This window comes from Achromobacter sp. F4_2707, assembly GCF_047501535.1.
Taxonomy (GTDB): domain Bacteria; phylum Pseudomonadota; class Gammaproteobacteria; order Burkholderiales; family Burkholderiaceae_B; genus Yanghanlia.
On sequence record NZ_JAZDRJ010000004.1, the window covers coordinates 114,079 to 170,223 of the forward strand.

Consider the following 56,145-nt stretch of genomic DNA (forward strand, 5'->3'; position numbering starts at 1 on the left):
GATGGCGTCGTCAAAGTCGAAATCGCCCGCTGCCGTCTTGATGCGCTTGTTGTAGGGATCGACTTCGCTGATCACCGCAAAAGGCACGTGAGTGATGATGTCGGGGTAAAGCTCCTGAAAAGCCGCCCTGTACCCTTCGCCAATCGGCGCAATGTTGGGTTTGGGGTCAAGAATGACGATTTTCCCGGGAATATTATTCTTTTTGATATGCCAGGCCATCAGGCATGCCCGTTCGTAGGGCGATGGCGGGCAGCGGTGCGGCGGCGGCGGCAGGTTCATGACGATAGTGCCGCCCTTGAAGTTCTTCAGTTTGCTCTTGACGGCGAACATTTCCGCGTTCGGCTCGTAGGCGTTCGGGTAGTGCATGCGCGTGTATTCGGCAGCCGCGCGATCGTTGCCAAACCAGGCATCATAGGCATTGCGAATGCCGCCAGCCAGAATCAGATAATCGTAATCAATGCTGCCATGCGTGGTGCGCACCGTCTTGATGTGGCGCTCCACCGCATTCACGGTGGTGTTGATCAGCGTATAGCCATATCTGTTGGCGGGGCTCAGCATATCGTGCTGAACGAAATCAGTATCTACGATGTCGATCAACCATTTATTGCTCATGGGCCCCGACCAGAAAGTCGGGTTGCGCTCAAGCAGAACGACATCCGCATTGGGAATCAGCTTGCGCAAATAGCGGGCAGCCGTCATGCCGCCCCAGCCGCCACCGCAAATGACGATGCGCGGGCCAGTACCGCTGCGTGGGAGTAATTGGGTTTTGCTGTGAATGGCCAGAGGAGCGGCCAGAGAGGTGGTGGGGAGAACCAGAGAGCCCATGGCCAAAGCAGGCGGGGCGAGCAGGAAGCTTCTGCGATCCATGTTTTTTCCTCGTAGTCATGACATGACATACTGCTTTGCGGGCAGATCGGCCCACGTGAGGCTTAAGAATAGCCCACTTTCTGATAAACAGGTGTGACAGCCCTCCCCTCTCGCGTGGAAAACCTCGCCTATACCCTGCTACACTTTCAGGATATTTTCAGCTATTTTTTGATACGACACCTTGACTAGCACGCCTCAAGAATCCTGGGGATTCCTCCACCCCGAATGCCATGGCCGCAACGCCCTTGTATTCTTCAGCTGGGATCTGGCCAGAACCATAGAGCAGCACTTCAAGCTGCACGCCCAATCGTCGGTGGCGATCCAGCTTTACGAAGCCCAGAAAGCCGTTGACCGCCTGCTGAAGCAATATGTGCAGATTCAGGCCAACCCCAGCGCTTTCGAAGGCCAGACCATCGAATTGCATCTGGAACAAGACGGCTCCGACAACCCTGTGCTGTCGCTCAAAACCTCGCCGCAGCTGGAAGCCCTGATCCTCGACGCCCAGAAAGAAGCGCAGGCGTCAGGCAGGCTGAACTGACGCCGCAGCGGCGACCATCGGCGACCTATTCCTTTGTTGCTACCGCGCCTGAATCCAGTTCCGCGGGGAAATAAGCATCCTGGAAACGTTCCAGCAAGCCCATCATTTCCTGAACAGCGGCTTCGGCGTCGCCCTTCTCGAAATGCTCCATGAAACGGCGCCGCGATGGAAACACGTAGTAGCTGTTGTCTCCCGGCCCGATGCGTTCGATGAATTCCACCAGCACCGAAATCAGGCCATCAATAAAAACCAGCATGAAGGGGTTTCCGGCGATGCGCGCCAGAATGCGGTGAAATTCATGGTGCAGAGTGATTTTCTTCTTGAAATCATTGGCCTGGGCCGCGCTCAGGGCCTGTTCGATGTTTTCGTTCAGCAAGGCAATGTCGGGCGCCGTGGCATTGCGGCACGCTTCACGCACTATGATCGGCTCAAGCCAAAGGCGGGCGTCGGTCAGTTGCTGTGGCGTTACTTTGCCCAGCCGATAAAGGTCGATCAGGCCTGTTACGATTGAGTTGCCATTGTCCTGGGCGATGAAAATCCCGCCATGCGCGCCTTTTTTCAGCTCGACCAGACCCGCTTGTTCCAGCGACCGCACCGCTTCCCGCAAGGTATTGCGCGACACCCCCAGCTCTTCGGCCAACACCCTTTCAGGCGCCAGCTTGTTGCCCGGTTTCAAACGCCCAGCGGTAATTTCCTCGCGAACCTGAGCTGCGATATCGTCTGCCGCTCGCGCCACACGCACTGGCCGGAACTGCGTGGAGACTGTTTCTTCTTTTGGATGCATAACGTGAAGAATTCCCGCATTTAAAAATTGCCTGGCTTGGTCCCGCCCAGAAAGACGAGGCTTGCGCATAGGCCCATGGTCACAGCGGTTATGTCCGCTTCCTTATAACACCCGGTTCAATTCATGCTCCTAACGCGCGTCTCATCATTGACGGCGAGCCACGCTGGGCAGACTTCAACACGCCTCCTTGCGAGATGGCGGGTGGGTCCGGAACTGGGGTTTTCCCGGCGTTATTATATTTTTTTAAGATTATATAATGGTTGAACCAATAAACCAATGTAGAAATACCCGCCCATACTAGAGGAGCAAAAATGTTCATCCGTGCGTTGAAAACCGCCATCGCGGCCACCGTATTGTCTGCCGCCGCTCTTTCACCCTCCGCCGCTGCCGATAAATTCCCCGAGCAACCTGTCAGACTGGTAGTGGTGTATCAGGCAGGCGGCGCCAATGACATTGTGGCCCGCATACTGGCTGAACACATGTCCACCACCCTCGATCAATCTGTCATGGTGCTGAACCGGCCTGGGGCGGCGGGCGCGGTCGGCGCGCAGTTTGTCGTCAACAGCGCGGCGGATGGTCACACCATTCTGATGGGCGGAGCGCCGCTGGTTGTTGCCCGGGCCCTCTACAACAAACCGGCAGTCGATTTCCGCGAAAGCCTTGATACGGTCGGCAAAGCTGTAAACCTGAACCTTGTGCTGGTTGCGCGCAACGAGTTCCCGGCTGACAGTTTCGAACAGCTTGTGGAAATGGAAAAGAAAAATCCCGGCGACGTCACCATGGCTGTCACCGCCTCCACTTACGAGCTCTACCATGCTCGCATCAACGGCCTGGCGGGCACGGATATCCTGAAAGTGCCCTACCCCGGCGTGCCCGCCGCCATGAACGACCTGAACGGCAACCGCGTCGACCTTCTCATCGACACGGTCGCCGCCCAGCAGCCATTTCTGGGCAAATCCACCAAGCCCCTGGCCGTCTTCGGCCGCCAGCGCCTGGAATCCATGCCCGACGTGCCCACCCTCAGCGAACTGGGGCTGGCAGGTTTCGATGACCAACCCTATATCGGCATGTTGGTTCCCAAGGGAACACCCCAGCCCGTCATTGAAAAACTGAATGCCTCGCTCAATGCCGCCTTGACCGATCCCGGCGTGAAGAAGAAGCTTGAAGACCTCTATTTCACGGTGGAATCCAGCACGCCCGAAGCCTTCTACAAGGAAATGGAAGCCGATTCCGACAAGCTGTTCCAAGTCGCCGAAGAAGCCGGCATCGAAAAACAATAAACCGCCGAGAAACCTGTGAAAGACAACGCAACACTGCTTTACCAAGGCTCGACAGTCGCCGGGCTCTACCGGTCTGCCTTCAAGTCATTCAAGCAACGCGACGCCTTGGTGAGCGGCGGCGTCCGTCTCACCTACCAGACCCTGGAAGGCCTGGTGCATCAAACGGCCAGGTATTTCGAATTTCTGGGGCTGCGTCGGCAAGACGGCATTGCGATCCTTGCCGACAATTCCGCCGACGCCCTGGTCGCCATTATTGCCGCGCAATATCTTGGCTTGCGCTCTACCGCGCTGCACCCCATGGGTTCCCTGAACGACCAGGCATTCGTGCTGCGCGACGCAGGCATCAAGGCATTGATCATTGATACGGGCCGCTTCGCCGAGCGCGGCGCGGCACTGGCACGGCTGGGCCTCACCGAGCACACGCTCACCCTTGGCCCGGGCGATTTCGGCATCAATCTTCCCGAAGCCGCCGCCTCCATGAGCGATGCCGATGTCGTCATCCAGGCGCAGCCCGACGATGTCTCCAAGATCTCCTATACAGGCGGCACGACGGGCAAGCCCAAAGGCGTGCTGCAACGGCAGCGCACCGTCATCACCATGACGCTGCTTCAGCTTTCGTGCTGGGAATGGCCCCAGGAGATCCGTTTCCTGGCAACCACCCCCATATCGCACGCCGCAGGCTCGTGCATTCTGCCGGTGTTCCTGCGGGGCGGAACGGTGTTCTTCATGAAGAAGTTCAGCGACACCGGTTTTTTCCAGGCCGTGCACAACGAGCGGATCACTGCCACATTTCTCGTTCCCACCCAGATCTACGGCTTGCTGGATTCACCCTCGTTCAATGATTACGACGTTTCCAGCCTGCAAACCATCTTGTATGGCGCCGCTCCCATGGCTCCCACCCGCCTGGAAGAAGGCCTCAGAAGATTCGGCCCTGTGTTCTGCCAGCTATATGGCCAGGCGGAAGCGCCCATGACCCTGAGCTATCTGCGCAAAAGCGAACACGACCCGGCCCGCCCGCATTTGATGAAATCATGCGGCCAGGCCCTGCCTGGCATCGAGATCAAATTATTGGATGCGGATTGCAATGAGGTCGCCGTGGGCGAAGTGGGCGAGCTCTGCGCGCGCGGCCCGCTCTTGATGGACAGCTACCTGAATCGCCCTGACGACACCGCTCAGGTATTCAAGGGAGGCTGGTTGCATACCGGCGACCTGGCCCGCACGGATGCGGAAGGTTATCTGTATTTGGTGGACCGCGCCAAGGACATGATCATCACCGGCGGCTTCAACGTGTATTCCAGCGAAGTCGAAAATTGCCTGGCGCAACACCCGGCGGTTGCCGCCGTGGCTGTCGTCGGCGTGCCGCACCCGAAATGGGGCGAGGCCGTAACCGCCATTGTGGCGCTCAAGCCGGACGCCCATGCCGACGACAAAACTCTGATTGATTTCGTGACGCAAAACAAGGGCGTGGTTAACGCCCCCAAAACCATCGTCTTTGAAAAGGAGCTTCCCCTGACTGCTGTGGGCAAGATCGACAAAAAAACCCTGCGTGCGGCGCTCCGTGAGGAGCGGCCCGCAGTTATGTCCTGACCTTCGCCACGCCTCCCAAAGCCGCGGCAATGCTTGCAATTATGGCTCAATACCTCATGCTCAACGTCGCCCAGACGGTGCGGCCCGGCTCGTTGATACGCGTGTTGGCCGCGTAGCCGAAACCGGCATTACCCGCCAGGTTCAGATGTTCGCTATAGGTACGATTGAACAGGTTGTCCACGCCGAAAGCCAACTGCATCTGTTTATTGACCCGATAGCCGCCGTTCAGCGACAGCACGCTGAAGCCGCTGCTGCCGTCAAAATCCTTGCTCACGACACTGCCCTGGTTGACGGCGTAGCGGTTCTGCGACGCCACTACGCGCCATAACAGGCCAGCGGACCACGGCCCTTGCTCATAATTGACCGAAAAACGGCCTTCCAGCGGCGGAATCTGCGGCAAAGCCAGACTGTCACTGCGATTGCGGCCCCAGGCATAGGCCACAGTGGAACCCAATGTCCATGCCGGAGAAGGCTTGTATGACAAGCCCATTTCCCCGCCGAAAATGGTGGCGTCGATATTGCGAGCCTGCGAAATCATACCCATTGGGCCGTAGTCGAAAAGGATGAAATCCTTCACCGTTCCGACATAGCCTGAAACCCAGGCGTCGACTTTTTCCGTCCGGTACTGGGCGCCGAAATCCAGCTGCGTCGTCTTCTCCGGCTGCACGCCATCGAACGCATTGACGCTGCCTGCCGGGCCCCGCGTCGGGGAGAAAAGCTCCCAGTAATCGGGAAAGCGCTGAACATGCCCGATGCCCGCATACACAGTGGCGGGAAGCGTTGCAAAATCATGTTCATATCGCAGGAAACCGCTGGGCAGATAGCGCTCCCGCTTTTTGTCGGCTGTCGGATTCGGGCTGGCCATCATGCCGCTGCCGACCGTCTGCCGACGATCGCGTGCTGAGGCGCGATCAACACGCACGCCAGCCACGACCCGGGCGCGTTCGCTTGCGCGCCAGGTCAGTTCGCCAAACATTCCCGCATTCTGGAAGCGGGCATCCTCGACCCTGGGCTGGCTGCGATACGACATCATGCCCATGCCCCTGCGGATGCTGTGACTGCTGTCCTGGAAGTCAAATCCGCTCACCAGTTCCAGATCCTCCGCCAGATCCAGGGTCAGGGCAAAACGGCCGCCCCAGGTTTCACGGTCCACATTCGAGGCCATGCGCATCATCATCATGGGGGTCGGCGCGAAGTCACGCAGCGAGTAATTGTCCATGACGTGATCGGCGTAGTTGTAATACACCTGCGCTTCCACCTTTCTGAGGGTGGAGCCGATATTGTCTTTCTCAAAGCGCAGCCCCAGAGATTCGCGCTTGAACTTCGAGCCATCCATGCCACGGCCCGCATAACGCGCTTCGCCGTCACCCGTGCCCGCGCTCAGTTCAATCATGGTGTCGGCATCCGGCGTCAAGCCCAGGGCGATGTCGGCATTCCATTTATTCCATTTCGAAGGCACACGATTGCCGTCGCCATCCTCGTAATCCTGCGAATGGGAATGGTTGCCCACTATCCGCGCATAGAACTTCTCGTTGCCAATGACCAGATCGGCAACCTCGTCATGACGGCCCCACGAACCGCCGGTCAGGCTGCCATCGAACAATATGCCCGGTTCGGTGAATCCGGGCGCCTTGCGGTCAAAGCGGATAGTGCCCGCGGAGGCGCCAGGTCCCCACAGCACACTCTGGGGGCCTTTGATAATCGTCAACTCATCAAAATTGGCCGGCGAAATGTAGGAGCTTGGAGAATCCATCCGGCTTGGGCAGGCGCCCGGCATGGATGTGCCGTTTGTCAGGATGTTCAGGCGCGACCCGAACATGCCGCGCAGAACCGGATCGCCATTACTGCCGCCATTGCGCAAGGCGGAAAAGCCAGGGATCGTCTGCAGGTAATCGGTGCCATCGCTGGCCGGAATGGGTTGGCGCGGCTTCTTGGGGTCGGTGACGAACATGAGCGGCGTAACCGGAGCCACGCCCGTCACAACCACCTTTTCCAGCACCGTCACTTCACCATGGGACGCTTGACCGCCATGGCGGTTCTCGGTCAGGGAAGTCGTCTGCGACCAAACGGGAAAAGCGCCCCATGCCACGGCCAGAACGGCGGTGAGACGCAGGGGGCGAAACAATGCACTACGTGTGTTCATAAGAATTCTTCTTCATCAGATTAGCGAGTTGTGCCGAAGCGCGTCCGCACGTCGGCGCAAGGCCGACGCGGAGATCACGACACAGAGCAACAAAACAGCCGGGCAGCGGCAGGCCGGTGATACGGCCCCGCGCGGTACGCGACGTGCGATACGCAAGCCTTTCAAAGGTGGCTAACGCGTTGAGCAGCGATATTTGCCGCGTAACACAATGGTTTTGCCCGGAGAATCAGACGATGAAGAAAGGTGGAGCCCTGGAGCCCAGCGGCGGGCCGCGCACGCCTGACGGCGGCAGCGAGAAGTTTCGCAGGGCGATAACCGGGTGGGAAAAGAAGCGAACCGACGCAACCGAAAGGACACCGATTTCAGGCAGCCCCATATCGAGCTGACCCAGAACACAGAACGCGCAACTGGCTTCCATGGCGCTGGTGTCAGGCCCGGTATCCGGATTGGCGGCTATATCGACGTCGGCCCAAAGGGCCAGCAAGGCGGCAGGTGTTTTGCCGTGAGCTTGTGGAGTACAGAAGGCAAACAGCGATTCGCCTTCCAGACCGGCCGCCGAGTTTGGCATGTACCCGGCGGGAACCATGCCGCGCAGCACCATCGCAAACAACAGCACGGACAGCACACCCAAGGTGCGCATCCTCTGAGCCAATTGTTTTGAAATGATACTAAACATGAATAAAATATTAGAGTGGCCTGAAGCAGTATACAAGCCACACAATCGCCAGGAAACCAAAAAAACACATTAGGCGTAGGGGTATTGCAGACAGGACGCAACAAGCTCTACGATGGCTGATCAGGGGAGCTTATGAAAACCATTGGCTTAATTGGCGGAATGAGTTGGGAATCAACCATTCCCTACTATCTGAATCACCCCGGGAATTTCCTCATATGCCCTCCAAGGTTGTGTCCAACTCTTGGGGGTCAGTTCACACTCGGGGGCGTTTGCCCATGCCTGCAAACGGAGCGGCCAGCAGCGGCTTGGCGCGCTGGCTGCCGGGCCTGCACCAGTTGCTGAACTATGATTCTTCTTGGTTGCGGCACGACATCACTGCCGGACCGGTGCTTTCCGTCATGCTGGTGCCTGTCGGCATCGCTTATGCAGTGGCGGCCGGATTGCCCGGGATTAACGGCCTCTATGCCACGATTGCGGGGCTGATCCCTTATGCTTTGTTCGGCCCGAATCGCCGCTTGGTGTACGGCCCGGATTCTGCCCTCGCCGCTTTGATACTCGCGGTGGTGCTACCGCTTTCCGGCGGAGACCCGGCGCGAGCCATTGCTCTGGCCGGGGCCATGGCTCTGGTATCGGGTGCGGTTTGTGTGCTTGGCGGGCTCGCCAGGCTGGGCTTCATTATTCAGTTGTTGTCGGCACCCATACGCTATGGCTACATGAACGGCATTGCTATTGTTGTGCTGGTCAGCCAACTTCCTGCGCTGTTTGGTTTCCAGGCGGAAGGCGAGAATACTCTGCTGAGGTTCTGGCAGTTCCTACTGGGTTTGTTTAACGGGCAGACAAATTTTTCAGCGCTGGCGGTGGTTGTGCTACTACGCAACAGCAACAAAATACCCGGCATACTCATAGCCATTGTGGGTGCTACCGTCGTCACCGGCATGCTGCAACTTGATGCGCACGGAGTGAAAGTACTGGGCTCGGTGCCGCAAGGCCTGCCACGTCTGGTGCTACCCATCATTACATACGACGACCTCATCCCCGTACTGATGGGCGGTCTGGCTGTCTATCGTGTGTTCGGCCGGCATTGTCGTGCTGGGCGCCATTCCAGGTATCGGCCTTGCAATTGTGTTAGCAATTATTGAGTTTCTCTGGGATGGCTGGAAACCGCATTCCGCCATCCTGGGCCGCGTGGATGGTTTGAAGGGATATCACGACCTGCGCCGTTACCCGCAGGCGCGGCAAATACCCGGGCTGGTGCTGCTGCGATGGGACGCCCCACTTTTTTTCGCAAATGCCGAGCCCTTTTCAGAAAGAGTCAGAGCGGCAATTGCCGCCGCGCCCGAGCCGGTTCGCTGGCTGGTCGTGGCCGCAGAGCCTGTCACCAGCGTCGATGTTACAGCCGCCGATATGCTGGTCGAACTCCATACTGAATTATGCCAAGCCGGCATAGAGCTACGTTTTGCTGAACTAAAAGATCCGGTCAAAGATAAATTTCACCAGTTCGGCATCTTCAGGCACTTCGGCGACGAGCGTTTCTTTCCGACCATAGGCGTGGCGGTCAGCCGATATATCTCTGCTCACGAAGATATAGCTTGGGAAGATTGGGAAAACGATAGCAGCCAGTGAGTAGCGTACCGCTATAGCGGCGACCCGTGGTAAAAACAAGAAATTATGCTGAAAAGCACCCAGCCAGCATAAGATTCCAATCAAGCTGTATGTTCTCCCAGGAGGGCAGCTATGATTTCCATCTGTAAGGCTTCCCCGGCAGCGCTATGTGCGATTGCACTTATCGCTGTGGCGGCGTTAGGCCGGCCCACCCCCGTCGTCGCCCAGACACCCAACTTCCACCCCTGCAATTCCCAACCCTCCTTGCCTATTTGCAAGTACGGCTACGGCAAGCGTGTGGCGATCAAGCGTTGGGGGGCACAGCCTGAGCCTCTGGACCCTGATGCAGGTATCAAAGCCGCTCTGGCGACAAAAAACCCGGATGCCGAAATCAAAAAGTTGAAGTCCAGCAGCATGCTGGTACAGGATATTGATTCGGGAGAAACGCTGTTTGCTCGCGATGCGGACATCAGTCGCCCGATCGCCTCCATTACCAAGCTGATGATGGCACTCGTTGTGGTGGATTCAGGGCTGCCACTGGATGAAAAACTCACTGTTCATGCCGACGACCGCCGCACCAGCAGCGAACTACCTTCACGCCTGCCTGCAGGCACTGTACTTAGCCGCTCTGACCTGCTGTATCTGGCATTGGCCGCTTCAGAAAACACCGCTGCAAACACCTTGGGGCGGACCTACCCGGGAGGCATGGAAGCCTTTATCGAAGCCATGAACAATAAGGCTGTGGCCTTGGATATGCGTGATACAAAGTTTTCAGAACCCACCGGCTTATCCAACGAGAACATCTCTTCGGCCACAGATCTGGTCAAGCTTTTACATGCCGCATCGCTGCGCCCTCTGATTCAGCAGTTCTCCACTGAACTCAAATATCACGCTGCAGACCAAACCTTTCGTAATACCAATATGCTGGTGGGGCGGTCGCAGTGGGAAATTCTGGTATCCAAGACAGGCACCACCCGTGAGGCAGGCGACTGCCTGGTCATGGTGATCAACCTCGAAGGGCGAAACTTGGCCGTAGTGGTGCTCAACGCCCAAGGCAGGCGTGGCTCGCGCTTTGGCGACGCCGTCCGGCTCAGGCGGATTGTCAGCAGCACAATAGAAACGGCGGCAGTCAGCCCGGAATGACGCGCGGCTCTGGGTAAAGCCGGGAGTGTCTGATCAAGTTGGAACTCCAACAACTTGGGGCATCACCACATCAAATCATCCGGTATCTGGTAGTCTGCGTATGGGTCATTCTCAGTCGGGATGGTGTCGGCTTTCTTCACGCGCACAACGATGTCCGGGTTGCGCTCGGCGATCTTATCGGCCACAACCTGCGGAACTAATTCGGTGGTATCTCCCAAGCGTACAATCACCAACTGCCCCGCTGCCAACTGGTCGCGCACAGCGGCGGAGACATGAATGCGCTCGATTTTCTTGCCGAACGTAAAGTTGTACGCAATATCACCGCCCCCACGCGGCTGACGGCTTTGCTGCACCATCTGAACAATCTGCGCTTGCACGGCCTTCTTATGCGCTTCTTCATCCCGCTTGGCATTCAACTGCCGCACGGCTTCGCGCTCCCGTTCGCGAGCCTCAAGCACCGCGTGCCGAGTTTCATCAATACTCTGCGCACCCGTACGACGCTCCAGCTTTTTCTGCTGCGCCTTGGCCTGGTGAACACGCTTGGCCTTTTTCTGATCGACCAGACCCGCCCTCAAAAGCTGTTCCTGCAACGACACCATACCCTTCGATCGCCTAATGTGAAATGCATCGGGAAAACCTGATCCCCAACGCGAATGGATGATTGCGGGATAGTGTAGCGTCATTGCCAGTACCACTGGCGGGACGATCACTTTCCTCGGTTTCCACCATTATCGAATATCCGCGTCGCATTAGCCTCAGGCATCAAGCACGGCTGCTCACCCGTCGCCCTCCATACTCGGCCAGCCCAATCCCCAAAAAAATCATGACCAAGGCCCACCCGTGATACGCACGAAAATCCTCACCTAATAGCGTCACCGCCAACAAGGCGCCCCACAGCGGCAAGAGATTGATGAACAGCCCTGCCCGGTTCGGGCCTATCAGCTCCACGGCGCGAATAAAGAAAAGCTGACTGAGCAGTGTCGGCAACACGACGATATACAGGATGATCAACCAGCCTTGCCATTTGGGCAGAATGGTCGCGCCTTGCATGGCTTCGACGGCTAGCAAGGGCACCGACGTGAGCGTCGCTCCCAGACACAGTATGAACATCAAGCTCGTCCAGTGCACCTGTGGCTTACTGCGTAACATAGCGGTATACACACCGTAGGCGATAATCGCCACGACCATCAGGGCGTCACCCGCATTAATATTCAACGCCACCAGATGGCCTATTTGGCCCTGTGCAGCAATAATGATTACACCAACAAAAGAGAGCAGAAAACCGATGACCTGTTCTTTGACGACACGACTTTTGAACAGCAAAAAACTTGCACAAAACACGAAAAACGGCATCCCCCCTTGTAGGATGCTGGCGTTGATTGCTGTGGTGTAGACCAGCGCGTAATAGAGCGCCACACTAAAGAGTGTGAAACCTAACGCCCCCATGAACAGCAAGTAGCCCAGCGGGCTGCGCAAGGTCGCCCAATCTGCAGCGATCTGTCTTCTAGCCACTGCATACAGTGCGCCGGCTACCACCAGCCAGCGAATCGTCACCAATATCATGGGGGATACATGCCCCACCGCCCATTTTCCGGCGATGGAGTTGCCTGCCCAAAACAGCGTGGACAAGGAAAGAAGCAGGTACGCGTTACGAATCTCAGTTCCTTTTTATGCCGATCTCAATTGCATCAGGCTCGGATGATACGTCTACGACGCGTCGCACACCAGGGCAAAGGCGGGATATCCTCGAGCGAACAACAATCAGAATCGGGAGCAGCGTTCACGGGTGTATCACGTCGTGTTTCGCATGGCATGTACGCGCCTGATATTGCCCCCGACCCAAGTCTCTGCAAGGAAGTGTTCCTGCTTATCGAGCCTCAGACTATTAGTTCGTCTGCTTTAAGTTGTTCTCCTCAATAACACCGGCCCAAATAGCAGAATCCCGCTCAATGATTTTCTGCATTTCTTCAGGACTTGTGTAACTCGGGTACGCCCCTACCGCCTTCAACCGGGTTTGTACTGTCTCGTCTTCCAACACCTTTTTCAAGGCTGCAGACAGAATATTCACCCTGTCGTCCGGTGTATCTTTGGGTGCAAGCAAACCCGCCCACGATGCGGCTTTGGCGACCTGAATATCCTGCTCCTCCAGCGTTGGAGTATTGGGCAGTTCGTCCAGACGCGTGCTTGTGTTGACCGCAATGGGGCGCAAGTTGCCTGCAGTGATGTGCGGAAGCACCGCAACCAGATCGGAATACATCAGCTCCACATCGCCTGCCAGCAAGGCTGTCACACCAGGTGCACTACCCCTGAATGGGATATGCGTCATGTTTAGGCCCAGATCTTTACGGATCAACTCCAACGCAAGATGAGCCGTACTGCCAATCCCCGCTGTGGTGTAGTTCAGCCCCTCTTTTTTCTCCTTCACCACTTTTACCAGTGAAGCCATGTCGGTAATGTCGGGTGTGACCTTGGGGTTAACAACGATGACCAGCGGAGTGATGTAGGCAACGCCGACAGATTTCACATCGGTTTTCAAGTCGTATGGCGGTTGGGCCAGCATGAACGGGGCAGTCAAGCTTGGTGCTCCCAGAGCCGCTATCGTGTAGCCGTCGGGCTCACTGCGTATCATCTGGTTAATACCGATAGAACCCGAAGCGCCCGATTTATTCTCTACAACAACCGTTTGCTTCAGCTCTTTCCCCAACGCATCCGCCAGCACCCTTCCGGCAACATCAGTCGGGCCGCCCGGCGGGAAAGGCACGATATAGGTCAGAGATTTTTCGGGAAAATTATTGGTTTGGGCGGAGGCGGTCGGGACAAAGAACGCTTGACCCGCCACCACAGCCGCCACGAGCGCTGTCTTGGCAAATACTTTCAAAATTGTCTCCTGGGATATTGGTTGTTGTTATTCCCCAGAGTATCTGAATGTCCCGGCAGCCTTGATTAGTGAATCCCCGCAATCGGAATTGTGAAACCAATGCTTCGGGAATTCTGAAGGCCTACCGATGCAACAGCCCAAAAAAAAGCCATATCAGCTAAATGCTTGATATGACTCTGTAATTTTGGTGGGCGGTACTGGGTTCGAACCAGTGACCCCTGCCGTGTGAAGGCAGTGCTCTACCACTGAGCTAACCGCCCCATGCTGGGCGCGCGGCGCCTGAAAACCAGTGGTTTTCGGGGCGGGCCTCAGATGAGAAGACAGCGATTATACAACAAAGATTTACAGCCACAAGTCAGGCATTTTCGGGGCGCGCGGCGACGGCATGCAGTGGGCAGGCCGCCATCGACAAGCTAAGACGCAAGCGGTTCGTAAGTGCGCCAAACGCAGTCACCCTTCACGGCTTTATCCAGCAATTCCAGATACTTGTTGTGTTCAGCAAGTTCGTCCTCCGAAGCTGTCACCACGCGCAGACCACTTGTATCGACTTTGTTGATTCTGACCCCACCCATCGAGACGTTTGCATCGTCTTCCTGGAAATCCATCAGCAGGGCATCTTGGCCACGCGTCAGGGCCAGCCAGACATCCGCCAATAGTTCGGAGTCGAGCAAAGCGCCGTGCAAGGTGCGATGGGCGTTGGAGATGCCGTATCGCTCGCAAAGGGCATCCAAAGAATTGCGTTTGCCAGGGTGCAGCTCACGCGCGTACAAGAGCGAGTCGGTGATTTTCTCGCAGAGTTCCTGCACGGGTGGCTGACCTACGCGCTTGAGCTCGGCATCGAGGAACTTACAGTCAAACGGCGCGTTATGGATGATGAGTTCGCCGCCTCGGATGAAGTCAATAAACTGCTGGTAAACGTCTTCAAAGCGCGGGTGCCCCGACAAAAATTCGGTGGTCAGGCCGTGGACGGCCAGCGCTTCCGGGTCGCTGTCGCGATCGGGGTTGAAATACAGGTGCAGGTGGTTACCCGTGAGGCGGCGGTTCACCATTTCGACGCAGGCAAGCTCGACAATACGATGCCCTTGGTTGGGGTCCAGCCCGGTCGTTTCCGTATCGAGAATGATCTGCCGCATAGGTGTTTCCTTCTTTAATGATGCCCGTCTTTGGGCGCCTGGGGCGCAGCGATGGCACCACCGCCGGCCACAGGCTCTTCTGCTGTAAGTGCGTCGGCTTCTGCGGCGCTAAGCATCTGGCGTCGGGCGCCTGCAATCAGCGTGTAGGCAACCGGCACGACAAACAATGTCAGCACAGTGCCCAAAGTGAGGCCGCCGACCAGCACCCAGCCGATCTGCTGGCGTGATTCCGCTCCCGCGCCGGTGGCAAGGGCCAGAGGCAGAACCCCCAGCACCATGGCGCCGGTTGTCATGAGGATGGGCCGCAGCCGAAGCTCGCTGGCTTCCATGACGGCTTCGCGCATTTCACGCCCCTGATCACGCAGTTGATTGGCGAATTCTACAATCAGAATGCCATGCTTGGTGATCAAGCCCACCAGCGTAATCAGCCCGATCTGGCTATAAATAGAGAGTGTACCGCCTGTCAGGTACAGGGCCAGCAAAGCGCCCGTCATGGACAATGGCACTGAGAACATGATGATAAGCGGGCTGCGCCAGCTTTCAAATTGAGCGGCCAGAACCAGGTAGATAAAGGCCAGCGCCATCATGAAAATCAGATAAATATTTCCAGAGGAATCGCGGAATTCACGCGACTGGCCGTCCAGATCGGTCTGTACCGTAGGCGGCAGCAGTTCACGCGCCACCTCGTTCATGTGTTCCAACACTTCACCCATGGCGTAGCCAGGCGCAATGGCGGCCTCGATTTTAACGGCGCGTAAACGGTTGAAGTGGTTCAGCGACTGCGGCGCGACGGATTCTTCAATCTCAACGAAGTTGGCGAGTTGCACCATGCTGCCATCGCGTACCCGCACGTAGATATCTTGAATGTCGGAAGGCGTGGCACGGTCCTGACGTTTCACTTGGACGATGACATCGTATTGCTCGCCACTGTCACGGAAGCGCGTGACGTTACGACCGCCCAGCATGGTTTCCAGGGTGCGACCGACGTCGCCAACATCCACGCCTACGTCAGCCAGTTTGTCACGGTTGACCTGCACTTTGAGCTCAGGCGTATTCAGGCGCAGGTCGGTGTCTAAATTCTGCAGGCCAGGGTAGTCAGCCAGCTTGTCGAGCAGCATATCGACCATGGCCGCCATTTCCGGGTAGGTAGCCTGGCTCATCACCACAAAGTTGATGGGTTTGGATGTGGCTCGCTGGCCGAATGATGGCGGGTTGGAAGGGAAGGCCCGCACGCCGGGCACGGCAGAAAATTGGGGCTGAAGCTCTTGGGCGATTTCCTGCTGGCTGCGCTCGCGCTCTTCCCAGGGTTTCAGTCGCAAAATAGCGAAGCCATCCGTTACGGTGGGGAAACCGATTACCGACTGCACCCCACTACGCTCTGGGATATCGTCATACAAGGCCTCGATCTGCAGCAAACTGCTCTGAGTGGCATGCAGGGTGGACCCTTCAGGTGCAGTAACCACGCCAAACACCACGCCCCGGTCTTCAATCGGAGCGAGCTCGCTTTTAACCACAGTGAACAGCACGCCACTTCCCGCCGCCACCGCCAGGCCAAGCACCACCACAATAAACCGATGTCGCAGCGCCACGCCTAACGCCGACCGGTAACGCCGGGTCAAGCCATTGAGCAGGTTTTCAATAAACGCATACATGCGCCCATGGCTTTTTTGCGGCTTAAGCAAGACCGAACACATCATGGGGGTGAGTGTCAGCGCCACAAAGCCGGACACCAGAACTGCCCCCGCCAGCGCCAGGGCAAACTCAATGAACAGCCTGCCAGTTCGGCCTGTGGCGAATGCCAGCGGTGCATACACGGTGACAAGCGTCAGCGTCATAGCAACCACCGCAAAGGCAATCTCTTTGGAACCAATCAGCGCGGCTTCCAAACGACTCTTGCCTTCCTCCATGTGCCGATAGACGTTTTCCAGCACCACGATGGCATCGTCCACCACCAGGCCAATGGCCAGCACCATCGCCAACAAAGTGAGTGTGTTGATGGAAAAGCCGAATAAGTACATCACCCCGAAAGCGCCGATCAACGATACCGGGATGGTGACGATGGGAATCAGGCTGGCCCGCACACTGCGCAGGAAGAAGAAAATAACCAGCACCACCAGAATGATGGCTTCAACTACCGTGACATAGACGGAATCGATGGAGCGCTGAATAAAGACTGAACTGTCATACGCCACCTGCAACTGCATGCCGGAAGGCAGGTTCTCGTTAATGAGTTCAATTTCCTTGCGGACTTCTCTAGACAAATCCAAGGGGTTGGCGGTGGATTGCTTGGTCACCCCAATGGTCAGACTAGGCTGCCCATTAAAACGTGCCGAGACCCGCTCGTCCGCAGGCCCGACCCGCACTTCCGCCACTTCCCGCATGCGTAGCGGGTAGCCGTTAATGTTGGCAATGACGATATTTTCGAACTGCTCCACCGTCTGTAAGTCGGTGGTGGATTCCACGGAGAATTCCCGGTCCAGAGATTCAATACGCCCGGCCGGAATCAAGACGTTCTGCTGGCGCAAGGCATTTTCAACATCTTGAACAATCAAGCCATAGCCCGCCAACTTATGGCGGTCTACATAGATGCGCATGGCGGGTAAACGTTCACCAAACACCCGCACTTCGGCCGCACCTGGCAGCACCGACAACCGTGTTTTGATATAGCGGTTGATGTAGTCGGACGCCTGCATTTGCGACATATCGCCGGTGGTCACGCCGATATACACAATGGGGGTGGAATCCGCTTCCACCTTGCTGATGACAGGCTCTTCCACTTCGTCCGGCAAGAAGCGGCGAGCGCGAGAGACTTTATCGCGAACTTCCGCAGCGGCCGCATCCGGGTCGCGGGAAATGTGGAATTTGACGTTGATAAAGCTGACTTCGCTGCGGCTGCGCGATGTCATGACGTCCACGCCTTCAATACCTGAGAGCTGGTCTTCCAGCGGTTTAGTGACCTGAGACTCGATCACTTCAGGGGATGCGCCCTTATATTCCGTGCGCACCGAGACCACCGGCTCGTCAATCGCCGGGTATTCGCGGACGGTAAGCCTGTCGTAAGAAATCAGGCCGATGAGAACAATGATGAGCGACAGCACCGTGGCAAACACCGGGCGTCGTATGCATATCTGTGGAAGCTGCATAACTGCCTCGCTTCAAAAAAAGTGTGTCGCCTTAATTACCAGCCGCTGGAACCACTTCGACCTCAAGGCCGTCGCGCACTTTCTGCAGCCCCGAAACCACCACAGCGTCGCCTGCACTGAGCCCTTCTACGATTTCTACGTGGGCATTGAGGCGCTGGCCGACCCGCACCATCACACGCTCGACGACGCCATCGACAACACGAAACACATATTGCGCATCACCCGAGGGCGCCAATGCGCTTTCCGGCACCAACAGCCCTTGTTCCTCGGCCAACTCCAGATGCACTCGCGCAAACAGGCCGGGGCGCAGTACGCCATCGGGATTCGGCACGTTAGCTCGCAGCAGCAGCGAGCGGCCGCCTACATCGATCAGGGGGCTGATCGCCCCCACGCTGCCTTCCCGTTCGGCCCCGGCCAGTGCATCAAAAGACACTTGCAGCCTGGAACCTTGCGCCACCGAGCCCAGAAACAGTTCAGGAATACGAAAATCCAGATTAAGGGGGTCGATGGACTCGATGGGAACGAGATCGGTTCCCGGCCCGACGTAATCCCCCACGGAGACAGTTCGCAAACCGGCCAGGCCGTCAAAGGGAGCCTGTATCACCGTTTTTTCCAGTTCGGCTTCCGCTAGCGCCACCGCAGCCCGTTGCACGGCCAGGTTGCTGGCTGCTTCGTCGCGAGCCTGACTGCTCACAAAACCTTGCTTGCTCAGTTCGACGGCGCGGCGGTGCTGACTGCCCGCCAGTTGAGCGTTGGCGCGGGCCTGCTGCAAGCGGGCTTTGGCCACGCTGTCGTCCAGCCGCACCAGCACCTGGCCTTTTTCGACCTTGCCGCCTTCAATAAAATTAATTTCAGCAATCCGGCCGCTGATTTCCGGCCGCAGCATAACGGAGTCATGGGAACGCAATGTACCCACTGCCGAAATGGAACGTTCCAGCCGCTCTTGTTTGACCGGGGCAACCACAACCGCCACTTTGGAAGGTGTTGGCGCTTTGGTTCCCTGAGCGGGGGCAGTGACCACAGCATTGCCTTCTGCACCGCGTTGAACCCACCAATGAGCGCCCCACGCCCCTAAGCCTATGCCCAGCACCAGTAATATCGCAGCCTTGGAAAACTTCATTGATGTCGTGGTTGTGAGGTAAGTAAATTCTTCGGACTTCGCCGCCCTGCCAGCGAAGCGTGCAATTTCTCTACAAAGCCATTGACTGTAGCACTGAATCTTTGGCATGCGTAACGCACAATTACATACTTATTTCAGCATGCTTCGCAAATAACACTGCGGCTCACCCATGAGCAGAACGGCTTAGGCACGGTCGAGCGTACGCACGCCCTGGTTAGCCAGAGCGTCCGCCCTTTCGTTGCCGGGGTCGCCCGCATGGCCTTTGACCCAACGCCATTCCACCTGGTGCTGGGCAACCAGAGCGTCGAGTTGCTGCCATAGATCAGCATTGCGAACCGGTTTTTTATCCGCGGTGCGCCAACCCCGGCGCTTCCAGTTGGGCAACCATTCCCCCATCCCTTTCTGTACGTATTGGGAATCCGTGTGTACGATTACCCGGCATGGCCGCTTCAAGGCTTTTAGTGCCTCGATCACGCCGGTGAGCTCCATGCGGTTATTGGTGGTCTGTTCCTCACCGCCAAACAGCTCCTTTTCATGGCGGCCGTGGCGTAGCAACGCCCCCCACCCGCCTCGACCAGGGTTGCCCTTGCAGGCGCCGTCCGTCCAGATTTCCACTGCCTGGCCGCTTGTTTCACCACTCACTTCAAGATTCTCCGGAATTTGTATTGAACTGCCTGCCTGCTGCCACCGTGGCTCGGCGCCGAGCCGGCTTGCGGCGGTGCCGCCAGGCGGGGCCGACCAATGTAGGCCTGGCCACCCGCTTGACGGCAGACACCATATAGACGGCGCCGCAGATAGGCCACCACCGATCGCCCGCCTTTTCCATGAACGACCAGCGTTTCAGCCAGACATCGCTGAAGCTCGGCATGGCGTAGCAGCCAAAGCGCCCACGATCCATTTCAAACGACAGAAGCTTGAACCAGTCTTTCAAGCGCGGCAAAGACACCTGCAACGGCGCGGGAACCGGCACCAAGGGTTCTAAGCCCGGCAAGCGCCCGCGGGCGCCCCATAAGCTCCAAGGGTTAAAACCAGAGATCACCACCCGACCTTCCGGCACCAGAACGCGGTCAATCTCGCGCAGGACCTGATGGGGGTCGGTGGCACACTCCAGACCGTGGGGCAAGACGAGCAAATCAATGCTCTGCGTATCGAAAGGCAGGGCTTCAGGCTCGGCCAGCACGAGCCGGCGGCTTGCCCCTTCAACGAGTTCAAGGGTGGCGCAAACCTGATGAGGAATGCGATTCGCTTCGAGGAAGTCCCAATGCGGCAGGCCGATTTGTATGGCATGATAGCCAAACACATTGGCGACCATGCCACTGAATTGGGCCTGTTCCCATCGCGCCACGTAACGGCCCTGAGGCGTGTCCAGCCATTCCTCAAGCTCCAGTATCAACGGTTGCTCCACCCCATTCCTCGCTTTTTCCATGGTAAACAGCCAGCTTATTCCCCTGCCCGCACTTTCCGACAACTATATATGGTTGCTGCGTCAGAACAGCGACGCCATTGTGATTGACCCTGGCGAAGCCTCGGGGGTTGTGCGTTACCTCGAGCAACACGCGCTCAACTTGCGCGCCATTTTACTGACACACCACCATGGCGACCATGTCGGCGGGGCGCTTGAGCTGCATGAACGCAGTCATGCCCCCGTTTACGGCCCTGCCAATGAGCGCCTGCCTATTTGCCACCACCGCCTGTCTGAAGGCGATACGGTACAATTGCGCGACCTTGGTTTCTCCATGACCGTGATAGACGTTCCCGGCCATACTGCCGGGCACATTGCCTATCATGGCCGCCCCGATGGTAGTGCTCCCGTGCTTTTTTGCGGAGACACGCTGTTTGCCGCCGGTTGCGGGCGTTTGTTCGAAGGCACACCTGAGCAGATGTTTGAATCCCTGGGGAAACTGGCAAGCTTGCCGGAAGATACCTTGGTGTGCTGTGCGCACGAATATACCTTGTCCAACCTCCGCTGGGCCAAGCAAGTCGAACCCGGCAATGCGACATTGCAGGATCGCTGGGATACTGCAACCCGCTTACGGGAGGAAGGGCAGCCGACTCTGCCTTCAACCCTGGCGCTGGAAATGGCTTCAAACCCTTTCTTGCGCACCGGAGTGGCGGAGGTAGCGGAAAGTGCAGCACGTTACGCGGGTCAACCACTGGCCTCGGAAGTAGAAGTCTTTGCAAGCTTGCGTGAATGGAAGAACAACTTTTGATGAACCACCCATGAACTGTCTGCGGCTATTCGTACTATCTATAGTAGTGATGCTGGCCGGTTGTGCTACACAGCACGACCGCGCCGCTGATGCATCGCGGCAGCTTGCAGCCACCGAAACGTCCACCACGATCGACCTCACCCGACCCGCAAACGATATCTGGGAGCGCATCCGGCTGGGCTTTGCGGTGCCCAACCTTGACACCGAACTCGTCGACCACTGGACACAATACTACGCTGCCCGGCCCGAATCGCTGCTTATTATGAGTCAGCGCGCCCGCAAGTACCTGTATCACATCGTCGATGAGCTCGAACGCCGTGGGATGCCCACCGAACTGGCGCTGCTGCCCTTTGTCGAAAGTGCTTTCAACCCTCTGGCGCTGTCACGCTCCCAGGCTTCCGGCCTGTGGCAGTTCATCCCCAGTACGGGCAAGCACTACAACCTCGAACAAGACTGGTGGCGCGACATGCGCCGCGACCCGATCGCCTCGACGAACGCAGCCCTCGATTACCTCAGCTATCTCTACGAATTCCAGGGCGATTGGTATCTGGCCCTGGCTTCCTATAACTGGGGCGAAGGCTCGGTACGGCGCGCCCTTGAACGCAACAGCAAAGAAGGGCTGGAGCTCGACTACCGCGCACTTAAAATGCCGGAAGAAACGCGCAATTACGTACCCAAGCTGCAAGCCTTCAAAAACATCATCGCCGAACCCCACAAATACGGCATCACGCTGCCTCCCATCCGCAACACGCCTTATTTCATCACCGTCAAAAAGACGGAAAGTATCGATGTGGATGTCGCCGCCCAACTGGCGGAAATCACTGTAGATGAATTCCGCGAGCTAAACCCGGCGCATAACCGCCCGGTGATTAAGGTGGAGGACGAAGCTGAAATTCTGCTCCCCGCCGACAAGGCCGACATCTTCATGGCCAACCTGAAGGCTTACAAGGGCCGGCTGTCAGCCTGGAATACCTACCGCAGCAAAAAAGGCGAGTCTTACACAGCCATCGCCCGCAAGTTCGATATGCCGGTGGAACAACTGCGCAGTGTCAATGGGCTGAGCCAGCGCCAGACTGCTGCGCGCACCGAAGCCACCTTGCTGGTCGCCGCTGCGAACGACGCGGCTGACACCACACAGGTCGTTGCTACAGGTGCGCAAGCCAGCACGTCCACGCAAACTCAACAGCAAAGCGGCGGAATCCGCAGGGTATCACTCAGTACCGGTAACCGCCCTTCCGGCACCGCTGCGCAAGCGGGGGCCGCTCCTGATATACAAGTGTTGCGCCGTAGCCCACAAGCCATGACTCATACAGTCAGGCAGGGCGACACTCTTTACTCCCTGGCTCGCCGCTACGGCACTACCGTGCAGGCGATACGCAAGCTGAACAACCTGAAAGGCAATAAACTGGCGATCGGCAAGCGATTGCGCGTTCCAGGCTCCAATATAAGTGGCTGATGTACACCACATGCTCTCTATATAAGACAAGAAGGATTGATTGAAAATGGGTTTCCTACAAGGCAAGCGCATTCTGCTCACCGGGCTGATTTCCAATCGCTCAATCGCTTACGGCATCGCCAAAGCATGCCATCGCGAAGGCGCGGAACTCGCATTCACTTACGCGGGTGATCGTTTCAAAGAACGAGTGGAAGAGTTCGCCACTGAATTCGGCAGCAACATCGTGCTGCCCTGTGACGTCGGCGAAGACGATCAAATCGAAAGCGCGTTCAAATCGCTTGGTCAGGAATGGGACGGCCTCGACGGCCTGGTGCATGCGATCGGCTTTGCCCCACGCGAATCGCTGGAAGGCGACGTTCTGTTCGGCATGACGCGCGAAAACTACCGCGTCGCACACGACATTTCCGCCTACAGCTTTCCAGCTCTGACCAAAGCTGCCCTGCCCTTGCTGGAAGGCCGCCAAAGTTCTGTGCTGACTCTCAGCTACATGGGTGCAGAGCGCGTCGTGCCGCACTACAACATGATGGGCTTGGCCAAGGCTTCGCTTGAAGCCAGCGTACGTTACCTGGCCGCCGCCCTGGGCCCGCGCGGTATTCGCGCCAACGGCATCTCGGCCGGCCCCATTAAAACTCTGGCAGCCAGCGGCATTAAAGATTTCACGCTGATCTTCAAGTTTGTTGAACAGTATTCGCCGCTGCGTCGCAACGTCACCATTGATGATGTCGGCAACACAGCAGCATTCATGCTGTCCGACCTGGCGGCAGGCATTACCGGCGAAATCACGCACGTTGACTGCGGCTTCAACGCTGTCGTACCAGGCATGGACCGGTAATTTTTTACCCCAGCCTTCAAGGAAAACACACGCCCTGGCCACCGGCCCAGGGCGTGTGTTTTTCCATAATCGAAGCGAATAACGGCGACTCCAGCCACCCTGCCAGCCAACCATGTAATGCAGGCCAAGGCTGGCTGTCGAACCAAGGCCGGTCGACCTGAGCAAACTGCCGCACAAACGGCATAATGGCAGCGTCGGCCAACGAAGCACGTGCCCCGAACAAGCCAGGCTGCAGCCGGGCAGCTTCAACACGCTCGCCGGGCCGGGTACCGGAGCCCCCTTGGTCCGCCAGCCTCGCCTCCAGAATAGCCAGCCAGGCGCTGCACAGCTCACGCTGTTCCAGAGGATTGATGTTTTCGTAGCGCTGCGGATACTTATAGCGATCCAGGCCGTGCTTGAACCGGCTGTCGCAGTCGGCGATCAAACCCAGCATGTCGTCCAGCGTGCCGGTTGGGGGTTCCAGCCAATGCTGCGGGTCGTTACGCTGCAGTGCCCACAACATGATGTCGAGGCTTTGCTCGATAACCGTACCATCCGGTAGAACCAGCACAGGCACTGTGCCTTTGGGCGAAGCCTGCAGAAGCTCGACAGGCTTATTGCGCAAAACGACTTCCCGCAATTCACAGGATTGCCTGCTTACGGCAAGCGCAAGGCGCGCCCGCATGGCATAGGGGCAGCGCCGGAACGAATAAAGAATGGGAACGGCTGACATACAGAGCCCCCACTAACCCACGCCTTCAGGCGGCGGGCGGCGTCACACCTTGTTCAGCAGATTGCTGGCGCTGGGCGGCCTCAGCCCGCCGCTTCGCCAGCCGCTCTTCGCGCCGAGCCTTGGCTTCTGCCAACGCCCGTGCCTTGGCCGCTTTTTTCTCTTCGACCTTCACCCCTATATGGCGCTCCGCACGCTGGCGTGCCAGTTCTACCTGCCGCTGGCGTTCGGCGAACCGCTGCTTCTGCTCTTCCGTGTGCTGGTCGTGGCAGTGATGGCAACTGACGCCTTCCACAAAGTGTTCCGAGGTTTTGTCTTGTTCGCTAAGGGGCTGGCGACAGGCGCGGCAGAATTCGTAGTCGCCCGGCACCAGGCCATGGCGCACGGACACCCGTTCGTCGAACACAAAGCAGTCGCCCTGCCACAGGCTGTTTTCCTCGGGGACAGTTTCCAGGTATTTGAGAATACCGCCTTCCAGGTGATAGACCTCGTCGTACCCCAGTGAGCGCATATAAGCGGTGGATTTCTCGCAGCGGATACCACCGGTGCAGAACATGGCGACCTTGCGCTTGTTGTGCAGGGCGCCACCCTCGGCACGCTGTTGCTCAATCCAGCCGGGAAACTCAGTAAAGCTGCGAGTTTCCGGGTTGATAGCCCTGTCAAACGTGCCAATTTTGAATTCGTAATCGTTGCGGGTATCGACCACCACCACATCCGGGTCGGCGATCAGTGCATTCCACTCTTCGGGTTTGACGTAAATTCCCGCCATGGTTTCCGCATGGATATTTGGCACGCCCATGGTGACAATTTCACGCTTGAGCTTGACCTTCATGCGGTAGAAAGGCATGTGCGGCGACCACGATTCTTTATGCTCAAGATTCGCTAGAAGCGGGTTGGCGCGCAGGTAGGCCAGCACGGACCTGACCCCAGCTTCGGGGCCGGCAATTGTGCCGTTGATGCCTTCTTCGGCAAGTAGCAAAGTGCCTTTCACGCCCTGCTCTTCACAGTGGGTCAGCAAAGGCTCACGCATGTCGCGGAAATCGGGCAGGTGTACAAATTTGTATAGTGCGGCAACGAGGAATTCGGCCATGGTGGAACTCAAAAAGCGTTAACCTGTCCATTCTAACGCGTGCGTCCGATCTCTTCAGCAGCACGTCCCACAGGAAATCAGTAGAAATGGATTCAGTCACACAAGCTGCTCTCGGTGCGGGTATAGCAGGCGCCCTTATGGGGCCGCGCTACGGTCGTAAGGCGATTCTTGCCGGGGCGGCGCTTGCTACCCTTCCTGATCTCGATATCCTGATCAAGTATGGTGATCCTCTTTCGCAGATGATCAACCATCGCGGCTTTTCGCATTCGCTGTTTGTTTTGACAGCGTTTGCGTTATTTTTAGGGTGGCTGGCCAAGCGGTTCCGGCTGCACAAGGACGGTCAGGGTTATGGCAGGCTGCTACTTACCATTTGGTTGATCCTCATTACCCACCCTGTGCTGGACGCCTTCACCAGCTATGGCACGCAGTTATGGTGGCCGCTGCGCCCCACCCCCTCAAGCTGGTCGAGCGTCTTCATCATCGACCCTTTCTATACCGCCCCACTTTTAGGTGGCGTACTGATCGCTTTATTGGTGGGGCCGCGCGCTGCCATGAGTCGTGCACTGGGCGCCATTCTATTGTTGGGGGCGGGGTATCTCGGTGCCTCGCTAGCGGCCAAACACTGGGCTGAAAACCGTGTACACGACATGCTGGTGGAGCAAGGGCGCCAGCCTGTCGCCATGTTCTCGGTGCCCCAACCCTTCAACATCGTGCTGTGGCGTGTGGTAGCGCGTATGGAAGACGGCAACTATGTCGAAGCGATCACGGGCATGCTAGACAACCGCCAGCCCGAGTTCATCGAGTTTCCTTCAAATGCCGAATTGGGTCTGGCGCTGCAGCCCCAGAAATACATTGACGGCCTGCGCTGGTTTACAGGCGATTGGTTGCGCTACGACGACATCGACGGCCAACTGGTCGTATCGGATTTGCGTATGGGCATTGGTACCGGCCACTATTCGTTTCGTTTTTTGATTGGCGAACGCGACCCAGATAGCGGCCAATGGCAAGCCGTGACGCCCGCGCATTGGCAGGGAGGCCCCGCCAGCCGCGATATGGCAGCCTTGAAAACCACGCTCGCACGCATCTGGCAAACGGGCTCCCCCTTGCCGCTGGCCGCATGGAATGTCCGCATGACCATGCCGTAGCGTTGCAGCATCATGTTGCACACGCTTGCTGATTTATGCATGGCGGTAATCGCGGCGTCATGTTCGCTGCGCATAATGGCGAGCTATGGAAAAGATGATTTACGCCCCTACCGCAACGAACCCCATGCTCGAAAGAGCCAGGCAAGTACTTGAGTTGACGCACTACGCTTGGCGATTGAACGAACGCACTCAACGCCACCGCCGCAAAGCATCGAAGGCGCACGCTCATCACGTGCCTTTTTGTCACCCGCCTTATGCCAACGCTCAGGGTCAGCCTTCCAACGCCTTCATCTGACTCAATTTTCGTCATCAAGGTGAAAAGCGTGCAAGACCCGATGCGCAATGGGCGCCAGCACCACGCCTAGCGTCGCGACAAAGACCAAGCTGACATACACGCCGTAGATCGCAAAAAACACCTTGCCCCCATAGGTCTGCGGCATGATGTAAGGGCCGATCCCCCCGACAATAAGCGCCGAGTTCAACACGGCATCGTATACGTGGACACCCTCTTCCAACATCAAGTGGCCGAGCACCCCTATCAAAACCGAGGCGGCAATAAAAACAGTCGCCCAAACGATATGCAAAACCATGCGCCAGGCGAACTCACGCCGACTCACTAAGGGCGCACTACGCGATTCGTACATAAAGCCTCACTCAGCAGACCACTTCAACACGCAAAGACCAGACAGCCACCGTGCGGATGCACACCGCAAAGAAAAGGCGTCAGCCCCGCAGTATAGATGCGAAAAAGCGCCGGGCTGACCGGCGCTTCGTACTAGGACCCTGAGATGAGGTTCGCGCTTTGCGGCGTTTAGCCGCCGCAACCTCCGCAGCAGGCGCCATCTTCGCCGTGCACCGGAGCCGCGATGGCATACCCGGCTTCTTCCACAGCCACCTTGAGCCGCTGCAACGATACTTTTTCTTCATCATAGGTAACGGAAGCCTTGGCCTTGTCAAAAGAGACATCGGCGTCGTTCACGCCGTTGACAGACTTCAGGGCATCTGTGAGTTTGATGGCGCAGCCTTCATCCTTGAGGCCCGCGAGCTTAAGCATTCCAACCTGCATGTTGCTTCCTTTTCCAGTGGGGTGATGATTTGCGGGAGCAGCCCGCCTTAAAGATCCATATTAAATACATCTTTAAGCTTGTGCAAGGAAAAACCTAGATAAAAGTCGGAAACCTTGTTCTAGCTCAAGTCTGGGAAAAAGAGGAGCAACGCTTCACACTGAAGCACTGGGGAATCACCCCCAACGGAACATAGAAAAAGCAAGGCCGGGGCTATAGGCCAGGGCAAGCGCAGCCAGTAAGGTGCTACCAGAAGCCAGCAGCAAAGCGCTGCGCCATGAGTGGCGCCGATCACCCAACACCGTAACGAATATCAGCGCAAACACCGCTGGCAGCATGCCGCCGTATTTACTGAGCAGAAGAAAAGCGAATACGCCGCTCACTACACCGCAGCTACCCCGCCACTTGGATACGCCAATATCAATGCCTTCTTCTTCGTCTGGAGAAAGCCTGGAATCAAACAACCACAAGATTCCAACGAACATCAGCAGCGAACCAAACACGACCGGCAATACCCCGGCGCCCATGCCGGAAATCTTGCTGACCGAACTGGCGCTGACTTGCAGAACGGCGGCCAGACCGAGCAGGCACAACAACCCTGAAGCGAGAACATCTCTTTTGTTGATGCTGACCTTGAAGCGCATATCTACCCTCCAATCGCTGAAGCTTGTGCCCGTCTCCGCTTACGCGGCCGGGCACAGGTCTTCAAGAATCTTAAGATGAATCCGCCTGGTGGAACATTACCGCTGCATTACCGTTTGCGAATGTTCGAAGTTTTCGCTGTTTTCGCTGTTTTCCGCCTTCCGTTTGGTGGCGCTGCGCCATGACGAATAAACCAGCCCGACGATCAGCAGCACCGCTGCCGATACAAACGCCAAGCTGATAGGCCTTTCAAAGAACACCATGACGTCGCCGCGCGACAACAACAAGGCGCGACGGAAGTTTTCCTCTACCATCGGCCCCAGCACAAAGCCCAGCAACAACGGCGCAGCCTCGAACCTCAAGCGCAAGAACAGATAGCCGAGCACGCCGAACAGAAGAACCATCCAAACATCAAACAAGTTGTTGTTTGTGCTGTATACGCCGACACAGACAAAGAACAAGGCGGCGGGATACAAGAACCTGAACGGTACTGACAGCATGCGCACCCACATGCCGATCAAAGGCAAGTTGAGAAGCAACAGCAAAATATTGCCCACCCAGAAACTGGCGATCAGCCCCCAGAACATGTCTGAGTGTTCGACCACCATCTGCGGGCCAGGCTGAATGCCGTGGATGATCAGTGCACCCAGCATCAAAGCCATGACCGGGTCGCCGGGAATCCCAAGGCTGAGAGTCGGGATAAAGCTGGTTTGGGTGGAAGCGCTGGTGGCAGCTTCAGGCGATGCAATGCCCTCAATAGCCCCCCGTCCGAAACGTTCGGGTTCTTTGGCTACCTTCTTTTCGGTCGCATAGGCGATGAAAGAAGCGATAGTCGGGCCGGTGCCGGGCAAAATGCCGAATGCCGCGCCAATGGCCGTACCGCGCACCAAAGCGCCGCGCGACTGCTTGATGTCGCCTTTTTGGGGGCGCAATGAGCGTGATGAGACTCGCGCCACCGTTTGTCCGCTGCTGCCCACCCGGTTCACGTTCTTGAGAAAATCAGCAATGCCGAACAAGCCCATGGCCAGTGCGACAATCTGCAAACCGTCCTGCAATTCGGGGATACCAAAGTCAAACCGCGCAACACCACTGTTCACGTCGGTGCCTACCACGCCCAGGATCAGGCCCACAACAACCATGGCCACACCCTTGATGGCCGACCCCCTGGCCAATGTCGCCCCTGCCAGTAGCCCGAGCATCATCATTGAGAAGTACTCAGCCGGCCCGAACTTGAACGCGACGTCCACCAGCAGGGGCGAAAACAGAATCATGGCCAAAATGCCGATGGTTGCGCCAAAAAAGGACGACAACATCAGCATGAACAAGGCCGACCCGGCCTTGCCGCTGCGCGCCAGAGGGTTGCCGTCCAGACACGCCACGGCATGAGAGGCTGTTCCGGGCAGGTTCAGCATAATTGAAGTGATTCCGCCTCCGTATTGCGAGCCATAATAAATACCGGCCAGCATAATCAGAGCAGCCGTCGGCGTCATCGTATAGGTGAGCGGCAACAAAATTGAAATGGATGCCAGAACGCCCATTCCCGGCAATACCCCAATCAGGTTCCCCATGAATACGCCGAATACGGCCCACATGAGGTTTTCCAGTTGAAAAGCAACTGAGAAACCCTGCATCAGATTAGAAAGGATATCCATCCATCAACCCCAACGAAACATTGGGAACTGCAACTCAAGCCCCCACGAAAAAATAAGTACGCCCAGTACCGTCACAAACGCGGCCAATAAAAAGGCGCTAAGCAGACTGTGATTTCTATCTCCAATCGCAGAAATAAAAACAAGCGCAAAGGTTGCCGGAACCAGTCCGCCGTATTCCCCCAGAACGATAAAGGCCAGAACGCCACCAATAATGGCTATCCAGCCCCGCCACTGAGAGGGGCCTGAAAAATCTTCCTCTTCCTCTTCCTCTGCCTTGGTAGAAAGCCCTGTCGCAAACAGGCATAAGCCGCCCAGGAACATTAGCAGCACTCCCAGCATGACCGGAAAAAATCCCGGCCCCATTCTGGCCATTGTGCCGATGGTATAGGTGCTCCCCTTGAGCATCACACCCAGACCCAACACGATTAACAACCCCGAGGCCAATGCCTCACGATTATTGATACTGAACTTGAGACGCATACATCTCCTCCACCTGCATTAGTGAAGAACTCCAGTCGTATCGACCGGAGCTTTCCCGCCACGATACGGGGTGCCAGCGGCACCGTTTCTAACTTTCCTGGTTTAATCCTGCGCAAAAGAGCAATGAGTGCTTATCGGCGCGTGATCAGGCGTGAATAATTTCTCGTTTTGTGCGGAAAAGACCTTCGAGAAAACGAAGGGGAATGTTAGAGCAGAAGTCAGCGGTCAAACATTACACCCACATTACCATTTGGCAATGATTCAGCAGCGCAAACGCATATAGAATGAAAAGACGATTACACACTCATTCCGGGTTATAGAATCCGTTCAATAGCCCTGATCTGAATTGGAAATGTGGCACTGCCTGATTATCGAAGACGACACCGAAAATGCCCGCTACATAGCAAAAGGCCTGAGCGAGCTTGGCCATACAAGCGTTATTTGCCACGACAGCGTGCAAGGCTTGCAACGTGCAATAGATTCCTCCTGGGATGTCATCATCCTCGATCGCATGCTGCCTAACGGCGTGGACGGCCTGACGATTCTTTCTACCCTGCGCGGCCTGGGCCAACGTACCCCCGTCCTGGTGCTCAGCGCCCTGACTCTCTACAGCCACGTGAGCTCAGGCTGCTGACGTATCTCATGCTGAATGCCCACAACACAGTCACCCGCACCATGCTGCTGGAACACGTGTGGGACTACCGCTTCGACCCTCAATCCAACGTTATTGACGTGCAGATCAGTCGCTTGCGTCGCAAAATCGATGGCAACCATGCCAGCCCTCTGATACACACTGTCCGAGGCGCCGGCTATACCTTGTCCGACCGCGTGCCCGCAGCCTGATAGCCAACGCGTGTGCCAACTTGGTGGACAATGCCATCAAGCACGCCGAAAACCGCGTAGACATCAGCCTTGACCCCACGCCTGAAGGTGTTCTTTTGTCTATCAGAGACGATGGCCCGGGCCTGCCTGAAGCCAGCTTGGAGCGCCTCGGAGAGCGATTCTATCGCCCCAACCCGGGCGAGGAAGGCCTGGGGCTAGGCTTGGCAAGCGTGAAAGCCATGGTTTCATTGCACGGCGGAACTTTGTATTTCAGCAACCGGGCCGACGGAAGCTCAGGCCTGGTTGCTCGTGTTTCTCTGCCATCGCCCCCACCCCGCGTTTCTTGAGGCATATTGCTTCAGACTCGGCCTTATTTCGTTCAGACATTCAGGCGGATTCTTCCGCCACAGGTTCTCGGCGCTTGCGAACTGCCAGCCACTTTCCCAGCCCAATTACCAGCGCCGCGCCGGCGACCTCAACAGCCAGTTTGAGCATCGTATCGGGTGGCCCCAGCCGCTCCACCACAAAAACATCGGTGATCAGCATGCCCCCGGCAATCCAGCCCAGCAAGCCGCCGCCAAAGGTCACAACCAACGGGAAACGGTCAATCAGCTTTAGTACCAGCGTGCTGCCCCAAACAATAATGGGCACGCTCAAGCACAGGCCGAATATGACGTAATACAGTTGATGGTCGGTGTGTGCATTCTGAGCCGCCCCTGCAATGGCGATAACGTTGTCCAAGCTCATCGCGAAATCCGCAACAATGATGGTGCGAACTGCCGACATAATGGAAGCCCCGCCCTTAATATTGCCATGCTCGTCTTCGTCGGGCGCCAGCAGCTTGATGCCGATCCAGACCAGCAACAGCGCACCCACCATCTTGAGAAACGGGATATCAAGCAGCACCAGGGCAAAAGCAATCAGCGCCACCCGCAAAATAATGGCGCCTGCCGTGCCCCACAATATGCCTTGCATGCGCTGCTTGCGTGGCAAGTTTCGGCAGGCCAGCGCGATCACGACCGCGTTATCGCCGCCAAGCAAAATATCGATAAGAACGATTTGAAACAGTGCCCCCCAGTGGAGCATTCCAAAAAACTCGAGCACGCGCGTATCCTCCTGAAACAGGAACGCTACAGTCTTGGAAGGCTGCCCTGTTGCGGATGCATTCCCATTCTTTAATTTTAAGTACCGAAGCTGAATACAACCTGATACCGGCATTTGCATCATGGATTCTTTGAGCACTGATTTGCGCCCTCATGCGAAACTACATGTTTAAAGAATTCAGTAACGCCATCTCCCCGCAGCCTGGCCCCAACTCTGAACCCACAGCGATGCCACACGGCAAATATCCGTTTCTCTGGAGCCCTTATCTTGTTCCGTAGGTTTGAAGAACAACTCAACCCTTTCCCGCCGGAAAACGTATCGACCCCGCCACAGGGTTTTTTCTCGTTTCTATGGGCGTGTTCACGCGGGTCGCGACGCTATATTGCGGCGCTTGCGGTATTAAGCGCAGGTGTTTCTATCTATGAAGCCTGGCTATTCGCCTTCCTGGGCCAGGTTGTGGATTTGCTCTCGGTCTGGCAAGCCGGAGAGCCCGCGTCGGACCACGTGCGCCGCGTATTGTGGGGCATTGGCATTGTGCTTGTCGCCAGTATTGGTATCGTGGCGCTGCGCACCATGGTGCAACACCAGATTCTGGCCATCAATCTGCCGCTGCGCTTGCGCTGGGATTTCCACCGCATGATGCTGCGGCAAAGCCTGTCGTTCTTTTCCGATGAGTTTGCTGGCCGGGTAACGACCAAAGTCATGCAGACCGCGCTGGCGGTACGGGAAGTCCTGTTCACCTTCAGCGAAATCGTGGTGGGCATTGGCGTCTATTTCGTCGCCATTGTGTTGCTGGCAGGTGGGTTTGATGGGCGCTTGATGCTGCCCTTCTTGGCCTGGATACTGCTGTTTGGCTTGGCCATGGTGTACTTTGTGCCGCGCCTGGGAAAAGTCGGTAAGGAACAAGCCCACGCTCGTTCATCCATGACAGGCCGCGTGACCGACGCCTACACCAACATTACAACCGTCAAGCTGTTTTCACACACGCAGCGCGAAGCCCACTTCGCGCGCGCTGCGATGGAAGACTTCAAAGACACCGGCTATCGGCAGATGCGTTTGGTCAGTCAGTTCGAAATCGTCAATCAAGCACTGGTCACCGCCCTGATATTGTCCTCGGGCGGCTACGCCTTGTGGCTGTGGCATGGCAGCGAAGTCGGCACGGGCGCTGTGGCGGCTGTCACCGCGATGGCATTGCGGGTCAATGGGATGTCACACTGGATTATGTGGCAGATGACTTCACTCTTTGAAAGCATAGGCACAGTGCAAGACGGCATTGCTACGCTCACCCACCCGCCAAAAGTGGAAGATGCGCCCGATGCTGTGCCATTACAAATCACACGTGGTGAAGTCGAGTTCGACAACGTGTTCTTCAATTACAACGGCGAGCGCCAGGTTCTGGAAGGCTTAAGCCTCAAGGTGGCGGCAGGTGAAAAAATCGGCTTGGTGGGCCGCTCCGGTGCAGGCAAGTCCACGCTTATCAGTCTGTTGCTGCGTTTTTACGATTTGGATAGTGGGCAGATACGCATTGATGGGCAAGACATTTCCCAGGTAACCCAGGACAGCCTGCGCGGCGCGATTGGCATGGTCACGCAAGATACCTCATTGCTGCATCGCTCCATTTACGACAACATCGCTTACGGCCGCCCCGACGCCGATCCGGCTGAAGTTCGCGCAGCAGCTGTACGCGCGCAGGCGGATGAATTCATCCAGCAATTAAACGATTCACACGGTCGCTCCGGCTATGACACCATGGTGGGAGAGCGCGGGGTCAAGCTTTCGGGAGGCCAACGCCAGCGCATTGCCATTTCTCGTGTGATGCTAAAGAACGCCCCCATCCTGCTGCTGGACGAAGCGACCAGTGCGCTGGATTCAGAAGTGGAAATCGCCATTCAGGACAGCCTCTATGAAGCTATGGAAGGCAAAACGGTAATTGCCATTGCCCACCGGCTTTCCACCATTGCAGCCATGGACCGACTGGTGGTGATGGATGCCGGTCGCATCATCGAGCAAGGCAGCCATGCCGAACTTCTACAGAAGAACGGCGTCTATGCCCGCTTGTGGCGGCACCAGAGCGGCGGATTTTTGGCGGAAGAATTGGACGAGCCGGTGGAAAACCAAGCTCCGGTACTGTAACGCCGGCTCAACGGCTTACTCGAATAATTTGTCGAGTGCCGCCTTATGCGGCCTCACCGCTTCTATATCGGGACTCGCCGTTTTCAAGGAGTCGGTATTGCGTCGATGGCTGTTAGCCATGCGACTGAGAATGAGCTCTTTCTGTTCGGCATTCAATGACTTGTCGTTCTTAACATTGGCGACGCCTTGTTGATACAGAGCTTCGGCCTGGTCGGGCGATACACCGCTGGAAGACAACATATAAGCTTGCATTGTTCGGTCACCCACTTCTGCAAACTGTTCAGCGCTTTCAAAGCCGTGGCGAGCAGCCAACTCGCGGAAGTCTGCATATTCCGGCCCGGATTTTTGCATCTGCTTCAAGCCCGAACTCAGGGGCCGCGCAGGGTCGATATCCGCCTGTTTAGTATCCTGATATTTCTCCCCGAGCGCCATCAGCTCAGGCATGGCCGCGATAAATTGTTCTACCTGTTGGGTGGTGAGTGCCTCAGCGTGTACAGCCGATGCGAGCCCTAGACAAAGTGCCAAGATCACGCGCGAGAAGAGACGATTAAGAGTTTTCATGGGCGGTAGGTCCGAAAGATTAATCGACGCGGGGCAGTTAGCCCGCCAGTTACGATAGGCCGCTGCGCCTGTTGGCCTATGGTAAAGAGCATAAGGCATCGGCACACCGTCTATTCAAACGGGCTGCGATGGGCTTGCTCGCCCGCCCCAATCCTGCCGAACACCCAGCTCACCCACGCCCCTACAAACAGACGGCGACACAGCCCCCACCCATCAATAGACTGACACACCACTTAACGGTGTTCGCATGCCATACGGACCAACTACCGTTTGCCCTGCCAATCCTTTGCCGTATCCCCGGCGTCCTTCTAGGGAGTGCTCTTGTGTTGAAGCTACTGAGTTTCTTTGCCGTTACAGCCCTCGTCACGACAATTTCCCATGCAGAAACCGCTAAACGCGCCATCATTGTGTACGATGGTTCGGGCTCGATGTGGGGGCAAATCAGCGGTACGCCAAAGCATCAGATCGCTCGTCAGGCGCTACGCGATATGTTGGAAACCGTGCCTGCCACCATGGAGCTTGGCTTGATGGCTTACGGGCACCGCAGCAAGGGCAACTGCAACGACATCGAACTCCTGGTTACCCCCGGCGCAAACAACAAAGCTGCCATATTGCAAGCCGTTGAGAATATGCGCTATCTGGGCAAGACACCGCTCACAGCCGCTGTGCAGCAAGCGGCCATCCAGCTACGCCATACGGAAGAAGCCGCCACGGTAATCCTGATCACCGATGGGGAGGAAACGTGTAAAGCAGACCCCTGTGCCCTGGGTACAGAGTTGGCAGCCAGTGGCGTTGACTTCACTGCCCACGTTGTAGGCTTGGGGCTCACCCAACAGCAAGGCGAACACGTGGCGTGTCTGGCCCACAATACCGGTGGTCAGTATTTTTCTGCAAACGATGCGGCAAAACTCAGCGAGGCGTTGCACACCGCTTTGCAGGCGCCGCGCGCAGTGCCGCCAGCCACCCCCTTGCCCAAACCCGAACCCGTCCTGCCCGACGCGACACTCGAAGCAGCCGAGGCCGCCGAAGCAGGAACCGTCATTGATATCAGCTGGACCGGCCCTGACAGCCGTGACGACTTCATCACCATTACACCGGCTGGCGCGCGCGACGATGAAACGGGCGAATACGAGCGCGTTTCCAGGGGCAACCCGCTGAAACTGCAAGCCCCCGATGCTCTCGGCCCTCACGAAATACGCTATGTTTTGGCAGAAGGGAATGTCGTTCTAGCCCGCCAACCGATTGAACTGATCCCACTCCAAGTGACGATATCCGGGCCCTCTAGCGTTGGGGCAGGCGGTACGATTCAAGTGCAGTGGGCGGGGCCGAACAGCCCAGGTGATTACATTACAGTAGTGCCTGCCAGCGCCCCGGACTCGGCTTACGCAGACTACGCACGCACGGCAAGCGGCAACCCCGTCACCTTCAGTGTGCCCGATGCCGTGGGCAACCATGAAATCCGCTACATTTTGGACAGTTCCAAGCGGGTACTCGCTGCACAGCCTATAACGCTCACCCCCGTCACCGCCACGCTTGAGCTTGTGGGCGAGGCAACTCCGGCAGGGACTGCCACCGTAAATTGGACCGGCCCCGATAACAAAGGGGATTACGTTACCGTTGTGCCGAAAGGCGCACCGGCCCACCACTACCTTGATTACGCTCGCACCTCACACGGCTCGCCGCTCAAAATCAACCTGCCCAAAGAGAGTGGCGAATACGAATTACGCTACGTGATCGATCGTTCCAAGCGTGTCCTGGCGAGCCAGCCTCTGATATTGAGTGAGAGCCTGGCCGCCGCCAGCCCCTCTGACACCCCGGCGGCGACGCCCGCCCGGTAATCATCGCTTGACAAGGCAAGACCCTGTGGTACGCTGGCCGCAACCAATAATTATAACGAAACGCCCATGCAAATTAACCGTATGCAAAGGCGGCGAATACGGCTGGCAGTATGCGTAATTATTCAGCTTGTGGCACTTAGCTTACGGCCGGCAGCCGCATCTCAACCGTTGGAAGGTGTACCTTTACCGCCGCCGGTCGGCGACGTACTGCTTGTTGTGGGCGGGGCCATCACCCAAACAAATGTCGGCTCAGAGGCGCACCTCGACCTGGCTGCCCTACGCAGCCTGCCTACAGTTACCTTAAAGACAACCACCGTCGTGACCGACGGCGTTAAACACTTCGAAGGCGTGCTGCTGCGCGACCTTCTCCTTTGGGTGGGGGCCGCCGGCAGCTACGTAGAAGCCCGGGCACTCAACAACTACACCGTTGACATCCCCATCAAGGACTTCCACGACTACGACGTCATACTTGCCACACATATGGACGGCAACCGATTATTAACGGCCGACAAAGGCCCGCTGTGGATTGTCTACCCGCGCGACCAATGGCGGGCCTTGCAAGACATACGCTATGACTATCGATGGGTCTGGCAATTAAACCAGCTCACGATTAAATAGGCCGCCTTCATGAGCATGACGCGGGCCACTATCTTGAGATACGCCCTGCCCTTAGCGGCCATCGCGGTACTCGTCATCTTACTAACCATTGCTTTGTATCGGTTAGTGGAAACCCAGCGATCCATGCGTAATAACGCCCATTCCAATATGACCTGGGTGCTGTATCAGGCCCATATGGAAAGCCTGTTATTGATGAACGCGATCCAGCGCAGCCTGATTGCCCCCCATCAGAAAAACACGGTCGCGGATCGATATCAAATTCTGCTCAGCCGCATCAATGTGCTGCAAGATGGCCCCCAGAAACGCGCACTCGAAGCCATGGGTATGGCTGAACCCCTGCTTAAGCAAGCCGCCGATACGCAGCGCCTGGGGCCAACTTTCGAACGCGGGCAGCTTCAACCCACAGACTACGAACACATACACGCTGTTCTTTTGAGTTTCAGCGATTCGCTGCAAAGCGCCTCCAGCAGGGCCATGACGACAGAGTGGGAGCACGCAGGGGCGCAACTCGACAGCTATCGCAACGCAGTGCTGGCGGTATTCTTTCTCATGATAGGCGTCTGGGTTTGTAGCGCCATTATTTCGTTTCAACTCCTTGTCGCCCTAAAACAGACCCGTGATAGTGAGCGGATTCGCTTGCAAGGCATCGAACTACAGAAACAGCTGGAGAACGAACGTAAGATCAGTGAGCTGTATCGCAGCTTCGGCTCCATGCTCTCTCATCAGTTCCGCACACCTTTGGCGATTATCGACGCGACCATGCAGCGCCTGCTGCGAGCGGGTGGTCGCCTGACCACACAGGAGGTCAATGCTTTAGCAGTCAAAGCACGGCAAGCCACTCAACGCCTCAACCAACTAATTGAAAACATCCTGCAGGCTGACCGCTTCATGGAACAGCTAGAAGTATCCATGCAAAGCTGTCATCTCAGCGACTTGGCGCATCAGGCGGTGGCGCAGTACCGTGCAACGATGCCTGGCAGGCAGATACATCTTGTGGACGACACGCAGGGTTCGTCCAGAGCGCAATGCGATCCCGTCTTGACCCTCCAGATTCTCGACAACTTGTTGTCCAATGCCATCAAGTATTCCGAGGGCAGCACAGCCGTGTCGGTGTGCGTCAGCAGTCAGGCAGATTGGGTGTATTGCGACGTGCGCGATGAAGGACAAGGCATCTCCGCCCACGACCTTCCCCATGTGTTTAAACGCTATTTCCGCGCCCCGGCTGCCACCAGCGTCGTAGGCACAGGCATTGGCCTGCATATCGCCATGGAACTGGCAACACTGCAAAACGGCGAGTTACTCGTAAGCTCCTCGCCCGGCGAGGGTTCCTGCTTTACCCTGCGCCTGCCCCGCAGCGACCGTTTCATGCTGCGGCCAGGGGCCAATACCGACGGAGGACACGTGTGAACCACCCGCTCGATACACCGTCGCTCGCTCGCATCCTATGGGTCGAGGACGACGCAGACTTACGCGATATTCTGGCGGCTGAGCTTCGCGATGCGGGCTACGAAGTGGCCCAAGCGGCCAATGGGCAACACGCTCTGGATCAACTGCGTACCTTTCATCCGGATCTCATTCTTTGCGACATCGCCATGCCGGTGATGGACGGCTACGAGCTGCTGCGCATCGTCAGAGAAACAAGAGACGACCTCAGCGAAGTGCCTTTTGTGTTCTTAAGTGCCCAGGACGGCTCGGGCCAGATCACTCAGGGCAAACATGCAGGCGCCGACGACTACCTCATCAAACCAGTGAACTTCGAACTGATGCTGGCCACCATTGCGGCGCGATTGCGACAAGTGCAACGGATACGCAACGCGCATGCGTCCGGAGGGACGCACCAAAAACAGTCCAGCATGCTATCGATCGCTTCTGATGAACGAGCGTTTGAACGCTTGGCACGCATGTTCAATCTCATCACGGCAGGCATTGTGCTATTGGCGTCTGACCAGCGCGTGCTATTCGCCAACATTTCCGCCCAACGCCTGTTACAGGATTGCACTGACCCACACCTGGATAGGGAGAACACCGGCAGCCTGCCCATTACATTAGCGACCTCAGCCCTTGTGCGCTGCGCGGTTGAAGCAGGTATGCGTGGCGAGGAATACACCGAGTTCCTGTCTTTACCTCGACGTAACGCGCAGCGCGACGTTCTGGTCACAATCTGCTCTCTGGACTGCCAAGGCATGAAAGACGCCCCCGCAGCCGCCCTGTTCATTTCTGCGGGGCAGCGCGACAAGGTGCCACCACTCAAGGCGCTCGAAACCCTGTTTCAACTCACGCCCGCCGAAGCGCGGATCGCCTGGGCATTCGCACAAGGCTTGAGGCCGGAACAAATCGCTGAAGCCTTTGACATCAGCTTAACTACCGTCGCCTTTCACAAGCGCAATATCTTTCAAAAGACCCACACCAACCGCCAGGCAGACCTCATTGCGCTCTTGTTGACACTTCCCGCCAATGTCGACACCTGCTGACTTTCACCCCGTCCATTAGCACGGGGTCATTTTCTCTCAGCGCCGATATGATGAGCCGCATTGATTCACGCTGGCGCTATTGAGTCGTGCATGCGCCCCTACCTCGGACCTCGCCATGTGGGATTTCAGTATCGGGCGATCTCTGTCGCTCATGAGGCAGACCCTGCCATTTATTGCTTTACGCTGCGCTGTCTATTTCGGCATTGCTCTGGCCTATGTGCTGATGACGGGTATCGGAGCCGGTGTCGGTTGGGGCATCGGGGCCCTTGGCACTGAAAACTTTCAAGCAACCGCCGCTTTGTTTGGCGGGCTGGCAGGGCTAGGGCTGACCGCTGGCATACTCTACCTGCTACGGGAATATATTCTGTACGTTGTTAAGGCTGGCCATATTGCCGCCATGGTAAAGCTCCTGCACGGGCAGAATCTGCCTGGCGGAAAACAACAGATTCAGCAGGCGGCGTCTATCGTAAAAAGTCGCTACTCACAGGCCAACGTCCTATTTGTCATCGACCAGCTTGCCAAAGGCGTGGTGAACGCCATTACAAGTCTGGCCCTTGGCGTTGGCAACTTTCTGCCCATTGCAGGAACACAGCAAGTCATGGGCTTGATTCGCGCTTTCTTGCGGCTGGCCGTCGGCCTGGTCGATGAAGTCATCCTCGCCTACTCCCTGCACGCACAACACCAGAACCCTTGGTCTGCGGCCCGAACCGCCCTGGTTCTTTATGCGCAGAACTCAACGGTGATGCTGCGCAACGCGGCGTGGCTCACCCTCTTCACGTACGGGCTGAGCGTCGTCATCTTTGTTGTACTGCTTGCCCCCGCTCTTGCCCTCGCCTGGCTTATGCCAGGTGCAGGCTCGGCCATGGGGGTTATTTTCGCGCTCATTCTGGCCTGGGCAATTAAAGCCGCCCTTCTGGAGCCACTGGCTATCGCGAGCTTGCTGCAAGCGTACTTCCAGACCACTGAAGAACAAGCGCCAGACCCGATATGGGAGGCACGCCTGGACGCTGTCTCAAGCAAATTCGGTGAACTCAAAGAGAAAGCAGCCGGCTGGACTGCCGGCACGACAGGGGCAAAAGCGGCTGAAACGCCCCCTTCTACTGAAGGAGGTCAAGCATGAAAATTCGCATAGCGCTGTATGCCGCCACAATTTTTTCTCTGTCAACGAGCGTGTCTGCCAACGAGGCCTCGTATCAGATACGGGTCAACATGGACGCCCTCTCGCAGGATTTTGTCCAGGCTCCCCCCTATGCTGCTGTCAACGTAGACGCGCTGGCGGGCGATGCCTATTACGCATCGCCAATTTTTTCCAACACAGGTGCACCACAGGCTGCAATCAGCCTGCCTGATGCGGATCTCGACCCCTTGACCCGTGCCATGTTGTTGGTAGAAGCGCACGAGGCCGCTCTTCCACACGTGCGCTATCACGTGACCTACAGCATGAGTGTGGCACCCGATTACCCGGAGCTTCTTACCCACCTGGTGCAGGTGACACGTTACAACTTAGGGCCTGCCAAACGCGCTGCCTTAAAAAACCACCTGCCCGAAAACGAATTGGCTGCGCCGGAAGAGTTTGGCATTGGCCCACATGTCAGTTGGCGCTTTGTCCTATCGCCCACAATGGGAATGCAATCCGCCCTGGAATACGCCGGCCGCGCGGAGCTGGCGGATTCCCAGGCTGAATCTGCCGATTGCTTGGGCACACCCTGCCTTTCTTTGCACACTCCACAAGGGCCAAGCTTGGCCTGGCAGCCGGTTACTCCGCCTCAACTTGGCGCGGCGACCTATACCCCTCTTGGCCAGTGGGGAGTAGTTCGGCCCGCACGCGTCATGCAGGAGCTTTGGGCGGCTATGACGTCTGAGGGCATGGACCCTCTGCCTTACGACCCCGCTCGGCCCGCCTTTCAGTTCGTCATGTCTCTGGAAGCAGACGGCATTGAGCCCGTTGTCACAGGCTTAGCTCAACAAGCAATCGTCATGGACAGCACCGTATCTGAAGTTTGGACACGGCGTGTTCAGACTGGCCCACAGCCACCGGAATACGCCCAGTCATACGTGGCCCGCCGCTAAATGGTGGAGCGCCGTATCCGGCGGATAACGCAACCCCTCACCTGGAAGGTTTTATGAAAACACTTATTGCGATTTGCGCGTCTATTTTTTTGCTTTCGGGTAACGCTAGCGCGTCGTCTGCGATGCCAAAATATGAGTCCACGGGAACGATCGAACTCACGCTAAACGGGAAAAAGACCACATTCCATTCCACATCCAACACCGTTCCAGGGCAGGCCGACCGACTCATTCACACCGCCAACTGGCGAACCTTCAAGCCCATGATGCTTGGCGGCGTCAACCTCGCGCCGCCCGGGATTCTCATTTCGATTACGGCGCGGCCAACCGTAGAGCCTGACCTCTCAGCCCCAAGGCTCAGCATTTCGTTCTCTGTCGACGAAAACGACTACAGCCTGATCGATGCAAATCGGCCCGAGGTAAAACTCACCATCAAGGAAGGCAAACACGCCGGAGACTACCAACACGAGTCCGCCACCATTACGGTCTCTTCAGTGACGCCACAGGGTGATGCGCTAGAGGTGCGCGGCAAGGCTGCTGGTGTACTGAGCGGCCCAAATACCGAACAAGGTTCAAGCCGGACCCTTGACTATGAAGCTGAGTTCCACGTTCTTGCGCACCCGAATTGACGCGGGCCGCAGCGTATCCACCCTGAGCGCTGCAGTCTGCCTCTTGTTGCTTGTTGCTGGCTGCAGCAGCATGTCTGAGAAAGACTGCCTCAGTGCCAACTGGACAGACCAAGGTTATCGGGACGGCCGCAATGGCCAACCGTTATCCCGCATAGAAGATCATCGAGAAGCATGCGCCACGGTAGGTGTCGTGCCCGACCATCAGCAATACCTCGCAGGCCGCGAAGTAGGCATACGCGAATATTGCACACCCGCCAATGCGGTGCGTGAGGGGCGGCTGGGGCGCGGCTATAGAAATGCCTGTCCTATGCAATTGGAACGCAACTTTCTTGCCTATCACGAGCTCGGTTATCAAGTCTATCGAAGCGAGCAACGCCTCGACTCCCTCAATCGGGAAATGCAGCGCAAGCAACGCGAATTGGACAAAGAAAAAAACGATGCCAAACGCCAACAGCTGCGCCGCGAGCTCAGACACTTAGACAGCCGCTTGTCTCAAGCGCGCCGAGACCTCCACGACGAAGAACGCCGCCTGCAACGCATCATTCCCTATCCATAACCACTACGAAAATGATACGGTCGCTTTCCTCCTTCGCCTCATGTGCGCTATCGCTGCTACTGTCTGGTGTGGCCATCGGCTGGGCCAGTAACGCCCACGCGATGTGGCCCACCACGTCCTGGGCAATAAAAAACACCACACAGATGACTCTGCTTGAGGGGTTCGAGGAAAAGCATCGTGCAATCCTTGAATATGGCAGCAGATGGTTTGCGTCAATGTCGTTTAAAGCGCCTTTTCAGGTCAACGATCAGGGCCGTTTCGTCTTCACGGGTGGGGAAAAATATCTCGCCTACTTGAATAAGGACCCAAGCAACCCGGGCTCCAGCTATAGCTCCAAGGGCAATATGTATTTATCCATACACCCTGGATTTTTAAACCCCTCCACACCCAACGATCGCGTGTATCAGGGCGCGGCCATCCACGAATTATTTCATAGCATCCAAGCGGCATATCCCGCCTATCAGTCATACGCAACACGACCTGACCTTCCCGGCCCACCCCGCTGCGACGAGGGCGAACGAGCTAATGCCTGGCTAACCGAAGGCACCGCATCGGCGGTTCAAATTATGTATTTGGAACGTGCGCATGGGGAGACTTGGAATCACCCCTTCCGGGGCCCATCGTATATCCGCTGGGTACGGGCTTTTGATCAACCACTGGACTGGGGGTGGATCCCTGCCCAGCACAGCTTGAGCCTGCCGGATGGAGTCGCACAACATGCGTGGCAATGCAGCTATGGAACCTGGTATTTCTGGTATGCCGTAGGCAACATGTTGGGGAGTACCAATGTACAGGACAACCGAAGAGTCGCCTACCTGAAGCATATATTCGAGCAGACAGGCCCATGGGCCGGAACCGGGCTTGAAATGGTCGACGCAGGCTTGAAACAAGCCGCAGAAGAACTGAACGCTCTCCAGTCCTATCGCGGTGGGCTCTACGCTCTGTACCCGCAATTCGTGGCCCAGTACCTCGATAGGGATGTGTTTTACGAGAAGATCAAAAACATCACCCTTCCCGTTCCATCCGTTTACGAAACACACATCGATATTGATAATGCGCTAGAGCCGCTGTCCACGCGGGCCTGGAGAATCCGGGTTCAAATGCCTCCCGGGTTAAACGACGTGCCTACAACTGTCAGGTTCGCCCTCAATTCGGACGACCCTGCAATAAAGGATGCATTACATCTGATTATTGACAGCAGGGTTGTCACGCGCCCGTTGGATCCAAGCGTTCCCTACAGCCAGCTGCGTCGTGTCCACCCCCACTTGCTCGACGAAGAGGGAGGAATCGACTACTTGGTACGCGTGGCGAACGTCGCTCGCAATGCGGTCCTGACAAACGAGGCAACATTTACCTTAAAAGTCGAGGTTGAGGGGTTTTATGGTTCCGCCGCCCCAGAGCCTGATTACACGCCGGTCACAGAGCCTGATAGCCCCCCACCCCCGCTCCTTAAAGCGGATCAACCCGCCCCTCTCATCACTGAGACACCTCCGCTCACTCCACTCCCCCGGAAACCCGAGGAGCAAACTCTGCTATCGATCCCGCCAGGCTTCCAGATCACCGGCCCCGACTCACAATGGAGTTGCGAAGGGTCTGACGATGCGCGCGCCTCTTACGCGATTTACACCCCTAATCGCTTGGCCGACGAATTAGAACGCATGCTTCCACAAGGGCTGAAAAATATTGAGAATGACCTCGATCAAGCTGAAATCGAAGCACACCGACGGGGTGACTCAGAACTCGCCGCTATGCGCCAACAACGCGACGACTTTGAGACGGGGTTTTCCGACCTGATGGAAGGTTCAAGTATCCATGACAAGGTGGCGAAAGCGGCGCAAGAAATTCGACGCAGTAACGAAACACAAATTTTGGTGAAGCTCAACGGAAAAAATCAGCAAGGAAATTGCGACGTCTTAATGATCTTGACGCTTTCTGGCGCCACCACAGCACAGCGCGTCAGTTCAGATAACTTTCAACTGACAATCACCTCTGCTTCGTTTGCCAATGCCATGTCGGCGGCTGCAAGTGTCGCAACTCAGTTTGATTTCTCTGCTCTGGAGTCAATGGATATCGAAAAGATGAAGCAATTTGAGAAACAACTGGAACACGCCCTCGAAGGTACAGGTCTGTCGGAGCGGCCGTGGAGCCGTTGCAGCCCAGAGCAAAACGATTGTGAAGAAGGCGGTTTTGAGCTCGGTGAGGTAAGCGAAGAACGGCTGTTCGGCTCTTTCTCGTTTCAAGTGTATCGGGGCGACCTGCAACTCGTACGAAACAGCCACGTCGAAGACCCCCGCGAATACGCCGAGGTGGGCGGTTTCATCAACATCACATCAACCAAGGATGCAGGCGACAATAACCTGATGGACTTTATGAGCCGCAGCAGCGGTGACGGCGACCTGCTGCTTATCCCTGGGTTGGAAAGTTTCCTCCAGGGCGGCACCATGCTCAAGCATTGAAAATAGGGATCGTATGGCGAGCGCCAAATGGAGCGGGTGAAGGGAATCGAACCCTCGTCTTAAGCTTGGGAAGCTTCTGCTCTACCATTGAGCTACACCCGCGAGGCAAAAAATTATACATCAGCCTGAGCCGCTACAATATAGCCATGAACGATCAATCCACCAAAACGCCGTCTGGTGAGCCGTTACCTGCCGATTACGTGCGCACGTCCAATGCCCCATCGGGTTCGACGCATATCCGCAGTTTCGTGCATCGCCGCGCTCATATCACCCCCAGTCAACGCGAAGCCCTTGACCGCTTGATGCCGCTTTGGGCCATCCCTTTTGAACAACGCATCATCGATTTCGACGAGGTATTCGGCCGCCAAGCGCCAACGATTCTGGAAATCGGTTTTGGCATGGGTGAAACCACAGAAAAGATTGCTCTGGCCCGGCCGGAGGATAACTTCCTGGGGGTGGAGGTCTTTAACGCTGGCGTGGGCTCCATGCTCAAGCGTATTGATGAATCCGGCCTGACCAATGTGCGCGTCATTCAGCACGATGCGGTGGAAGTGCTACAGCACATGATCGCACCGGAATCGCTGGCGGGCGTTCATATTTATTTTGCCGATCCCTGGCCCAAAAAGCGCCACCATAAACGGCGCCTTATACAGCCGCCTTTGGTCAAACTGCTTTCCAGCCGCATGAAGCCGGGCGCGTATATTCACCTGGCCACCGACTGGGAAAACTATGCAGAGCAAATGCTGGAAGTGCTGAACGCTGAAGAGACCTTGGAAAACACCGTAGGCGAAGGCTATGCGCCGCGCCCCGACTTCCGCCCGCTCACTAAGTTCGAAGCACGAGGTTTGCGTCTGGGTCACGGGGTGTGGGATCTCATCTTTAAACGTAAGAGCTGATGTACCCGGAAATCCAACCCTACTCACACGGCTATCTGGATACCGGCGACGGCCACAAGGTGTATTGGGAACTATGCGGCAACCCGCATGGCAAGCCTGCTATTTTCCTGCATGGCGGGCCGGGAGGCGGCTGTTCCGCAACACACCGGCGCCTGTTCGACCCGGATAGCTATAAGGTCTTGCTGTTCGACCAGCGCGGGTGCGGGCGCTCAACGCCGCATGCCAGCCTTGAGAACAACACCACTCAACACCTGATCTCAGACATGAACCGCCTGCGCACCGAAGTGCTGCAGGCTGAACAGATGCTGGTGTTTGGCGGGTCGTGGGGTTCCACCCTGGGCCTAGCCTATGCGCAAGCGTTCCCGCAACATGTCAGCGCCCTGATTCTGCGCGGCATCTTTACCGTACGCCAGGCGGAGCTGCGCTGGTTCTATCAGGAAGGTGCATCGTGGCTGTTTCCCGACCACTGGCAAAATTATGTGGCGCCCATACCTGAAGACGAACGCCATGACCTCATCAAGGCGTATCACCGCAGGCTGACCAGCGATGATCGGCGCATCCAATTAGAAGCGGCGCATGCTTGGACACAATGGGAAAACCACACGATTACGCTGCTACCTAACCCGGAGCACCAGCAATCGCATTCCGATGACGCTGCGGCGCTGGCTTTCGCACGCATTGAAAACCACTACTTTGTGAATGGCGGTTTTCTAAAAGAAGGCCAACTGCTGGAAGAAGCGCATCGACTGCGCGGTATCCCCGGCGTCATTGTGCAGGGCCGCTACGATGCCTGCACCCCCGCACGTACGGCGTGGGAGTTGCACAAAGCCTGGCCCCAAGCCGAGTTTCATCTGGTAGATGATGGCGGCCATGCTTTTGATGAGCCCGGCATACTGGCGCATCTGCTGGCTGCCACCGACCGTTTTCGCGATTGATTCGCCCCCATTCTCAATCTTGATCTGGGAGGACACTATGAATATCACTTTGAACGGCGAAAACCGCCTTATCGACATCGGCCTCACCATCTCGGGCTTAATCGAATTACTGGGATACCAGGGTAAACGCATTGCAGTGGAGCGCAACGGTGAAATCGTACCGCGCAGTGCGCATGACAGTACCACACTGGCTGAAGGCGATACCCTGGAAATTGTCGTGGCTGTTGGAGGAGGCTGAGCCGGCTTGGCCCGCCCGTGGCTGGCTTGGGAGTCTCGACAATTCTTCACAAAGTCATCACGCCCATCGTGATACAACCTCTCTCTCAACCAACTGATTGGAAGCCATCCATGAGTATCATCAATTTCATTAAGGGCGTCGGCGAGAAACTGTTCGGCGCATCCGAGGCGCAGGCCGCTACAGTCGATGAGCTGAAGAAAGAACTGGAAAAACATCAACTTTCGGCCGAAGGGCTGGATGTTCAGGTTGACGGCGATAAAGTCACCGTCAGCGGGCAAGCAGCTTCAACCGAAGAAGCTGAAAAAATTGCTCTGGCGTTAGGCAACACCATTGGCGTGTCGTCCGTGGATAGCCAGTTGACCGCCGCTCAGGAAGCGCCTGCCGCTGTGATGTATACCGTGGAAAAAGGCGACACCCTGTGGAAGATTGCGGAAACTCACTATGGCAAGGGCAAGGGCGGCCAGTACGAACGCATTTTCGAGGCCAACCGCCCGATGCTGACCCACCCTGACAAAATCTACCCTGGACAGGTTTTGCGTATCCCGCCGCTGGATTAAACCCAAGCCGTCGGGTTTGCACGAAAAAATCGCCCCTGAAGTCGGATACCTGACTTCAGGGGCGATTGTCTTTGCGGATCAGAGTCGGCTAATACCAAAAAAGGGAAGGCGCACGCGGCAACATTGCTGCCTTAAAAGCCGCGGAAACCGCCCCCGCCCAGGCCCTTCAGGCCGCCCATGGCGCGCATCATTTTGGCCATGCCGCCTTTTTTCATCTGCTTCATCATGCCTGCCATCTGCCCGTATTGGTTGAGCAAACGGTTGACTTCCTGAACGGATACACCCGCCCCCGCAGCAATACGACGCTTACGAGAAGCCTTCAGCAATTCAGGCTTGGCGCGCTCTTGCGGTGTCATGGAATTGAGTATGCCTTCGGTGCGACGCAGTTGTTTTTCCGCCTGCCCCCCTTGAATCTGCTCAGCGGCTGCGGCGAACTGGGCCGGCAGCTTTTTCAGCAACGAACCCATATCACCCATTTTCTTGACTTGCTGAAGCTGGTCGCGGAAATCGTTCAGGTCGAATTTGTCGCCCGACTTAATCTTCTTGGCGAACTTTTCGGCTTCGGCAATATCAATATTGCGCTGCGCCTGCTCAACCAGGGAAACGATGTCGCCCATGCCCAGCACGCGCTGGGCCATGCGTTCGGGGTGGAAGGGCTCAAGGCCGTCCATTTTCTCCGAAACACCGACGAACTTCAGCGGCTTACCGGTGACATGGCGTACCGACAAGGCGGCACCGCCGCGTGCATCACCGTCGAGTTTGGTCATGACCACACCGGTAAGCGGCAAGGCATCGGCAAACGCACGCGCCACGTTCACCGCATCCTGGCCCTGCATGGCGTCTACGACAAACAGCGTTTCTACCGGGTTGAGAATGTCGTACAGGCTGCGGATTTCCCGCATCATGGCTTCATCCACGCCAAGACGACCGGCCGTATCAACAATCAGCACATCGTAGAACTGTTTGCGGGCGTGATCTAAAGCGTTGCGGGCAATGGCCTCGGGCGTTTGCGACGGATCGGAAGGCAGGAAATCCACCTTGACCTGAGCGGCCACTGCTTTCAATTGGTCAATCGCGGCGGGGCGATAGACGTCGGCGCTGACGACCAGCACTTTCTTCTTGCCGGTCTTGCGCTCATTCTGAACGTGATTGCCTTCGGCCAGCCATTTGGCCAGCTTACCGGTGGTGGTAGTTTTACCTGCGCCCTGCAGGCCCGCCATAAGAATCACGGCAGGCGGCTGTGCGGCCAGAGACAGCTCGCTGGCCTCGGCGCCGAGGTCCCCCCCCATGAGGGCCGTCAGTTCTTTATGAACCACACCGACCAATGCCTGGCCGGGGTTGAGGCTGCCAGCGACTTCCTGCCCCAGAGCTTGCTCTTTAACGCGCGCAATGAAATCGCGCACGACCGGCAAAGCCACGTCCGCCTCAAGAAGGGCCATGCGAACTTCGCGCAGCATTTCCTGGGTATTGGACTCGGTCAGGCGGGCTTCCCCGCGCATGGTCTTGACGACACGCGACAAACGTTGAGTCAGATTATCGAGCATGGTAATGGTTTCGCTTAAACTAGGTGTTGGCTGATCACTAGGTGTTGGCTGATCCAGCCTAAAATCTTCAGTTTGAACCGAGGTTCAAGGGACTATGTCTTCAGGCATTGTATTTCAGTTGCTGGCTGCGCTGGCCTATGCCCTTCTGGGCGCAGGCTGGTGGCGGCAGCTCGCCCAGGGCCAAAAAGAGATTCGGGTAGGCCCGATCACGCATGGTCTCCTCATTCTTGGGCTGCTCATGCAAGCCATCGGCTTGCAGCAAACCATGCTGAGCCACCCAGACGGCCTGCACGTGGGCTGGGCACTGGCCCTGTCCGCCGCCATCTGGCTGGGCATGTTGTTGTTTTGGCTTGAGAATTTCACCATGAAGCTCGACGGCTTGCTGCTGGTGCTGCTGCCTACGGCCGCACTGGCTGCATTGTTGGGCGGTATGTTTCCTGATGGCCCGGTCGTTCCCCACGGCGGCAGCCAATGGTTGCGTGCGCACCTTATTATCGCCTTGTGCGCCTACGGCCTGATTGCCATCGCCACCTTGCACGCGCTTTTTATGGCGATGCTCGACCGCCAACTACATCGGCCCTCTGAGCAGAACCTTAAATCGGGTCTGATCTGGCGCGCGTTCGATACCCTGCCGCCTCTGTTAACTCAAGAAAAGCTGCTTTTCCGCCTGGTCTGGATTGGCTTCGCCGTGCTGACGCTTACTGTAATCACCGGCGCCATTGTTTCTATACAGATTTTAGGCGTGCTATTTCCGCTCGACCACAAAACGGTATTCACTCTATTGTCATGGCTCACTTTCGGCGGCCTGTTGCTGGGCCGCCAGATACGCGGCTGGCGCGGTCGCACGGCATTACGCTGGACGCTAGTGGGTTTCGCTTTTGTTCTCCTGGCATATAGCGGTAGCCGCTTCGTGCTTGATGTGTTGCTCTAAAGAGGCTTACCGTGGGCAAGATTCTATTTTGGTTCATCCTCATTCTGGCCGTGCTAATCGGAGCCCGGCTAGTGGCGCGCAGCGCATCCAAGCCCACACCGAGTGGGCGGCTAAGCAAGGGCGCCCAGCCGGCGCAGGCGGATATGAGCGAAGCTGAAGCCATGGTGCGTTGCCAACAATGCGGCATCCACCTGCCACGCTCTGAAGCGTTTTTAAGCAACGGTAAAACCTGGTGCGGGCCGGAGCACGCCCGCATCGGCCAAAGCAAACCCGATTAACGCAGAACGGGCGCCGCAACAACGTTTATTCCGGGCTTTCATCCATGCCAAACCGCGAGAAACCCGCTCTCAAACTGGACCGCCACGGCTGGGTGCAGGCCGCCCCGGGCGTCAGCCATGCGCCGTCCCCGAATCACGATGAACGCCCCCCACAGCAAGATGCTTATCTGCTGGTCATCCACAATATCAGCTTGCCGCCGGGCCAGTTCGGCGGGCCGGAAATCATTGATTTCTTCCAGAACCGGCTTGATTATGATTCTCACCCGTGGCTGGAATGCCTGCGCGATATGCGCGTTTCGGCTCACTTTCTGATCCGCCGCGATGGCAGCATCGTGCAATTCGTTTCGACCCACGCCCGAGCCTGGCATGCAGGCGTCTCTCGCTTTGAAGGGCGCGAGCGCTGCAATGATTTTTCTATTGGAATAGAACTTGAAGGCACGGACACCCTGCCCTATGACGACGCCCAATACAGTGCCCTGCAGCGGTTGCTTCCTGCCCTGCGTGCCCGCCATCCGCTAAAAGCCGTACGCGGGCATGAACACATCGCCCCCGTCAGAAAAACCGATCCAGGCCCTGCCTTCGACTGGAATCGCTTCGCCCACGAAAACGGCATTCCCCGGCGCTATCTGCCTCAGTTATAAGCTTATGCAATCGGCGGCTATAAGCTCATTGCTTCTTATTCGTTCTCCCTGATAAGGGCTTCTATTTAGACTGAAGGACATTCTTTATATCCAGAAGGTCTATTGATGAGCCGCCTTACCATCCACACCGTAGACACAGCCCCTGAAGCGGCCCGTGAGCGCGTCGCAGCTGCTGAGCAAGCCAATGGTTTTCTTCCTAACCTGATCGGCGTACTCGCGAATGCGCCTGCTGCACTGGAAACCTATCAGGTGGTGGGCGCTATCAATGGTCGCACCAGCCTGAGCCCGGCCGAGCGGGAGGTCGTACAGATTACGGCTGCCACATTGAACGATTGCGGCTTCTGTGTAGCAGGCCACACTAAATTGTCGCTACAAAAGCTGCGCCTGCCCGCCGAACTGGTAGAAGCCCTGCGCAAGGTGGAAGCCATTGACGACCCCAAGTTGGACGCACTGGCGCGCTTTAGTGTCGCCGTTATCGAGAAAAAAGGTCAGGTATCCGACGAAGAACTGGCCGCCTTCCGTGCTGCTGGCTACACCGATCAACAGGCGCTGGAAGTCGTGTTGGGCGTCAGCCTGGCAACGCTGTGCAACTTCGCCAACAGCCTGGCTCAAACCCCTATCAACCCCGAGCTGCAGCCCTTTGCCAACCCTGAACTGACAGCCTTCGCCTGAGCCGGCGGATTACAGAACCTGCTATGTCTTTGCCATCTAGCCCTCAGCCGGCTCCTCTTGATGAAGACGCCACCACGCTAATCGAAGCAGTGAAGGCGCTAGTCAAGTCCGAGCTTGCTCCCATTACCACTGAGATTGACCAGCAAGGTCGCTATCCGCGTGAATTTCTGTCTCGTTTAGGCGAGCTGGGCGGCTTTTCTGCCAGCGTTCCTGCTGCACAAGGCGGTGGAGGTTACGGCCTGCCCACACAAATCGCCGTCACGACGGAAGTAGGGCGCGAATGCGGCTCCACGGCTTTTTTAGTGTGGTGCCAATCCAGCTGCGCACGCTATCTTTTGCAATCGCCCAACTCTGCGGTGCGAGAGCGCTATATCAGCGATGTGATGACGGGCCGTTTGCTGTCGGAAACGGCATGTCAAACGCAGTGAAGCACTTGGCCGGCATCGAGAACATTCACCTCAAAGCGCGCCGCGAACACGACACGTACGTGGTTTCGGGGTCCTTACCGTGGGTTTCCAATGTAGGGGAAGACCACCTCGTCATGGTGGCAGCCGCCGTCGAAAGCGGCGGATATGTCATGGTGGCTGTCCGCTGCGATGCCGAAGGCGTGACTTTGCGGCCCTGCCCCGAATTTGCGGGTTTAGAAGGCACGCAAACCCTTAACATCCGCTTGAAGGATGTGCGCGTTGCCGCCGATAGCGTGCTAGCGCACCCTGAGCAGTTTGTTGCCTACCTGCAAAGCATTAAGCCCGGCTTTGTACTGGGCCAGCTTGGCATGGGTTTCGGCGTGATTGAAGGGTCGTTGCGCACCATACGCGAAAGCAATATCGCCACGGCCCACGTCAATCAATTTCTGGACGACCAGGGTGAAGACTTGGAGCGTGCGGCACAGGCCTTGTGGGAGAACGCCCGCGCTCAGGCACAACTGGCCGACGAGGGCAAAGCCAACCTGCTGGATATCTTACGGCTGCGCCTAGCCGCCTCAGAACTGACTCTGAAAGCCGCGAATTCGGCCATGCTGCACATTGGCGCCAAAGGGTATTTGATGCGTCACCCCGCCCAGCGGCGCCTGCGCGAGGCTGTCTTCGTGGCCATTGTCACCCCCGCCCTCAAGCATCTTCGCAAAGAAATTCACGCTCTTGAGCAAACAGCCCGAGAGGAAGAAGCAGCATGAACCGGGTATGGATGTGCGGCCCCTGTGGCTGGGTCTACGACGAAGCCATGGGGTTGCCCGAAGAAGGGATTGCTCCTGGGACCCGCTTCGAGGATATCCCGGACGACTGGGAGTGCCCTGATTGCGGCGTGACCAAGGCCGACTTCTATTTATTGCCGGACTGAGTCACGCTCAGCCACAACCCTCTCTCGGATATTTCTGCCTTCCCATGAGCACGCCGCTACTAGAAGCCCACGACATACACCTGGGTTATGAACAATCCGATGGCACGCACCCTATGATTTTGCAGGAATTTTCGCTGCATCTGCAGGCGGGTGAAGTCGTCGCTATTCTAGGCCCCAGCGGGGTGGGAAAATCTTCCCTACTGCGCGTGTTGGCAGGCCTGCAACATGCCCGTCGCGGCAGCGTGCGTTTGAAAGGTGAAATCCTGGATGGCCCGCACCCGCGTTCCAGCTTTGTTTTCCAGGACCCCAGCCTGTTGCCATGGCTGACTCTGGAAGAGAACGTGGCTTTCGGGCTGGATTTCAAGCATCAACCAGGAATTAGCAAAGCCGAAAGACTGCAGCGCGTGAGCGCCGCTATTGAGGAAGTTGGCCTGCAAGATGCCACCGGTCGCTACCCTGCGGAATTATCGGGTGGCATGGCTCAACGCACGGCGTTGGCACGCAGCTTGGCCCGCCAGCCGGAAATCCTGCTGCTGGATGAGCCCTTCAGTGCCCTGGATGAAATCACCCGTGGCGACATGCAACAGCTGCTGCAAACCGTTATCTCTCGCCATGGCACAGCCGCCATTCTGGTCACACACGATATCGACGAAGCCATGATTCTGGCCGACCGCATCGTGCTGTTGGGTGGTCGCCCAGGGCGTGCCATTGGTGAGTGGACTCTGGCTGAAGCCCACCCGCGTGACCCACTGGCTCCGGCATTAAGCCATTTGCGCGTGGAAATTCTTGGTTTGCTGCGCACGCATCAGCGCGGCGCCAATCAGCCGCAGCCGTCCCACTACCCCGAACCCCGTATCGCAACAGCCGCTTAAAGCACGAGCCACCCCCATAAGGACCACACGATGAGCAAGCCGCCCTACGACTTCAGCGCCACCTTCAAAACCCGGCGCCAGTTATTGAAATTGTCCGCGCTGTTTTCCGCTTCCGCCGCCCTGCCTTTGCTGCAAATGGCCAATGCTGCACGGGCGGCAGAACCCGATGCACCTTTGCGTATTGGTTATTTACCGATCACCGACGCCACACCGCTGCTGGTTGCACACCACAACAGCCTGTTCGAACAACAAGGCCTGGAAGTCGAAAAACCGCGCTTGTTCCGTAGTTGGGCGCAAATTGTGGAAGCGTTCTTGGCCGGCCAAGTCAATGCCGTTCACCTGCTTTCGCCCATGACGGTATGGGCGCGCTATGGCAGTAAGTCACCCGCCAAAGTCGTCGCCTGGAACCATATGTCAGGCTCCGGCCTGACCGTTCAGCATCACATCAACAGTGTGACGGACCTCGGCGGCACCACGGTGGCAATTCCCTTCTGGTATTCGCTACACAATGTAGTGCTGCAGCATCTACTTAAGAGCAAGGGCCTGGAACCGATTAGTGACGGCGAACCCGGCCCTAACCAGGTCAAGCTAGTGGTGATGGCGCCTTCTGACATGGTGCCCGCTCTGGCAAATAAACAGATCGCCGGCTATACGGTGGCTGAGCCCTTCAATGCCAATGCAGAAGTGCTGAAAGTTGGAAAAATCTTGCGTTTCACCGGCGACGTCTGGAAGGATCACGCCTGTTGTGTGGTGCTCATGCACGAGCAAGACCTTGAGCAGCGCCCCGACTGGTCGCAGAAGGTAGTCAATGCCATCGTGCAAGCTCAGGCATGGATCCAAGAAAACCGGCAGGAAACCGCCCGTATTCTGTCGCGGGACAACCCTCAAAAGTACACGCCGCACACTTACGAAGCCCTGGCCAACGTGCTGGAACCGGAACGCCTGGATGCGGCGCTTTACGAAAACTCCGGCGCCATGGTGAACACCGCCTGGAACCAGAAACGCATCGACTTCCAGCCCTACCCCTTCCCAAGCTATACGGAAGAACTCATACGAAAACTGCAGGGCACGCTGGTTTCAGGGCAAAACGCCTTCTTGCACGAGCTGGACCCCGCTTTCGTCGCCCGCGATCTGGTGGATGACCGTTTTGTGAAACAAGCCATTCACGCAAACGGCGGCCCCGCTGCTTTCGGCCTGCCCGATTCTTTCAGCCGCGAAGAAACCTTCACTGTTTAACAGCTTCGGTGTCACTCATGCGTTCGACAATCGCCCAGCCTTCCCACCCACATACGTATAAACAACGTATATCAATACAACCTTCTCGGTGGAGGGGCCTGGGTGCTTCTTTTGCAAAACCGGCCTATGGCGTTGCGGGGCTCGCCGTACTGGTGTTGTTATGGTCGATTGGCACACATGTACTGGAATCCAACCTGCCGCTGGCTGCATCTCTCGCGCCTGACGCCACCTTTCAAAGCTTGTACGAGCTGGTTTCCACGGGTCAGCTCAACAGCCACACGCTGATGAGCTTGCAACGGGTACTGGTCGGCCTCGGGCTGGCATTGCTGATTGGCGTACCGGTCGGGCTGGCAGTGGGCAGTTCCAAAGCGTTGGAAAACGCCAGCGGCACCGCCTTCCAGTTCCTGCGCATGATTTCACCGCTATCATGGATGCCCATCGCCGTCATGGTTTTCGGCATTGGTGATGCCCCCATCTATTTCCTGCTGACCTTCGCAGCAGTCTGGCCCATCATCCTGAATACAGCAGCGGGGGTGCGCCAGCTCGACCCGAAATGGTTGATGCTGGCACGCAGCTTA

Annotated in this window: 56 protein-coding genes, 2 tRNA genes and 2 pseudogenes (2 of these 60 cut by a window edge); 36 read left to right on the plus strand and 24 right to left on the minus strand. The window is 57.1% G+C overall.

Annotated features, from left to right (window positions below; all coding sequences use genetic code 11):
* Positions 1–867 carry the 5' portion of an FAD-dependent oxidoreductase gene (locus VRY85_RS05495; RefSeq protein ID WP_414597610.1) on the minus strand. The gene continues 462 nt to the left of window position 1, outside the view, so the window shows 867 of its 1,329 coding nt (coding positions 1–867); the start codon lies at positions 865–867; its stop codon lies off the left edge, out of view.
* Positions 868–1,048: 181 nt separating this feature from the next.
* Here VRY85_RS05495 and VRY85_RS05500 point away from each other — a divergent pair, with 181 nt between their 5' ends.
* Complete coding sequence (locus VRY85_RS05500; RefSeq protein ID WP_414597611.1) at positions 1,049–1,405, plus strand: hypothetical protein; 357 nt, start codon at positions 1,049–1,051, stop codon at positions 1,403–1,405.
* Positions 1,406–1,430: 25 nt separating this feature from the next.
* Here VRY85_RS05500 and VRY85_RS05505 read toward each other — a convergent pair whose 3' ends face one another.
* The gene (locus tag VRY85_RS05505) at positions 1,431–2,189 is read right to left on the minus strand and encodes a FadR/GntR family transcriptional regulator (protein ID WP_414597612.1); all 759 of its coding nucleotides are present in this window, start codon (positions 2,187–2,189) and stop codon (positions 1,431–1,433) included.
* Positions 2,190–2,500: 311 nt separating this feature from the next.
* Here VRY85_RS05505 and VRY85_RS05510 point away from each other — a divergent pair, with 311 nt between their 5' ends.
* A complete protein-coding gene (locus tag VRY85_RS05510) occupies positions 2,501–3,469 on the plus strand; it encodes a Bug family tripartite tricarboxylate transporter substrate binding protein (RefSeq protein WP_414597613.1) in 969 nt (322 codons plus the stop codon).
* Positions 3,470–3,484: 15 nt separating this feature from the next.
* Positions 3,485–5,056, plus strand: coding sequence for an AMP-binding protein (locus VRY85_RS05515; protein ID WP_414597614.1), 1,572 nt, complete (start codon positions 3,485–3,487; stop codon positions 5,054–5,056).
* Positions 5,057–5,102: 46 nt separating this feature from the next.
* On the opposite strand, the gene VRY85_RS05520 is transcribed toward VRY85_RS05515, so the two are convergent.
* Together VRY85_RS05520 and VRY85_RS05525 are read right to left on the minus strand one after the other, a co-directional pair.
* Positions 5,103–7,199 carry a TonB-dependent copper receptor gene (locus VRY85_RS05520; protein ID WP_414597615.1) on the minus strand — a complete coding sequence of 699 codons (2,097 nt, stop codon included), beginning with the start codon at positions 7,197–7,199 and terminating at the stop codon, positions 5,103–5,105.
* A 226-nt stretch (positions 7,200–7,425) separates the two neighbouring features.
* Positions 7,426–7,875: a DUF2946 family protein gene (locus tag VRY85_RS05525; RefSeq protein WP_414597616.1), complete on the minus strand. Its 450-nt coding sequence runs from the start codon at positions 7,873–7,875 to the stop codon at positions 7,426–7,428.
* 275 nt (positions 7,876–8,150) lie between these two features.
* Here VRY85_RS05525 and VRY85_RS05530 point away from each other — a divergent pair.
* Both VRY85_RS05530 and VRY85_RS05535 read left to right on the plus strand, forming a co-directional pair.
* Positions 8,151–9,498, plus strand: a pseudogene (locus tag VRY85_RS05530) (SulP family inorganic anion transporter).
* 111 nt (positions 9,499–9,609) lie between these two features.
* On the plus strand, positions 9,610–10,620 hold the full coding sequence (locus tag VRY85_RS05535) for a serine hydrolase (protein ID WP_414597617.1): 1,011 nt from the start codon (positions 9,610–9,612) through the stop codon (positions 10,618–10,620).
* 62 nt (positions 10,621–10,682) lie between these two features.
* Here the strand turns inward: VRY85_RS05535 and VRY85_RS05540 are convergent, their stop codons facing one another.
* From VRY85_RS05540 to VRY85_RS05580, 9 genes are all read right to left on the minus strand, one after another.
* On the minus strand, positions 10,683–11,219 hold the full coding sequence (locus VRY85_RS05540) for a DUF2058 domain-containing protein (protein ID WP_414597618.1): 537 nt from the start codon (positions 11,217–11,219) through the stop codon (positions 10,683–10,685).
* A gap of 163 nt (positions 11,220–11,382) precedes the next feature.
* Positions 11,383–12,276: a DMT family transporter gene (locus VRY85_RS05545; protein WP_414597715.1), complete on the minus strand. Its 894-nt coding sequence runs from the start codon at positions 12,274–12,276 to the stop codon at positions 11,383–11,385.
* Positions 12,277–12,505: 229 nt separating this feature from the next.
* Positions 12,506–13,498: a Bug family tripartite tricarboxylate transporter substrate binding protein gene (locus tag VRY85_RS05550; RefSeq protein WP_414597619.1), complete on the minus strand. Its 993-nt coding sequence runs from the start codon at positions 13,496–13,498 to the stop codon at positions 12,506–12,508.
* A gap of 185 nt (positions 13,499–13,683) precedes the next feature.
* Positions 13,684–13,758: transfer RNA gene (locus tag VRY85_RS05555), tRNA-Val, on the minus strand.
* A 153-nt stretch (positions 13,759–13,911) separates the two neighbouring features.
* Complete coding sequence (gene dnaQ / locus VRY85_RS05560) at positions 13,912–14,631, minus strand: DNA polymerase III subunit epsilon (RefSeq protein ID WP_414597620.1); 720 nt, start codon at positions 14,629–14,631, stop codon at positions 13,912–13,914.
* Positions 14,632–14,645: 14 nt separating this feature from the next.
* Complete coding sequence (locus VRY85_RS05565; RefSeq protein ID WP_414597621.1) at positions 14,646–17,774, minus strand: efflux RND transporter permease subunit; 3,129 nt, start codon at positions 17,772–17,774, stop codon at positions 14,646–14,648.
* 31 nt (positions 17,775–17,805) lie between these two features.
* Positions 17,806–18,894 carry an efflux RND transporter periplasmic adaptor subunit gene (locus tag VRY85_RS05570; RefSeq protein ID WP_414597622.1) on the minus strand — a complete coding sequence of 363 codons (1,089 nt, stop codon included), beginning with the start codon at positions 18,892–18,894 and terminating at the stop codon, positions 17,806–17,808.
* 183 nt (positions 18,895–19,077) lie between these two features.
* Positions 19,078–19,536, minus strand: coding sequence for a ribonuclease HI (gene rnhA / locus VRY85_RS05575; protein WP_414597623.1), 459 nt, complete (start codon positions 19,534–19,536; stop codon positions 19,078–19,080).
* 1 nt (position 19,537) lies between these two features.
* Positions 19,538–20,320: a class I SAM-dependent methyltransferase gene (locus tag VRY85_RS05580; RefSeq protein WP_414597624.1), complete on the minus strand. Its 783-nt coding sequence runs from the start codon at positions 20,318–20,320 to the stop codon at positions 19,538–19,540.
* Here VRY85_RS05580 and gloB point away from each other — a divergent pair.
* The 3 genes from gloB to fabI are packed head-to-tail and all read left to right on the plus strand — an operon-like array spanning position 20,319 to position 23,392.
* Positions 20,319–21,104, plus strand: a complete 786-nt coding sequence (gene gloB, locus VRY85_RS05585; RefSeq protein WP_414597625.1) for a hydroxyacylglutathione hydrolase — start codon at positions 20,319–20,321, stop codon at positions 21,102–21,104. The two genes, VRY85_RS05580 and gloB, sit on opposite strands and share 2 nt — an antisense overlap.
* Before the next feature lie 10 nt (positions 21,105–21,114).
* Positions 21,115–22,560 carry a transglycosylase SLT domain-containing protein gene (locus VRY85_RS05590; protein ID WP_414597626.1) on the plus strand — a complete coding sequence of 482 codons (1,446 nt, stop codon included), beginning with the start codon at positions 21,115–21,117 and terminating at the stop codon, positions 22,558–22,560.
* A gap of 46 nt (positions 22,561–22,606) precedes the next feature.
* On the plus strand, positions 22,607–23,392 hold the full coding sequence (gene fabI / locus VRY85_RS05595) for an enoyl-ACP reductase FabI (protein ID WP_414597627.1): 786 nt from the start codon (positions 22,607–22,609) through the stop codon (positions 23,390–23,392).
* Between the two features lie 16 nt (positions 23,393–23,408).
* Here the strand turns inward: fabI and VRY85_RS05600 are convergent, their stop codons facing one another.
* Together VRY85_RS05600 and VRY85_RS05605 are read right to left on the minus strand one after the other, a co-directional pair.
* Positions 23,409–24,104 carry a glutathione S-transferase gene (locus VRY85_RS05600; protein ID WP_414597628.1) on the minus strand — a complete coding sequence of 232 codons (696 nt, stop codon included), beginning with the start codon at positions 24,102–24,104 and terminating at the stop codon, positions 23,409–23,411.
* A 25-nt stretch (positions 24,105–24,129) separates the two neighbouring features.
* Positions 24,130–25,191 (minus strand): rhodanese-related sulfurtransferase, encoded by a 1,062-nt coding sequence (locus VRY85_RS05605; protein ID WP_414597629.1) that lies wholly within the window; start codon positions 25,189–25,191, stop codon positions 24,130–24,132.
* A gap of 86 nt (positions 25,192–25,277) precedes the next feature.
* On the opposite strand from VRY85_RS05605, the gene VRY85_RS05610 reads away from it, so the two are divergent.
* A complete protein-coding gene (locus VRY85_RS05610; RefSeq protein WP_414597630.1) occupies positions 25,278–26,336 on the plus strand; it encodes a metal-dependent hydrolase in 1,059 nt (352 codons plus the stop codon).
* An 85-nt stretch (positions 26,337–26,421) separates the two neighbouring features.
* A complete protein-coding gene (locus VRY85_RS05615) occupies positions 26,422–26,631 on the plus strand; it encodes a hypothetical protein (RefSeq protein ID WP_414597631.1) in 210 nt (69 codons plus the stop codon).
* A gap of 1 nt (position 26,632) precedes the next feature.
* On the opposite strand, the gene VRY85_RS05620 is transcribed toward VRY85_RS05615, so the two are convergent.
* The 5 genes from VRY85_RS05620 to VRY85_RS05640 form a co-directional block, all read right to left on the minus strand.
* On the minus strand, positions 26,633–26,980 hold the full coding sequence (locus VRY85_RS05620; protein WP_414597632.1) for a two pore domain potassium channel family protein: 348 nt from the start codon (positions 26,978–26,980) through the stop codon (positions 26,633–26,635).
* A 167-nt stretch (positions 26,981–27,147) separates the two neighbouring features.
* Complete coding sequence (locus VRY85_RS05625) at positions 27,148–27,402, minus strand: heavy-metal-associated domain-containing protein (protein ID WP_414597633.1); 255 nt, start codon at positions 27,400–27,402, stop codon at positions 27,148–27,150.
* A 174-nt stretch (positions 27,403–27,576) separates the two neighbouring features.
* On the minus strand, positions 27,577–28,044 hold the full coding sequence (locus VRY85_RS05630) for a tripartite tricarboxylate transporter TctB family protein (protein WP_414597634.1): 468 nt from the start codon (positions 28,042–28,044) through the stop codon (positions 27,577–27,579).
* Positions 28,045–28,140: 96 nt separating this feature from the next.
* The gene (locus VRY85_RS05635) at positions 28,141–29,694 is read right to left on the minus strand and encodes a tripartite tricarboxylate transporter permease (protein ID WP_414597635.1); all 1,554 of its coding nucleotides are present in this window, start codon (positions 29,692–29,694) and stop codon (positions 28,141–28,143) included.
* A gap of 3 nt (positions 29,695–29,697) precedes the next feature.
* Positions 29,698–30,174: a tripartite tricarboxylate transporter TctB family protein gene (locus VRY85_RS05640; protein ID WP_414597636.1), complete on the minus strand. Its 477-nt coding sequence runs from the start codon at positions 30,172–30,174 to the stop codon at positions 29,698–29,700.
* 352 nt (positions 30,175–30,526) lie between these two features.
* On the opposite strand from VRY85_RS05640, the pseudogene VRY85_RS05645 reads away from it, so the two are divergent.
* Both VRY85_RS05645 and VRY85_RS05650 read left to right on the plus strand, forming a co-directional pair.
* Positions 30,527–31,017: pseudogene (locus tag VRY85_RS05645) on the plus strand (response regulator transcription factor).
* Complete coding sequence (locus tag VRY85_RS05650) at positions 31,017–31,343, plus strand: sensor histidine kinase (RefSeq protein WP_414597716.1); 327 nt, start codon at positions 31,017–31,019, stop codon at positions 31,341–31,343. The pseudogene VRY85_RS05645 and the gene VRY85_RS05650 overlap by 1 nt, the downstream one beginning before the upstream one ends.
* Before the next feature lie 40 nt (positions 31,344–31,383).
* Here the strand turns inward: VRY85_RS05650 and VRY85_RS05655 are convergent, their stop codons facing one another.
* Positions 31,384–32,100: a TerC family protein gene (locus VRY85_RS05655; protein ID WP_414597637.1), complete on the minus strand. Its 717-nt coding sequence runs from the start codon at positions 32,098–32,100 to the stop codon at positions 31,384–31,386.
* 267 nt (positions 32,101–32,367) lie between these two features.
* Here VRY85_RS05655 and VRY85_RS05660 point away from each other — a divergent pair, with 267 nt between their 5' ends.
* Positions 32,368–34,233 carry an ABC transporter ATP-binding protein gene (locus VRY85_RS05660; protein WP_414597638.1) on the plus strand — a complete coding sequence of 622 codons (1,866 nt, stop codon included), beginning with the start codon at positions 32,368–32,370 and terminating at the stop codon, positions 34,231–34,233.
* Between the two features lie 15 nt (positions 34,234–34,248).
* On the opposite strand, the gene VRY85_RS05665 is transcribed toward VRY85_RS05660, so the two are convergent.
* The gene (locus VRY85_RS05665; protein ID WP_414597639.1) at positions 34,249–34,794 is read right to left on the minus strand and encodes a hypothetical protein; all 546 of its coding nucleotides are present in this window, start codon (positions 34,792–34,794) and stop codon (positions 34,249–34,251) included.
* Positions 34,795–35,117: 323 nt separating this feature from the next.
* On the opposite strand from VRY85_RS05665, the gene VRY85_RS05670 reads away from it, so the two are divergent.
* The 9 genes from VRY85_RS05670 (at position 35,118) to VRY85_RS05710 (ending at position 45,429) form a co-directional block, all read left to right on the plus strand.
* Positions 35,118–36,632 (plus strand): VWA domain-containing protein, encoded by a 1,515-nt coding sequence (locus tag VRY85_RS05670; protein WP_414597640.1) that lies wholly within the window; start codon positions 35,118–35,120, stop codon positions 36,630–36,632.
* A gap of 66 nt (positions 36,633–36,698) precedes the next feature.
* Complete coding sequence (locus VRY85_RS05675; protein WP_414597641.1) at positions 36,699–37,250, plus strand: molybdopterin-dependent oxidoreductase; 552 nt, start codon at positions 36,699–36,701, stop codon at positions 37,248–37,250.
* 9 nt (positions 37,251–37,259) lie between these two features.
* Positions 37,260–38,657, plus strand: a complete 1,398-nt coding sequence (locus tag VRY85_RS05680; RefSeq protein WP_414597642.1) for a sensor histidine kinase — start codon at positions 37,260–37,262, stop codon at positions 38,655–38,657.
* The gene (locus VRY85_RS05685) at positions 38,654–39,721 is read left to right on the plus strand and encodes a response regulator (protein ID WP_414597643.1); all 1,068 of its coding nucleotides are present in this window, start codon (positions 38,654–38,656) and stop codon (positions 39,719–39,721) included. The genes VRY85_RS05680 and VRY85_RS05685 overlap by 4 nt, the downstream gene beginning before the upstream one ends.
* Positions 39,722–39,836: 115 nt before the next feature.
* On the plus strand, positions 39,837–40,841 hold the full coding sequence (locus tag VRY85_RS05690) for a hypothetical protein (protein ID WP_414597644.1): 1,005 nt from the start codon (positions 39,837–39,839) through the stop codon (positions 40,839–40,841).
* Complete coding sequence (locus tag VRY85_RS05695; protein WP_414597645.1) at positions 40,838–41,791, plus strand: hypothetical protein; 954 nt, start codon at positions 40,838–40,840, stop codon at positions 41,789–41,791. The genes VRY85_RS05690 and VRY85_RS05695 overlap by 4 nt, the downstream gene beginning before the upstream one ends.
* A gap of 53 nt (positions 41,792–41,844) precedes the next feature.
* Entirely contained in the window at positions 41,845–42,417 is a 573-nt protein-coding gene (locus VRY85_RS05700; protein ID WP_414597646.1) for a hypothetical protein, read from the plus strand.
* Positions 42,380–42,973, plus strand: a complete 594-nt coding sequence (locus tag VRY85_RS05705; protein WP_414597647.1) for a DUF2799 domain-containing protein — start codon at positions 42,380–42,382, stop codon at positions 42,971–42,973. Before VRY85_RS05700 ends, VRY85_RS05705 begins: the two co-directional genes overlap by 38 nt.
* Before the next feature lie 143 nt (positions 42,974–43,116).
* Positions 43,117–45,429: a hypothetical protein gene (locus VRY85_RS05710; RefSeq protein WP_414597648.1), complete on the plus strand. Its 2,313-nt coding sequence runs from the start codon at positions 43,117–43,119 to the stop codon at positions 45,427–45,429.
* A 28-nt stretch (positions 45,430–45,457) separates the two neighbouring features.
* Here VRY85_RS05710 and VRY85_RS05715 read toward each other — a convergent pair.
* Positions 45,458–45,531: transfer RNA gene (locus VRY85_RS05715), tRNA-Gly, on the minus strand.
* Between the two features lie 44 nt (positions 45,532–45,575).
* Here VRY85_RS05715 and trmB point away from each other — a divergent pair.
* From trmB to lysM, 4 genes are all read left to right on the plus strand, one after another.
* Complete coding sequence (trmB, locus tag VRY85_RS05720; RefSeq protein WP_414597649.1) at positions 45,576–46,325, plus strand: tRNA (guanosine(46)-N7)-methyltransferase TrmB; 750 nt, start codon at positions 45,576–45,578, stop codon at positions 46,323–46,325.
* Complete coding sequence (pip, locus tag VRY85_RS05725) at positions 46,322–47,260, plus strand: prolyl aminopeptidase (RefSeq protein ID WP_414597717.1); 939 nt, start codon at positions 46,322–46,324, stop codon at positions 47,258–47,260. Before trmB ends, pip begins: the two co-directional genes overlap by 4 nt.
* Before the next feature lie 37 nt (positions 47,261–47,297).
* Positions 47,298–47,498, plus strand: a complete 201-nt coding sequence (gene thiS / locus VRY85_RS05730; protein WP_414597650.1) for a sulfur carrier protein ThiS — start codon at positions 47,298–47,300, stop codon at positions 47,496–47,498.
* 110 nt (positions 47,499–47,608) lie between these two features.
* Entirely contained in the window at positions 47,609–48,055 is a 447-nt protein-coding gene (gene lysM / locus VRY85_RS05735; protein WP_414597651.1) for a peptidoglycan-binding protein LysM, read from the plus strand.
* Between the two features lie 131 nt (positions 48,056–48,186).
* Here lysM and ffh read toward each other — a convergent pair whose 3' ends face one another.
* Entirely contained in the window at positions 48,187–49,599 is a 1,413-nt protein-coding gene (ffh, locus tag VRY85_RS05740) for a signal recognition particle protein (RefSeq protein ID WP_414597652.1), read from the minus strand.
* Positions 49,600–49,693: 94 nt separating this feature from the next.
* On the opposite strand from ffh, the gene VRY85_RS05745 reads away from it, so the two are divergent.
* The 10 genes from VRY85_RS05745 to VRY85_RS05790 all read left to right on the plus strand — a co-directional run.
* Positions 49,694–50,530 carry an inner membrane protein YpjD gene (locus VRY85_RS05745; protein ID WP_414597653.1) on the plus strand — a complete coding sequence of 279 codons (837 nt, stop codon included), beginning with the start codon at positions 49,694–49,696 and terminating at the stop codon, positions 50,528–50,530.
* Between the two features lie 11 nt (positions 50,531–50,541).
* A complete protein-coding gene (locus VRY85_RS05750; protein ID WP_414597654.1) occupies positions 50,542–50,808 on the plus strand; it encodes a PP0621 family protein in 267 nt (88 codons plus the stop codon).
* Positions 50,809–50,852: 44 nt separating this feature from the next.
* A complete protein-coding gene (gene ampD, locus VRY85_RS05755; RefSeq protein WP_414597655.1) occupies positions 50,853–51,449 on the plus strand; it encodes a 1,6-anhydro-N-acetylmuramyl-L-alanine amidase AmpD in 597 nt (198 codons plus the stop codon).
* A gap of 105 nt (positions 51,450–51,554) precedes the next feature.
* Positions 51,555–52,121, plus strand: coding sequence for a carboxymuconolactone decarboxylase family protein (locus VRY85_RS05760; protein ID WP_414597656.1), 567 nt, complete (start codon positions 51,555–51,557; stop codon positions 52,119–52,121).
* A gap of 23 nt (positions 52,122–52,144) precedes the next feature.
* On the plus strand, positions 52,145–52,549 hold the full coding sequence (locus VRY85_RS05765; RefSeq protein WP_414597657.1) for an acyl-CoA dehydrogenase family protein: 405 nt from the start codon (positions 52,145–52,147) through the stop codon (positions 52,547–52,549).
* Positions 52,534–53,295 (plus strand): hypothetical protein, encoded by a 762-nt coding sequence (locus VRY85_RS05770; RefSeq protein WP_414597658.1) that lies wholly within the window; start codon positions 52,534–52,536, stop codon positions 53,293–53,295. Before VRY85_RS05765 ends, VRY85_RS05770 begins: the two co-directional genes overlap by 16 nt.
* Entirely contained in the window at positions 53,292–53,459 is a 168-nt protein-coding gene (locus VRY85_RS05775; protein WP_414597659.1) for a rubredoxin, read from the plus strand. The genes VRY85_RS05770 and VRY85_RS05775 overlap by 4 nt, the downstream gene beginning before the upstream one ends.
* Positions 53,460–53,503: 44 nt before the next feature.
* Positions 53,504–54,331 carry an ABC transporter ATP-binding protein gene (locus tag VRY85_RS05780; protein ID WP_414597660.1) on the plus strand — a complete coding sequence of 276 codons (828 nt, stop codon included), beginning with the start codon at positions 53,504–53,506 and terminating at the stop codon, positions 54,329–54,331.
* Between the two features lie 30 nt (positions 54,332–54,361).
* A complete protein-coding gene (locus VRY85_RS05785) occupies positions 54,362–55,567 on the plus strand; it encodes an ABC transporter substrate-binding protein (RefSeq protein WP_414597661.1) in 1,206 nt (401 codons plus the stop codon).
* A gap of 17 nt (positions 55,568–55,584) precedes the next feature.
* Positions 55,585–56,145, plus strand: partial view of an ABC transporter permease gene (locus tag VRY85_RS05790; protein WP_414597662.1) — the 5' portion only. 285 nt of this gene lie beyond the right edge of the window; the window shows 561 of its 846 coding nt (coding positions 1–561); it begins with the start codon at positions 55,585–55,587; the stop codon falls past the right edge of the window.

What these genes read in the sequence shown, in the direction of transcription:
- VRY85_RS05505 (WP_414597612.1), bottom strand. Translation starts at nt 2,189, where the DNA reads ATGCATCCAAAAGAAGAAACAGTCTCCACGCAGTTCCGGCCAGTGCGT.
- VRY85_RS05510 (WP_414597613.1), top strand. Translation starts at nt 2,501, where the DNA reads ATGTTCATCCGTGCGTTGAAAACCGCCATCGCGGCCACCGTATTGTCT.
- VRY85_RS05520 (WP_414597615.1), bottom strand. Translation starts at nt 7,199, where the DNA reads ATGAACACACGTAGTGCATTGTTTCGCCCCCTGCGTCTCACCGCCGTT.
- VRY85_RS05525 (WP_414597616.1), bottom strand. Translation starts at nt 7,875, where the DNA reads ATGTTTAGTATCATTTCAAAACAATTGGCTCAGAGGATGCGCACCTTG.
- VRY85_RS05535 (WP_414597617.1), top strand. Translation starts at nt 9,610, where the DNA reads ATGATTTCCATCTGTAAGGCTTCCCCGGCAGCGCTATGTGCGATTGCA.
- VRY85_RS05540 (WP_414597618.1), bottom strand. Translation starts at nt 11,219, where the DNA reads ATGGTGTCGTTGCAGGAACAGCTTTTGAGGGCGGGTCTGGTCGATCAG.
- dnaQ (WP_414597620.1), bottom strand. Translation starts at nt 14,631, where the DNA reads ATGCGGCAGATCATTCTCGATACGGAAACGACCGGGCTGGACCCCAAC.
- VRY85_RS05565 (WP_414597621.1), bottom strand. Translation starts at nt 17,774, where the DNA reads ATGCAGCTTCCACAGATATGCATACGACGCCCGGTGTTTGCCACGGTG.
- VRY85_RS05570 (WP_414597622.1), bottom strand. Translation starts at nt 18,894, where the DNA reads ATGAAGTTTTCCAAGGCTGCGATATTACTGGTGCTGGGCATAGGCTTA.
- gloB (WP_414597625.1), top strand. Translation starts at nt 20,319, where the DNA reads ATGGTAAACAGCCAGCTTATTCCCCTGCCCGCACTTTCCGACAACTAT.
- VRY85_RS05580 (WP_414597624.1), bottom strand. Translation starts at nt 20,320, where the DNA reads ATGGAAAAAGCGAGGAATGGGGTGGAGCAACCGTTGATACTGGAGCTT.
- VRY85_RS05590 (WP_414597626.1), top strand. Translation starts at nt 21,115, where the DNA reads ATGAACTGTCTGCGGCTATTCGTACTATCTATAGTAGTGATGCTGGCC.
- fabI (WP_414597627.1), top strand. Translation starts at nt 22,607, where the DNA reads ATGGGTTTCCTACAAGGCAAGCGCATTCTGCTCACCGGGCTGATTTCC.
- VRY85_RS05600 (WP_414597628.1), bottom strand. Translation starts at nt 24,104, where the DNA reads ATGTCAGCCGTTCCCATTCTTTATTCGTTCCGGCGCTGCCCCTATGCC.
- VRY85_RS05605 (WP_414597629.1), bottom strand. Translation starts at nt 25,191, where the DNA reads ATGGCCGAATTCCTCGTTGCCGCACTATACAAATTTGTACACCTGCCC.
- VRY85_RS05610 (WP_414597630.1), top strand. Translation starts at nt 25,278, where the DNA reads ATGGATTCAGTCACACAAGCTGCTCTCGGTGCGGGTATAGCAGGCGCC.
- VRY85_RS05615 (WP_414597631.1), top strand. Translation starts at nt 26,422, where the DNA reads ATGGAAAAGATGATTTACGCCCCTACCGCAACGAACCCCATGCTCGAA.
- VRY85_RS05620 (WP_414597632.1), bottom strand. Translation starts at nt 26,980, where the DNA reads ATGTACGAATCGCGTAGTGCGCCCTTAGTGAGTCGGCGTGAGTTCGCC.
- VRY85_RS05625 (WP_414597633.1), bottom strand. Translation starts at nt 27,402, where the DNA reads ATGCAGGTTGGAATGCTTAAGCTCGCGGGCCTCAAGGATGAAGGCTGC.
- VRY85_RS05630 (WP_414597634.1), bottom strand. Translation starts at nt 28,044, where the DNA reads ATGCGCTTCAAGGTCAGCATCAACAAAAGAGATGTTCTCGCTTCAGGG.
- VRY85_RS05635 (WP_414597635.1), bottom strand. Translation starts at nt 29,694, where the DNA reads ATGGATATCCTTTCTAATCTGATGCAGGGTTTCTCAGTTGCTTTTCAA.
- VRY85_RS05640 (WP_414597636.1), bottom strand. Translation starts at nt 30,174, where the DNA reads ATGCGTCTCAAGTTCAGTATCAATAATCGTGAGGCATTGGCCTCGGGG.
- VRY85_RS05665 (WP_414597639.1), bottom strand. Translation starts at nt 34,794, where the DNA reads ATGAAAACTCTTAATCGTCTCTTCTCGCGCGTGATCTTGGCACTTTGT.
- VRY85_RS05675 (WP_414597641.1), top strand. Translation starts at nt 36,699, where the DNA reads ATGCAAATTAACCGTATGCAAAGGCGGCGAATACGGCTGGCAGTATGC.
- VRY85_RS05680 (WP_414597642.1), top strand. Translation starts at nt 37,260, where the DNA reads ATGAGCATGACGCGGGCCACTATCTTGAGATACGCCCTGCCCTTAGCG.
- VRY85_RS05690 (WP_414597644.1), top strand. Translation starts at nt 39,837, where the DNA reads ATGTGGGATTTCAGTATCGGGCGATCTCTGTCGCTCATGAGGCAGACC.
- VRY85_RS05695 (WP_414597645.1), top strand. Translation starts at nt 40,838, where the DNA reads ATGAAAATTCGCATAGCGCTGTATGCCGCCACAATTTTTTCTCTGTCA.
- VRY85_RS05700 (WP_414597646.1), top strand. Translation starts at nt 41,845, where the DNA reads ATGAAAACACTTATTGCGATTTGCGCGTCTATTTTTTTGCTTTCGGGT.
- VRY85_RS05705 (WP_414597647.1), top strand. Translation starts at nt 42,380, where the DNA reads ATGAAGCTGAGTTCCACGTTCTTGCGCACCCGAATTGACGCGGGCCGC.
- VRY85_RS05710 (WP_414597648.1), top strand. Translation starts at nt 43,117, where the DNA reads ATGACTCTGCTTGAGGGGTTCGAGGAAAAGCATCGTGCAATCCTTGAA.
- trmB (WP_414597649.1), top strand. Translation starts at nt 45,576, where the DNA reads ATGAACGATCAATCCACCAAAACGCCGTCTGGTGAGCCGTTACCTGCC.
- thiS (WP_414597650.1), top strand. Translation starts at nt 47,298, where the DNA reads ATGAATATCACTTTGAACGGCGAAAACCGCCTTATCGACATCGGCCTC.
- lysM (WP_414597651.1), top strand. Translation starts at nt 47,609, where the DNA reads ATGAGTATCATCAATTTCATTAAGGGCGTCGGCGAGAAACTGTTCGGC.
- ffh (WP_414597652.1), bottom strand. Translation starts at nt 49,599, where the DNA reads ATGCTCGATAATCTGACTCAACGTTTGTCGCGTGTCGTCAAGACCATG.
- VRY85_RS05745 (WP_414597653.1), top strand. Translation starts at nt 49,694, where the DNA reads ATGTCTTCAGGCATTGTATTTCAGTTGCTGGCTGCGCTGGCCTATGCC.
- ampD (WP_414597655.1), top strand. Translation starts at nt 50,853, where the DNA reads ATGCCAAACCGCGAGAAACCCGCTCTCAAACTGGACCGCCACGGCTGG.
- VRY85_RS05760 (WP_414597656.1), top strand. Translation starts at nt 51,555, where the DNA reads ATGAGCCGCCTTACCATCCACACCGTAGACACAGCCCCTGAAGCGGCC.
- VRY85_RS05765 (WP_414597657.1), top strand. Translation starts at nt 52,145, where the DNA reads ATGTCTTTGCCATCTAGCCCTCAGCCGGCTCCTCTTGATGAAGACGCC.
- VRY85_RS05770 (WP_414597658.1), top strand. Translation starts at nt 52,534, where the DNA reads ATGTCAAACGCAGTGAAGCACTTGGCCGGCATCGAGAACATTCACCTC.
- VRY85_RS05775 (WP_414597659.1), top strand. Translation starts at nt 53,292, where the DNA reads ATGAACCGGGTATGGATGTGCGGCCCCTGTGGCTGGGTCTACGACGAA.
- VRY85_RS05780 (WP_414597660.1), top strand. Translation starts at nt 53,504, where the DNA reads ATGAGCACGCCGCTACTAGAAGCCCACGACATACACCTGGGTTATGAA.
- VRY85_RS05785 (WP_414597661.1), top strand. Translation starts at nt 54,362, where the DNA reads ATGAGCAAGCCGCCCTACGACTTCAGCGCCACCTTCAAAACCCGGCGC.